This window comes from Clostridium sp., from assembly GCF_050717545.1.
Taxonomy (GTDB): Bacteria; Bacillota; Clostridia; order Clostridiales; family Clostridiaceae; genus Clostridium_AD.
In genome coordinates this window covers 1-57,671 of the sequence record NZ_JBOITN010000045.1, presented here as the reverse complement: position 1 = coordinate 57,671, position 57,671 = coordinate 1, and the positions used below count along the sequence as shown (strand labels likewise).

Annotated in this window: 46 protein-coding genes and 2 pseudogenes; 34 read left to right on the top strand and 14 right to left on the bottom strand. The window is 31.9% G+C overall.

Going from position 1 to position 57,671, the window contains the following annotated elements:
- The first annotated feature begins 28 nt into the window (after positions 1 to 28).
- Entirely contained in the window at positions 29 to 958 is a 930-nt protein-coding gene (locus tag ACREVX_RS16665; protein WP_431545341.1) for a glycosyltransferase family 2 protein, read from the top strand.
- A 125-nt stretch (positions 959 to 1,083) separates the two neighbouring features.
- Here the strand turns inward: ACREVX_RS16665 and ACREVX_RS16660 are convergent, their stop codons facing one another.
- On the bottom strand, positions 1,084 to 2,157 hold the full coding sequence (locus tag ACREVX_RS16660; protein WP_431545340.1) for a tetratricopeptide repeat-containing glycosyltransferase family 2 protein: 1,074 nt from the start codon (positions 2,155 to 2,157) through the stop codon (positions 1,084 to 1,086).
- Positions 2,158 to 2,365: 208 nt separating this feature from the next.
- On the opposite strand from ACREVX_RS16660, the gene ACREVX_RS16655 reads away from it, so the two are divergent.
- The 5 genes from ACREVX_RS16655 (at position 2,366) to ACREVX_RS16635 (ending at position 6,897) form a co-directional block, all read left to right on the top strand.
- On the top strand, positions 2,366 to 3,778 hold the full coding sequence (locus tag ACREVX_RS16655) for a glycosyltransferase (protein ID WP_431545339.1): 1,413 nt from the start codon (positions 2,366 to 2,368) through the stop codon (positions 3,776 to 3,778).
- A 192-nt stretch (positions 3,779 to 3,970) separates the two neighbouring features.
- Positions 3,971 to 4,405, top strand: a complete 435-nt coding sequence (locus ACREVX_RS16650) for a DUF5661 family protein (protein ID WP_431545338.1) — start codon at positions 3,971 to 3,973, stop codon at positions 4,403 to 4,405.
- A gap of 79 nt (positions 4,406 to 4,484) precedes the next feature.
- Positions 4,485 to 5,075 (top strand): rubrerythrin, encoded by a 591-nt coding sequence (gene rbr / locus ACREVX_RS16645; protein ID WP_431545337.1) that lies wholly within the window; start codon positions 4,485 to 4,487, stop codon positions 5,073 to 5,075.
- Positions 5,076 to 5,267: 192 nt separating this feature from the next.
- Complete coding sequence (locus tag ACREVX_RS16640) at positions 5,268 to 5,891, top strand: flavodoxin family protein (protein ID WP_431545336.1); 624 nt, start codon at positions 5,268 to 5,270, stop codon at positions 5,889 to 5,891.
- 88 nt (positions 5,892 to 5,979) lie between these two features.
- Positions 5,980 to 6,897, top strand: coding sequence for an MBL fold metallo-hydrolase (locus tag ACREVX_RS16635; RefSeq protein WP_431545335.1), 918 nt, complete (start codon positions 5,980 to 5,982; stop codon positions 6,895 to 6,897).
- Positions 6,898 to 6,963: 66 nt separating this feature from the next.
- Here ACREVX_RS16635 and ACREVX_RS16630 read toward each other — a convergent pair whose 3' ends face one another.
- Positions 6,964 to 7,110 carry a lmo0937 family membrane protein gene (locus tag ACREVX_RS16630; protein WP_431545334.1) on the bottom strand — a complete coding sequence of 49 codons (147 nt, stop codon included), beginning with the start codon at positions 7,108 to 7,110 and terminating at the stop codon, positions 6,964 to 6,966.
- A 190-nt stretch (positions 7,111 to 7,300) separates the two neighbouring features.
- Complete coding sequence (locus tag ACREVX_RS16625) at positions 7,301 to 7,741, bottom strand: GatB/YqeY domain-containing protein (protein ID WP_431545333.1); 441 nt, start codon at positions 7,739 to 7,741, stop codon at positions 7,301 to 7,303.
- 372 nt (positions 7,742 to 8,113) lie between these two features.
- On the opposite strand from ACREVX_RS16625, the pseudogene ACREVX_RS16620 reads away from it, so the two are divergent.
- Positions 8,114 to 10,556 (top strand): annotated as a pseudogene (locus ACREVX_RS16620) (GxGYxYP domain-containing protein).
- A gap of 10 nt (positions 10,557 to 10,566) precedes the next feature.
- Here the strand turns inward: ACREVX_RS16620 and ACREVX_RS16615 are convergent.
- Positions 10,567 to 11,295 carry a hypothetical protein gene (locus tag ACREVX_RS16615; RefSeq protein WP_431545332.1) on the bottom strand — a complete coding sequence of 243 codons (729 nt, stop codon included), beginning with the start codon at positions 11,293 to 11,295 and terminating at the stop codon, positions 10,567 to 10,569.
- A 153-nt stretch (positions 11,296 to 11,448) separates the two neighbouring features.
- On the opposite strand from ACREVX_RS16615, the gene ACREVX_RS16610 reads away from it, so the two are divergent.
- Positions 11,449 to 12,621 carry an NAD(P)-dependent malic enzyme gene (locus ACREVX_RS16610; protein ID WP_431545331.1) on the top strand — a complete coding sequence of 391 codons (1,173 nt, stop codon included), beginning with the start codon at positions 11,449 to 11,451 and terminating at the stop codon, positions 12,619 to 12,621.
- A gap of 89 nt (positions 12,622 to 12,710) precedes the next feature.
- Positions 12,711 to 12,965, top strand: a complete 255-nt coding sequence (locus tag ACREVX_RS16605) for a hypothetical protein (RefSeq protein ID WP_431545330.1) — start codon at positions 12,711 to 12,713, stop codon at positions 12,963 to 12,965.
- Between the two features lie 67 nt (positions 12,966 to 13,032).
- Here the strand turns inward: ACREVX_RS16605 and ACREVX_RS16600 are convergent, their stop codons facing one another.
- Both ACREVX_RS16600 and ACREVX_RS16595 read right to left on the bottom strand, forming a co-directional pair.
- Positions 13,033 to 13,950 carry an aldo/keto reductase gene (locus ACREVX_RS16600; protein WP_431545329.1) on the bottom strand — a complete coding sequence of 306 codons (918 nt, stop codon included), beginning with the start codon at positions 13,948 to 13,950 and terminating at the stop codon, positions 13,033 to 13,035.
- A gap of 39 nt (positions 13,951 to 13,989) precedes the next feature.
- Positions 13,990 to 15,123: an aldo/keto reductase gene (locus ACREVX_RS16595; protein WP_431545328.1), complete on the bottom strand. Its 1,134-nt coding sequence runs from the start codon at positions 15,121 to 15,123 to the stop codon at positions 13,990 to 13,992.
- 248 nt (positions 15,124 to 15,371) lie between these two features.
- Between ACREVX_RS16595 and ACREVX_RS16590 the strand changes: the two genes are divergently transcribed.
- Positions 15,372 to 15,644 carry a hypothetical protein gene (locus ACREVX_RS16590; RefSeq protein ID WP_431545327.1) on the top strand — a complete coding sequence of 91 codons (273 nt, stop codon included), beginning with the start codon at positions 15,372 to 15,374 and terminating at the stop codon, positions 15,642 to 15,644.
- Between the two features lie 130 nt (positions 15,645 to 15,774).
- Here ACREVX_RS16590 and ACREVX_RS16585 read toward each other — a convergent pair whose 3' ends face one another.
- The 5 genes from ACREVX_RS16585 to ACREVX_RS16565 form a co-directional block, all read right to left on the bottom strand.
- Positions 15,775 to 16,035 carry a thioredoxin family protein gene (locus ACREVX_RS16585; RefSeq protein ID WP_431545326.1) on the bottom strand — a complete coding sequence of 87 codons (261 nt, stop codon included), beginning with the start codon at positions 16,033 to 16,035 and terminating at the stop codon, positions 15,775 to 15,777.
- 74 nt (positions 16,036 to 16,109) lie between these two features.
- On the bottom strand, positions 16,110 to 18,179 hold the full coding sequence (locus ACREVX_RS16580) for an ABC transporter ATP-binding protein/permease (protein ID WP_431545325.1): 2,070 nt from the start codon (positions 18,177 to 18,179) through the stop codon (positions 16,110 to 16,112).
- Between the two features lie 12 nt (positions 18,180 to 18,191).
- On the bottom strand, positions 18,192 to 20,279 hold the full coding sequence (locus tag ACREVX_RS16575) for an ABC transporter ATP-binding protein/permease (RefSeq protein ID WP_431545324.1): 2,088 nt from the start codon (positions 20,277 to 20,279) through the stop codon (positions 18,192 to 18,194).
- Positions 20,280 to 20,414: 135 nt separating this feature from the next.
- A complete protein-coding gene (locus ACREVX_RS16570; RefSeq protein WP_431545323.1) occupies positions 20,415 to 21,821 on the bottom strand; it encodes a sensor histidine kinase in 1,407 nt (468 codons plus the stop codon).
- Positions 21,818 to 22,534: a response regulator transcription factor gene (locus ACREVX_RS16565; RefSeq protein WP_431545355.1), complete on the bottom strand. Its 717-nt coding sequence runs from the start codon at positions 22,532 to 22,534 to the stop codon at positions 21,818 to 21,820. The genes ACREVX_RS16570 and ACREVX_RS16565 overlap by 4 nt, the downstream gene beginning before the upstream one ends.
- A gap of 226 nt (positions 22,535 to 22,760) precedes the next feature.
- Here ACREVX_RS16565 and ACREVX_RS16560 point away from each other — a divergent pair, with 226 nt between their 5' ends.
- Positions 22,761 to 23,720 carry a 2-hydroxyacid dehydrogenase gene (locus ACREVX_RS16560; protein WP_431545322.1) on the top strand — a complete coding sequence of 320 codons (960 nt, stop codon included), beginning with the start codon at positions 22,761 to 22,763 and terminating at the stop codon, positions 23,718 to 23,720.
- 89 nt (positions 23,721 to 23,809) lie between these two features.
- On the opposite strand, the pseudogene ACREVX_RS16555 reads toward ACREVX_RS16560, so the two are convergent.
- Positions 23,810 to 24,001, bottom strand: a pseudogene (locus ACREVX_RS16555) (DUF2382 domain-containing protein); the annotation flags it as partial.
- Positions 24,002 to 24,587: 586 nt separating this feature from the next.
- On the opposite strand from ACREVX_RS16555, the gene ACREVX_RS16550 reads away from it, so the two are divergent.
- The 8 genes from ACREVX_RS16550 (at position 24,588) to ACREVX_RS16515 (ending at position 33,923) form a co-directional block, all read left to right on the top strand.
- Complete coding sequence (locus ACREVX_RS16550) at positions 24,588 to 26,021, top strand: amino acid permease (RefSeq protein WP_431545321.1); 1,434 nt, start codon at positions 24,588 to 24,590, stop codon at positions 26,019 to 26,021.
- 182 nt (positions 26,022 to 26,203) lie between these two features.
- Positions 26,204 to 26,908: an XAC2610-related protein gene (locus tag ACREVX_RS16545; RefSeq protein WP_431545320.1), complete on the top strand. Its 705-nt coding sequence runs from the start codon at positions 26,204 to 26,206 to the stop codon at positions 26,906 to 26,908.
- 88 nt (positions 26,909 to 26,996) lie between these two features.
- Complete coding sequence (locus tag ACREVX_RS16540) at positions 26,997 to 29,759, top strand: sigma-54-dependent transcriptional regulator (protein ID WP_431545319.1); 2,763 nt, start codon at positions 26,997 to 26,999, stop codon at positions 29,757 to 29,759.
- Positions 29,760 to 30,109: 350 nt separating this feature from the next.
- On the top strand, positions 30,110 to 30,466 hold the full coding sequence (locus tag ACREVX_RS16535) for a PTS lactose/cellobiose transporter subunit IIA (RefSeq protein ID WP_431545318.1): 357 nt from the start codon (positions 30,110 to 30,112) through the stop codon (positions 30,464 to 30,466).
- A 14-nt stretch (positions 30,467 to 30,480) separates the two neighbouring features.
- Positions 30,481 to 31,011, top strand: a complete 531-nt coding sequence (locus tag ACREVX_RS16530) for a glycine/betaine/sarcosine/D-proline family reductase selenoprotein B (protein WP_431545317.1) — start codon at positions 30,481 to 30,483, stop codon at positions 31,009 to 31,011.
- Positions 31,012 to 31,123: 112 nt separating this feature from the next.
- Positions 31,124 to 31,429 carry a PTS sugar transporter subunit IIB gene (locus tag ACREVX_RS16525; RefSeq protein WP_431545316.1) on the top strand — a complete coding sequence of 102 codons (306 nt, stop codon included), beginning with the start codon at positions 31,124 to 31,126 and terminating at the stop codon, positions 31,427 to 31,429.
- Between the two features lie 25 nt (positions 31,430 to 31,454).
- Positions 31,455 to 32,789 (top strand): PTS cellobiose transporter subunit IIC, encoded by a 1,335-nt coding sequence (gene celB / locus ACREVX_RS16520; protein WP_431545315.1) that lies wholly within the window; start codon positions 31,455 to 31,457, stop codon positions 32,787 to 32,789.
- Positions 32,790 to 32,840: 51 nt separating this feature from the next.
- Entirely contained in the window at positions 32,841 to 33,923 is a 1,083-nt protein-coding gene (locus ACREVX_RS16515) for a DUF871 domain-containing protein (protein WP_431545314.1), read from the top strand.
- 301 nt (positions 33,924 to 34,224) lie between these two features.
- Here the strand turns inward: ACREVX_RS16515 and ACREVX_RS16510 are convergent, their stop codons facing one another.
- Complete coding sequence (locus ACREVX_RS16510; RefSeq protein ID WP_431545313.1) at positions 34,225 to 35,583, bottom strand: VanW family protein; 1,359 nt, start codon at positions 35,581 to 35,583, stop codon at positions 34,225 to 34,227.
- 407 nt (positions 35,584 to 35,990) lie between these two features.
- On the opposite strand from ACREVX_RS16510, the gene ACREVX_RS16505 reads away from it, so the two are divergent.
- From ACREVX_RS16505 to ACREVX_RS16435, 15 genes are all read left to right on the top strand, one after another.
- Positions 35,991 to 37,394: a PhoH family protein gene (locus ACREVX_RS16505; protein WP_431545312.1), complete on the top strand. Its 1,404-nt coding sequence runs from the start codon at positions 35,991 to 35,993 to the stop codon at positions 37,392 to 37,394.
- 313 nt (positions 37,395 to 37,707) lie between these two features.
- The gene (locus ACREVX_RS16500) at positions 37,708 to 39,615 is read left to right on the top strand and encodes an acyl-CoA dehydrogenase family protein (RefSeq protein ID WP_431545311.1); all 1,908 of its coding nucleotides are present in this window, start codon (positions 37,708 to 37,710) and stop codon (positions 39,613 to 39,615) included.
- A gap of 56 nt (positions 39,616 to 39,671) precedes the next feature.
- Positions 39,672 to 40,871: an FprA family A-type flavoprotein gene (locus ACREVX_RS16495; RefSeq protein ID WP_431545310.1), complete on the top strand. Its 1,200-nt coding sequence runs from the start codon at positions 39,672 to 39,674 to the stop codon at positions 40,869 to 40,871.
- 254 nt (positions 40,872 to 41,125) lie between these two features.
- Positions 41,126 to 43,381 (top strand): glycoside hydrolase family 3 C-terminal domain-containing protein, encoded by a 2,256-nt coding sequence (locus ACREVX_RS16490; RefSeq protein WP_500861859.1) that lies wholly within the window; start codon positions 41,126 to 41,128, stop codon positions 43,379 to 43,381.
- A gap of 47 nt (positions 43,382 to 43,428) precedes the next feature.
- Positions 43,429 to 45,903, top strand: coding sequence for a beta-mannosidase (locus tag ACREVX_RS16485; protein ID WP_431545308.1), 2,475 nt, complete (start codon positions 43,429 to 43,431; stop codon positions 45,901 to 45,903).
- 13 nt (positions 45,904 to 45,916) lie between these two features.
- Complete coding sequence (locus ACREVX_RS16480; RefSeq protein ID WP_431545307.1) at positions 45,917 to 46,984, top strand: SGNH/GDSL hydrolase family protein; 1,068 nt, start codon at positions 45,917 to 45,919, stop codon at positions 46,982 to 46,984.
- A 164-nt stretch (positions 46,985 to 47,148) separates the two neighbouring features.
- On the top strand, positions 47,149 to 48,966 hold the full coding sequence (locus tag ACREVX_RS16475; protein ID WP_431545306.1) for an ABC transporter substrate-binding protein: 1,818 nt from the start codon (positions 47,149 to 47,151) through the stop codon (positions 48,964 to 48,966).
- Between the two features lie 132 nt (positions 48,967 to 49,098).
- Positions 49,099 to 50,103, top strand: a complete 1,005-nt coding sequence (locus ACREVX_RS16470) for an ABC transporter permease (RefSeq protein ID WP_431545305.1) — start codon at positions 49,099 to 49,101, stop codon at positions 50,101 to 50,103.
- A 16-nt stretch (positions 50,104 to 50,119) separates the two neighbouring features.
- A complete protein-coding gene (locus tag ACREVX_RS16465) occupies positions 50,120 to 51,361 on the top strand; it encodes an ABC transporter permease (RefSeq protein WP_431545304.1) in 1,242 nt (413 codons plus the stop codon).
- A gap of 10 nt (positions 51,362 to 51,371) precedes the next feature.
- The gene (locus ACREVX_RS16460; protein ID WP_431545303.1) at positions 51,372 to 52,379 is read left to right on the top strand and encodes an ABC transporter ATP-binding protein; all 1,008 of its coding nucleotides are present in this window, start codon (positions 51,372 to 51,374) and stop codon (positions 52,377 to 52,379) included.
- Positions 52,372 to 53,190 carry an ABC transporter ATP-binding protein gene (locus ACREVX_RS16455; protein ID WP_431545302.1) on the top strand — a complete coding sequence of 273 codons (819 nt, stop codon included), beginning with the start codon at positions 52,372 to 52,374 and terminating at the stop codon, positions 53,188 to 53,190. Before ACREVX_RS16460 ends, ACREVX_RS16455 begins: the two co-directional genes overlap by 8 nt.
- A gap of 118 nt (positions 53,191 to 53,308) precedes the next feature.
- Entirely contained in the window at positions 53,309 to 53,722 is a 414-nt protein-coding gene (locus ACREVX_RS16450; protein ID WP_431545301.1) for an RrF2 family transcriptional regulator, read from the top strand.
- Between the two features lie 63 nt (positions 53,723 to 53,785).
- The gene (locus ACREVX_RS16445) at positions 53,786 to 53,989 is read left to right on the top strand and encodes a hypothetical protein (protein WP_431545300.1); all 204 of its coding nucleotides are present in this window, start codon (positions 53,786 to 53,788) and stop codon (positions 53,987 to 53,989) included.
- A 264-nt stretch (positions 53,990 to 54,253) separates the two neighbouring features.
- Positions 54,254 to 55,390, top strand: a complete 1,137-nt coding sequence (locus ACREVX_RS16440; RefSeq protein ID WP_431545299.1) for an aldo/keto reductase — start codon at positions 54,254 to 54,256, stop codon at positions 55,388 to 55,390.
- 176 nt (positions 55,391 to 55,566) lie between these two features.
- On the top strand, positions 55,567 to 56,091 hold the full coding sequence (locus ACREVX_RS16435) for a hypothetical protein (RefSeq protein WP_431545298.1): 525 nt from the start codon (positions 55,567 to 55,569) through the stop codon (positions 56,089 to 56,091).
- A gap of 87 nt (positions 56,092 to 56,178) precedes the next feature.
- Here the strand turns inward: ACREVX_RS16435 and ACREVX_RS16430 are convergent, their stop codons facing one another.
- Positions 56,179 to 57,546: a sodium-dependent transporter gene (locus ACREVX_RS16430; RefSeq protein WP_431545297.1), complete on the bottom strand. Its 1,368-nt coding sequence runs from the start codon at positions 57,544 to 57,546 to the stop codon at positions 56,179 to 56,181.
- Between the last annotated feature and the right edge of the window lie 125 nt (positions 57,547 to 57,671).

The window sequence follows — 57,671 nt, the reverse complement described above, 5'->3', positions numbered from 1 at the left end:
TTATGTACTATTTAAGGAGAAGTAATTTATGAGCAATGACACTACCAAGGGAAACGTAAAAGAGTTAAATAAAAGGCCTGTGCTTACTATAGGTATTCCAACATATAATCGGGCTGAGTTTTTAAGAAAGCTACTTGAGAACATATACTCTCAGGTTGGTAATAATTATAGATTTGAAGTAGTAGTATGTGACAATGCTTCTACAGATAATACTTCAATAATTATTGATGAATACAAAGAGAAATATGATACTTTAGTATATTGTAAAAATCAAGAGAATATAGGAGTATCAAAAAATATACAAAAGGTGTTAGATATATCAAATGGAGAATATATTAATTTACATGGTGATGATGATTTTTTTAATGAAGGGGTTTATAGTGCGATAATTAATATGATTAACGCTAATAGAGATTGTGATCTAATGTATTTATCTATGAAGTGGCACCCGCTAATTATAAATCGTGGTAGTGGTATGAGCGATTATCAGATAGATTCAGGGACGGGAGGATGGATTACCGGTATGGTTTTGAAAAATGATGCCTATAAGAAAATACCTCTAAAAGAGAAGTTCTTATACTCAAGTCTTAACCATATATATATCCAACTTGAACTTTTACGATCTAATCCTAATTACTGCATCTTGAGTGGAGAAATTAATAGACCAGATACAGGGTCAGCAGGTGCGTCTGGTTATAATATTATGGAAGTAGCTATAAAAAATTATTTAGATATATTGTATAGCTTTAGAGGCAATGGATTAACGGATGCTGAGATAGAGTATCATAAACTTGCATCACTAAATATTACATTTCCATTAGTTCGTTGGATCCTGGAAACTAAGTTGCCACTAAGCATCGATGGAGGAATAAATATATTTACAAGATATTACTTGGGGGAACCATACTTTAAAACTAAATTAGAAGAACTAAAGGTTATACTAGATTTAAAAGTATAATAATAAGAATTCCCCTAGGCATGATATCATATGTTTAGGGGAAATTTAACGTCCATATTTTGTGTTGGCGTTTTTTTTAGTTGCAGCATGCACTTTAAATTATGTCTCTAATTATCTGCTTGTGTTTATACAGAAGTTCTTTCGTAATATTCTCTATTTAAACGTACTGCTGTAGAATTAGGTTTATACTTCGCTGCCTTATCGTTAAACTTAACTGACAATTCTCTGTTGCCTAATCTGTCATAACAAACAGAAAGTTGAATATTGGGTATATAACCCCAGAAATCATGAGATATAAACCCCCAGCTATTAACTGGTTTGTCAAGACTGTCTGCAAGCTTATACCAGAAGATGGCCTTAGTATAATCTAAAGTTTCAAAGTAGTAAGTCCCTAAATTACAACATATTTCAGCTCTTGGAGTATCATATTCAAAGCTTCTAAGGAGTATTTTAAGCATGCTTTTTTTATCACCTATAATGTCATAACACTTAGAAAGATCAAAACAGGAACTTATATTATCTTCTACCCAGCCCTTTTCTGTATCTAAAAATTCATTGAAATATTGGATTGCATCTTTGGTAAATCCATTCTGAAATAATTCCCTAGAATAATAGAAAAGCCCTCTTGGGCTTAATTCTATGCCCTCGGAAAGTAAGTTTTTATAAATTGTAATATTTCTACCTGGAACTGCTGCATGTTCTTTTTTGTGAGTTATACATATATCGGTATTTATAGTATTTCCGCCTATTATTAAACATTCATGGACAGGTTCCATCCATAAAGCATGGTTTGTTCGTTTGGATAAACGTTCTCTAAAATATGAAAGCGAAACAGAACCATTTTCATCAAATCCTACGTTATACATCATCATTACATTATCTACATCTAGAGATAATGTTTCTTTAAGATTCTTAAATTTTATAATATCATCCGCGAGAATAACATCATCAGCATCTAGCCAAAGAATATAATCTTTAGTTGCTTTAGAAAAAGCATTATTTCTAGCTGCGGAAAAATCATTAATCCACTCAAAATTAAATATATTATCTGTATACTTTAAAGCGATATTCTTTGTGTTATCTGTAGAACCTGTATCGACTATTATTATTTCATCAACAATGCCTTGCACGCTATCGAGGCATCTACCTAAAACATCTTCTTCGTTTTTTACAATCATACATAAACTAATAGTTACCATATAATCCTCCTAAAATAAACTTACAGTCTATAATATGCTAGGGATTGGAATAGGAAACATGTTTATAAAAAATGGTAAATGTATTTTAATATTTGTAAGTTAGAAAGTAGGAATTTATAAGAGGAAGGTACATATTTTTAATGTTATGCATAATATGAAATTAGAGTCTAATTTGTGATAACTAAGTGTTAGAGGAAGGGATTAAATAATGATTGAAAATGAAATGAAGTTAGAAAATAGAAAAACTTCGATTATAATCTTAACTTACAATAATCTTATGTATAATAAAATTTGCATTGATAGCATAAGAAAATATACTAAAGAGAATACCTACGAAATTATTGTAGTGGATAATAATTCTACTGATGGAACACGAGAGTGGCTTAAACAGCAAAAAGATATAGTAGTTATTTTGAATGATGAGAATGTAGGATTTCCAAAGGGATGTAATATAGGGATAGATGTATCGGGGAAAGAAAATGATATTTTGTTATTAAATAATGACACTATAGTTACTCCAAGGTGGCTTGATAATCTTAAAACATGTCTTTACAGTGATGATAAAATTGGAGCGGCTGCATCTATAACTAATAAGTGCTCTAATTATCAGTCGGTAAGTGTGCCTTATAGTGATGTTAAAGATATGATTCCATTCGCGGATGCTAATAATAGAACAAACGCCCATAAGTGGGAGGAAAAGGTTAGGCTTGTGGCATTTTGTATGATAATAAAGAGAGAAGTTCTTAATAAAATTGGTATTTTGGATGAAAGATTTACACCAGGAAATTTTGAAGATGATGATTTGAGTATGAGAATTATAGATGAGGAATATAGATTAATGCTTTGTAATGACAGCTTTATACACCATTTTGGAAGTTCATCTTTTAATAAAAATTATACTAAATTTAATAACCTCTTAAAGATAAATAGTAAAAAATTTGAGGACAAGTGGGGCTTTAATTCAAGCTTCGCGAGCACACTGAAATTTGACATAATAGAACGTATAAATGAGCCGAAAGAAAAAGAACTAAATATTTTTGAGTTTGATTGTGGACTCGGAGCTACATTACTTAAATTAAAATATATGTACCCAAATGCTAAAATATATGGTTGCGAAACAAATGAATGTTTAGCAAGGCTAGGCGGAAATATATTAGAGTTGATAAGTTATGATTTTGAAGAAGATTATAACATGAATTTTAAAGAAAGCAAGGTGAATTTTTTTGATTATATAATTCTTGGGAATAGACTTCAATTAAGTAAAGATCCATGGACATTATTAAATGAACTAAAAAGATTTTTAAAGCCAGGAGGATATATAATTGCGACTATTCCTAACATAATGCACCACTCAGTTATAAAAGAGTTATTAAGCGGAAGTTTTATGTATAGTGAAAATTCTATTCTAAATAGAAGTAATAATAAGTTTTTTACTTTACCAGATATATGCAAGATATTTGATGAGTGTGGATATATTAATCCATTTATATTTCATTATAGGAGTGAATTAACATTGGATGACAATAAGCTATTAAATAGTATTTGTAGTATTGTAGGTCAAGAGATGAAAGAATATTTTTTATCTTATGAGTACGTAGCTAAATATCAGAAAAGTATATAAAAATTATGTCCTATAATTAATTTGTAGGACATATAAAAATGTAAAATATTGAAAAAAGATACGATTAACTGACGATGAATGTTGAAATATGATGATAAACATGATATAATATAAATAGAATATTCTAAATTTTCCTTAAGTATGTAAAGTATAATTTTAGATTATACAATTATTTTAATGGAGGGTGATATTATGTCAAAAGAAAAAATATTTACTAGTCAGCAAGCTAAAGAGATAGGTGAGGAACTTGGAATAAATTGGGCGAAATTTAATATAGAGCAATTTAGAATGGGAATGATGGTTGAACTTGAGCACGGTATAACAGATCCAGATACAGATGTTACAAATAATGATCCAATACTTACAGGTAAAATTGCACTTGCACATTTAACTGAATTTCCTGATTACTATACTAGACTTGAAATAATGGAAGATGAAGCAGAAGAATATTGGGGAAATCAAAGTGCGGTAGATAAGGAATCAGAAGATGGTATAGGTACTAAAAAAATATTCACTGCAGAAAATGATGATCGCGAAGATGAAAGTGATAGTACTGTAATTAAGGAATCAGAAGATAAAATAGATTCAGAATTTATTATTGTTTCCGGAATGGGGAAGAAACTTTAAATTGTGGGATTATATATTCTAGAATTATTAATTTTGGAATATATTTAAAGAAACACATATGCAAATAGAGGAGGACAAAATGATAAAATTAAAAGGAACAAAAACAGCCGAAAATCTTTTAAAATCTTTTGCAGGAGAATCTCAAGCGAGAAATAGATATACTTTTTATGCATCTATAGCTAAAAAAGAAGGTTACGTGCAAATTCAGAACATATTTACAGAAACAGCAGGTAATGAGAAAGAACATGCAGAAAGGTTTTTTAAATTTTTAGCAAACAGTGATTTAAATGGTGATGCAGTTGTTATTAATGATGCAGGATATCCTGTTTTCCTTGGTGATACAAAAGGAAATTTATTAGCAGCAGCGGCTGGTGAGAATGAAGAATGGACAACGCTATATCCTCAATTTGCAAAAGATGCAAAAGAAGAAGGTTTTTCTGACATTGCATTTGTATATACAAAAATTTCTGAGGTTGAGAAAAAACATGAAGAAAGATATATAAAACTAGCTAAAAATATAGAAGATGGAACTGTATTTAAAAAAGCTGAAAAAACTTTATGGAAGTGCACTAATTGTGGATATATTTCTGAAGGTAAAGAAGCACCAGAAATTTGCCCAGCCTGTGCTCATCCAAAAGCTTATTTTGAAATATTAGCAGAAAACTATTAATAGATATATTATAAAAAATAATTTTCAGAAAATGATTGGAGAAGTGTGTAAAACTCACATCTCTAATCATTTTTTTGTTTTATGAATTCAAAGGTAGTAATGATGTACATTTTGGGATAAAATAAAAGGAGATTTATTTAAAGAATAGCTTTCTTAAGTAACATAAAATATATTGTGTTTGGAGGATTTAGAATGAAAGTATTAGGTATAGTAGGAAGCACGAGAAAAAATGGTAATACATCATATTTAGTAGAGCAAACATTAAAAGTAATGGAGTCAAAAGGTGTTGATACTGAGATGATTTTTCTAGGAGATTATAATATAAGCGGGTGCACGGGATGTGAAGGATGCAAAGACACATATAAGTGCGTAATAAAGGATGATATGCAGAAAATATATCCACTTATTTTAAATTCTGATGCTATTGTTTTAGGATCTCCAACGTATTTTTATAATATAACTTCAGATATGAAAGCTTTTATTGAAAGACTTTATTGTTTTCAAGTCTTTGCAGAAGATGATCGCTCTGTTTGGTCAAGCATTAACGAAGCAAAAGGCGGAAAATATGCTGTAGTTATAGCTATTTGTGAGCAAAATAATGAGGAAGATATGGGATTTACTGCTGAGGCTATGAAAAAACCACTTGAAGGATTAGGGTATAGAGTAACATCTACTGTTAAAGTTCTAAAATTGTTTAAAAAGGGTGACGTGTTACAAAATCAAATCGCTGTAGATCAAGTAAAAGTTGCTGGAGAAAAACTTGAAAAAATATTTAGATTAAGAAAAGATACGCAGGAAAAACTTAAAAATATATAGGTTGAACTAAAATATACTAGATATAGAAAGGAAGTGAGCATTTGGTGGTTTTGTGTGTTTGCAGCATACACTCTGCTGAAGACGATATATGGATATAAAAAGAGTGAAAGGAAATACATTCTGCATTAATACTGGAATGTCGTATGTACCTTTCTATAAAATTAACAATGAAGATATTATTATGTTGGATTCAGGATGGGCGCAGGGAGAAAGAAAAGGAATAGATGAACTTCTTGAAAAAAATAATTTTAATGTAGTTGGGATAATATGCAGTCATGCTCATGTAGATCATATAGGTAATAATGAATATTTAAAGAAAAAATATGGTTGCATTACTGCAATGCCGGCATATGAAGCACTTATTTGCAGTTCCATAATTAATCTCAAACTTTATTATAGTGGTCAAACATTAACGGATGTCTCCAAGCATTTTGGACATATGGTTTGTGAAACAGATATTATGATTTTTGATAATCAAGATAGAATAACTATGTGCGATGTTCAATTTAAAATTCTTCATACACCTGGACATAGCCCTGCTCATATATGTATTACTACCCCAGATGATGTTTGCTATTTAGGGGATTCACTTATTAGTTATGAAGTCATGGGGGGAGCTAAAATGCCTTATGCGTATATACTTAGTGAGGATTTATTAAGCAAATTAAAACTTTATGATTTAAAATGTAGCAAATATGTTGTCGCACACAAAGGTATGTATGAGGATGTTACAAAACTTATAAGTGATAATATAAGTTTCTATAAGCGCAGAGCTGCAAGAATATGTACACTTATAGATGATGGAATGACAATGGAAGATATTTTCAAGGCTGTTATTAACAATTTTAATATTCCTGTAAAAAATAAATATAAACATGCCCTAATAAAAAAAATGTTAAATTCATATGTTGAATATTTAAATGAAATAGGAGCTATAGTTTTAAATATGGATAAGGGGTTTCTTAAATATTCAAAAAGTCCATCTGATAAAGTATATGATAACTAGAAATAAAAAGTAAAATAAAAGGCCCTTATGTAAAAAAATCATATAAGGGCAAATGTTAGTTAGAATTTATTTTTTACCTGAAATCATATCAACGATAAATACTATCGCAGCTATTACTAGTAACGTATGTATCATACCGCCACCAACTTTAAATATAAGACCTAAAACCCAAAAAAATACTACTATTCCGCCTATCCAACGTAAAAGACCCATTTTTAACACCAACTTCCATATTTTTATATTTATTTATTATAGATTCTTTAATATTATACCAAGTATATCAAAAAAAAATTGTATTTGCAATGCAAAATATGTACATTAGAAACATTAGAAACATAATTAAACATTTAATATATTTATAAAAAAAGGGGTAGTGATATAAATATCACTACCCAGTGAGAACCTATGCTAGTAATTCATTTACAAGAGGATTTACTTTCCTTCCATCATATTTTCCTTTAAGTTTAGGCATAATTGCCTTCATAACTTTTCCCATATCACCCTTTCCCTTAAAGCTGTTTTTAGCAATAACCTCAGCTATGATTGCTTTCGCTTCATCATCAGTAAATTGCTTTGGCATATATACAGAAAGCATTTCAATAGATGTTTCTGTTTCGGCAATAATTTCTGCTTTCTCAGATTGTTTTGCATAAACTAGAGTTTCATTTAATTGTTTGATTGTTTTCTCTATAATACCAACTAACTCATTGTCTTCTAGCTCTCTTTTTAAATCTAATTCCTTATATTTAACGTCAGCCATTAATGTCCTTAAAGTAGTAAGCCTTATCTTATCCCTGCTTTTCATATATTTAATAATATCAGCTTTTAGTGTTTGTTTTAACATATGTATGTACCTCCTAAATGATTTAGTGTTTCCAGCAAATTCTTCTTATGGTTATCAAAACTATGCTGTATATATACATTATACTCTTATAACAGATTATGGTCATATAAATTTTAATTATACTAATAAAAGTTTATATGACAATTATCATTATTGTGAATAATTCGTAAAAGTATACATGTAAAAAAATACATAGAGGTGATTCAATCTGAATGAGCTTATTTAGAAGTATTTAACTATATCTCAGCTCTGCAGGAGATAATTTAATATATAACAATAGGATTTGGAGCAAAACGATTCTCCATAACATAATATATAGTGAAATTTATTTTATGGAGGATATATATGTACTATAGTCCATGTTTTTATAATATGATGAGGTCTTATAATGAAAACTTATATTCAAGAGAAATAAAAAATGAAGTATCGCAGCTTCCTAGTGCATCATTAGATGATAAAACTGTTGTTAATCTTATTTTAGATAACCAAAATTACACTGACATTCCTAAAAACTTTAGAAAGTCTACTACCTCGCTTACTACGCAAAACAAGGATAAATTAAATCTTATCGGATTAGATAAATTAAATATCTCTGGTAGTCAACAATTCTCAAAATATAATCTTCCACTTGTAATAAAAAGTATCGGACAGACGTTACCTATACTGGTAATTGATTTAAGGCAAGAATCACATGGGTTTATTAATGGAGCTCCTGTTAGCTGGGCTACAACATTAAATAATGCCAACATAGGATTAACAAGGCAGCAAGTTTTAACAGACGAATATTATAAACTTAATAGCATTAAATTAGGTGTGCCTATGACTTATTATAATCATAAAAATATAACTGTGATTCCAAGAGAAGTTGAAAATGAAAAATACCTGGTTAGTTCTAAAGGATTGTCATATGCTCGCATCACTGTTACTGATGGTAAGATACCTTTAGATGATATGGTTGATTATTTTATACAACTAGTTTGCGTTTTGCCGAAAAATACCTGGATTCATTTTCACTGTAAACAGGGGATTGGAAGAACTACTACGTTTATGATTATGTACGATATGATTAGAAACGCAAATAGAGTATCTGCAGATGATATTATAAAGAGGCAGCTATTACTTGCAAGTTTTGATGAGAGTCATATTAAATCTTTTTATAATAATGAGCGAATTAACTTCTTACAAAATTTTTATAAATACTGCTTGGAAAACAGTAATGAGTTTAATTAAATGGAGTGATTGGAAAAGGAGTATTATTAACGGTAATAATATTCCTTTTCCAGTTACTGATAGAATCGAAACTTCATCCAATTATATAAAAAACCCTATAATGCCAACCCATTTATATGTTATTTCTCAAAACACGATGACTAAAAGTGAGTCCGCAATGATAGCTACACTTCAAGGCCTTGTTAATAGTCATTCCACAAGGCAGATATACACACTCAATTCATCACAACCAGACTATCAAATATGGTTAGATGATTTAAAAAAACGGTATGGAGTTAAGTATGATATTATTTCAGATCCATGGATATTATTAGATATGTTTAAAAGTTATGTAGAGGGATATGTGCTTTATAATAATAAATCTTTAAAAGATCCTTCAATAAATAATGCTTGTTCTTTTGCATCATTAAATAATTGCATTGTTATTGATGAGGTTATTGAGGAGAAGGTGCGCGCACAAGGCATTACAACTATTAAAGCGGACTTGAGGGGTACTGATGAAAAATGGGCCTATGATAATTTATGGAATTTAGGCCTTAATCATTCTATAGTAATTGAGTTATCACCTGATAAAAGCTCAGCCTTAAGAGATTATGCAGTAATGACCAAATCATTAATATTTTATGAGGACAAAATAAATGATACAACACTTCGGGATAAAATATTTTCATCTATGGAAAAGGACTCTGTATGTTATGGGTGGGGGCCAGATGAATTTATTAATGTAAGTACAACTTCTAAGTATGGCATTAGTATGGTTGCTGCGGATTGGTCTTATAATTTAACTGTATTAAGTTCATTTCCATCAATTCCAAAAACTCAAGTAAAGGTAAAAAATATTCCTAACGGGGAAAAGAAACATTATGTAACATTTATCATGTCCGATGGAGACAACCAACAGTGGAATCTTGGAACTAATTATGGGTCACATAAGTGGTATGGTTCTCCTGATAAAGGTAAATTTAATTTGGGGTGGTCACTAAGTCCATCTTTATATTATCTTGCACCTACTGTATTTAATTTATATTATGAAAGTGCAGCGCGTGGATGTACAAATGATTACTTTATAGTGCCTCCATCTGGAAATGGATATATGTACCCAAGTAAATTTGATAAAAGTACTCTGGGCATATATATTAATAGATTAAATGATTATATGAAAAAAGTAGATCAAAAATATATAGCAATTATTGACGACTTTTCTTTTTATGATTGCAAGCTTTGGTATAAATTCAATGCTAAACCCAATATTTACGGATTGTTTTATCTTGATTATCATAGGCATGATAATTATCACGGAGAAATTATTTGGTCTAATAATAAACCTGTAGTGTCTTGTAGAGATTTGCTTTGGGACAACATTGAAAGTGAAGATCAGCTGGTTGCTAAAATCAATGAAAGAATTAGCTCTGGGCAAGTAGGCATTAACAATGCTAATAGTTACACATTTGTTTATGTGCATGCTTGGAGCAAAACTATTGATAATATTAAGAGGGCTGTGGATAAAATAAAGCAAAATCCTAAAGCAAGCATAGTTACCCCGGGAATCTTTATGGAATTAATACAGAGAAATGTTAAACACTGAGATCATATTATTATGATACTTTTAATTTCTTAGCCCTAACAATCAAATAAATAATTAAAATAATTACAACTGTTCCAATAAGGCCAAACAAAGCAGTAGTTTTAGTTTTATCTATCACGTATGTAGCAGTCATTGTTGTCTGGGAATTAATCTGACTTAAGTTGTAGGTCCATACTAGGTTGCCACCTGTATCACCTACTGCATTAGTTGATATTATTTTTCCAGGCAAAACTACTTCGCTTGTGAATTTTACGTTACTTATAAATTTATCAATATTACTATCGCTATATTTTGTTATAGATTGATTTATCTCGTTATTTTCTAAAAAGCTTGTTTTTATTGCTGAGTTATCAAAGGCTTTAAGAAAACTCATTTCATATGTATATGTATCCTTAAATAAACCTATTTTTTTTACAACACTAACCTTAAATCCATTTTGATTGAAAGCTAATTTTTTATTTAAATCCTCTAAGCTATCAAAGTTAAGTCTATATTCTTCAAGATAGTCCTCATTATGAATGTATTTTCTAATGCGCTCATCTTTTGGAGCATCCTTGTTATTTTTTAATATACTTCCGTCTAAACTATCAAATATAATATAATCATATGCAACCTTAAAGCTAAAAACTCCAGATCCTCTTTCAGAGATAGTAGTATTAGAAGCTATACCTATATTTCCACATCCACTTAACAAAATCATAGTAAATAAGTAATAAAATAAAACTTTGATTTTTTTCATTAGTATAACCTCCATTCATCTCTTAACGTTCACTGTAGCTATATTATGTGAAAATAGCATGGGAATTATTCAATTTCACTTATAACGTAATTTATATTATAATAGAAGAAGAGATGGCGATAATGTAATAAATTTTTTAGGAGGTTTTTTAAAATGAATTATGATGAACTTAGTTTAAAAATGCATGAAGAGAATAAGGGTAAGATTAAAATAGTATCTAAGGTCGAAGTAAAAAATAGAGATCAGTTAAGTATTGCATACACTCCTGGGGTTGCAGAACCTTGTAGAAGAATTCATGCAAATAGTGATGATGTCTACAAATATACGGCTAAAGGAAATCTTGTAGCTGTAGTTACTGATGGAACAGCAGTACTTGGACTTGGAGATATAGGCCCATTAGCTGCAATGCCAGTTATGGAAGGAAAAGCAATATTATTTAAAGAATTTGCAGATATTGACGCTTTTCCAATATGTCTTGATACAAAAGATGTTGAAGAGATTATAAAAACAGTAAAATACCTTGCTCCAACTTTTGGAGGAATAAATCTTGAGGATATATCTGCACCAAGGTGCTTTGAAATAGAAAGAAGATTAAAAGAAGAGTTAGATATACCAGTTTTTCATGATGATCAACATGGAACTGCAATTGTAGTTTTAGCAGGAGTTATCAATGCTCTAAAGGTAGTTAAGAAAGATATTAATGTTGCAAAAGTGGTTATAAATGGTGCGGGGTCAGCAGGAATATCTATTTGTAAACTTCTTTTATCTTACGGCATTAAAAACATAGTAATGTGTGATAAACAAGGAGCACTTGCTGAGGGACTTGATTGGATGAATCCACCTCAAGTAGAAATGGCAAAGGTTACAAATAGGGGTATGGAGCATGGAACGCTTGCCCAAATTGTAAAAGGGAAAGATGTATTTATTGGAGTTTCAGGACCTAATATGTTAAATGAAGATATGGTTAAAACTATGAATAAAGATTCGATTATATTTGCAATGGCAAACCCAACACCTGAAATAATGCCAGAAGAAGCTAAAAAGGGTGGCGCGAGAGTAATTGCAACAGGAAGATCAGATTATCCAAATCAGATCAACAATGTATTGATATTCCCAGGAATATTTAGAGGCGCACTAGATGTACGTGCAACAGATATTACCGAGGGAATGAAACTTGCAGCAGCTACAGCAATAGCAAGCTTAATTACTGATGAAGAATTAAATGATGAATATATTATTCCGGGAGCTTTTGACAAAAGAGTAGCAAAAACTGTAGCAGCAGAGGTAGCTAGAGTGGCAAGAGAAACTGGAGTTGCAATAATATAAAAATAGTACATATAAAAAAATACATGGATATTTTATGATTTATGTAGAACATTATACTTAACATGTAAAAACATGAGGAGGAATAATGAATGACAAAGAAAAATAAAATTTATGAAGTTACAATTTCACAAGATGGCCATGAAAATTATAAAAGTTCTAAGATTAGTGCAAATGCTATGGCTGAAAATTTATGTATTGATAGTGTGATGACTGATTTTGAGTGGGACGAGGATATGAAAAAAGGACTAATCCTTACTGGAAGAATTATAGATGAGGTTTCAGTAGAAGATGCTTTTGAAGAGCTGGAAAATGCCGAATATATTGAGAATGTAGAAGAAAGTTAAAATATTAAAAATCATAAGGGCCTGTGAGTAGATAAGTCATCTCACAGGTCCTTTATAACTTTTATAATTATGGAAGTTTGTTACCGGCTGCCAGATATATTTCATACCACTCCTGCCTTGTAAGTTCTACGCCTGATGCAGCGCAAATATCTTTTAGACGCTTAGGGTTTGTTGTGCCAACTATTGGCTGAATTTTAGCTGCATGCCTTAAAATCCAAGCAATTGCAATTGCAGAATTTGTTACGCCTTTGACAGCTGCAATTTCATTGATCTTTTTATTAAGTTCTGGGAATTTATCATTATCTAAAAATACACCTTCGAAGAAGCCATACTGGAATGGTGACCACGCTTGAATATTTATATCCTTTAGGCGGCAATATTCTAGTATACTACCATCACGATCAATAGATGGGTCAATTTTCATATTAACATTTAGTCCAGAATCAATTATACCTGTATTTGTTATGCTAAATTGCAATTGATTAATAATTATTTTGTTTTTCAGATATTTATTTAGAAGCTCAATTTGCATTGGATTCTGGTTGCTTACTCCAAAATGTTTAACCTTACCACTCTTTTGAAGAATAGAGAAGGCTTCTGCCACTTCTTCTGGCTGCATAAGTGTATCTGGACGATGCAAAAGTAATATATCTATGTAATCTGTTTTTAGGCGTTTTAGGCTGCCGTCTACAGAGTTTAAAATATGCTCTTTTGAAAAGTCGAAATATCCTTGTCTTATACCACATTTTGATTGCAATATAAATTTTTCACGGTTACTTGGTTTCATATCAAATGCATCTGCAAAAACTTCTTCAGATTTACCACCACCATAAATATCTGCATGGTCAAAGAAATTAATTCCTGATTCTATTGCAGTATTTATAAGTAAGGATGCCTCGGTTTTTGAAAGATCATTTATTCTCATACATCCTAAGGCAATTTCAGAAGTGCTTACAGCTCCATTACCAATATTAATTTTCTTCATAATTAAAAACTCCTTTTTATATCTAGTGTATTATATGTTTTATATTATTCCTTCTAAAACATTAACTACTCTTTTTAATTCGTTTCTTATTTTAAGATGTTGTGGACATTTTTCCTCACACATGCCACAATCTACGCAGGCCTCAGGTAAAGCACCCTTTTCTGGATTCTTCTTATACTCTTCAAATTCTTTTTTTGCTACTCCTGTTAAGCCATAAACATTGTGGTAAGTATACATATTAAATATTTTAGGAATAACTATGTTTTTTGGACAGGGCTGACAGTAATTGCAGCCTGTGCAATATAACTCTGAAAACTTCTTAGTCTCTTCCATAGCAAGCCCAATTTTGTCCCATTCAGATTTGGTCATATAAGTATCAAGATTTGCAATAGCCAAATTTTTCTCTAACATGTTCATATTCTCCATGCCTGATAGAGCAATACTTATATCTTCATTTCCTAAAACAAACCTTAAAGCTAGCTCGTAGGTAGCTATAGATTCTTTACCAGTAAGTTTCTTATAAAGCTCCGTGGGTGCTGCAAGTCTTCCACCTGCTACAGGTCCCATTGCTGCTACTCCCAGCCCTTTTGATCTGGCATAAGCAATAGACTTTTCATTAGCCCTGTCAAGAAGATTGTACTGGCATAAAACAGAATCAAAAAGTCCAGCGCCGGCATCAATAATTTTTATCATGTTTTCAGGTGCATCATGAAAAGAAAAACTTAAATGTTTTATTAATCCTTCTTCTTTTGCCTTTCGTGCTTCATTAAAAAGATCATTGGTTTTAGCAATCCCAAGTTTAGTTAAATTCATACCCCAAAAATGATAAAAATCAATACAGGATGTATCCATTTTTTTAAGGCTATTTTCAAGAAATCTCCTTAAATCAGATGGGCTTTTAACTTCATCAACAGGGAGCTTTGTAGTTAACTTTACATTGCCTCGTACATTTTTTAAAGCCTTTCCCATAGCCTCTTCACTATTACTATGACAGTAATATGGAGCTGAGTCGAAATAATTAATACCGTTTACATAAGCTTTGTTAAGCATAGGTAAAGCTTTATCTTCATCTATATACCAATTGCCCTTTATTTCAACTTCGGGTAACCTCATGCAACCAAATCCTAAAACGGAAACTTTTTCATTTGTATTACCATAAGTTCTATACTTCATTATTTTACATCCCCTTATTATGTGTATTAATAAAATTGTTATTTAATTTAATTAGATTTAAGGTTTAACCATACATACAATTATACGATCAATAAAATGCAAAAGCCATTGTATAATGTCATATAAAAATAGTATTATGTCTTCTAGTGTTAGAATTTTTAAAAAAAGTAAAGAATATAAGTATATATTTATGATTTTGTAGAACATTAAAATCATGAAGTTAAAAAAATTAGTAGGAGGAATAATATATGCCCAATAATGACAAAGTTTATGAAATTACAATAACGCAGGAGGGTCTTGATACTTATAGAGGTACTAACATTAGTGCTAATACCATGGGTGAATATCTAGGGATTAGTAGCGTAATGACTGATTTTGAGTGGGATGGAGACGTAAATAGAGATATAATTCTTTATGCTAAAGTTAAAGATGATATTACAGCGGAAGATGCTTTAGCATCCCTTGAAGATGTAGAATTTATTGATAGAGTAGATAAAAGCAAAGAACAAAATTTTATTTAATGACATTTCAGCTCCGTAGGAGATGATTTAACTACATCAAAGATACGCATATGCTGCAATTAAGGGACTGTATCAAAATAGAGATATCTATTTTGATACAGTCCCTTTTTATTTTGTGCAAAGGTAGTCTCTATTTAATTGCATCTTCAAATACTTTTTGAATAATAGCTTTAGAAGGTACTCCTTCATATAACTTAACTCCATCAACATAGAAAGTGGGAACATAATAGTAATCATATTGATTAGCTATTTCTGGTTGACGCTCTTCATCTATTATAGTAACCTCAATATTTTCAAATTCTGGATGAGTATTCTTTAAGTCATTGATCATAGAATATGCTCTTTTACAATATGGACACCAACTTGTTATAAACATTAATACGGGTTTCATTTATTATCACCACCTAGTTTACTGTACGTTATATATTATAATGAAATTTAAATATAGTATACACTATTTTTTACTTATCTACTACGTAATGCATCTATAGGATCCATTTTTGAAGCCTTTAAAGATGGATAGAATCCTGAAATCATACTTAACACTACGCAGAACAATAAAATTAAACCAGCATCACCAAGAGGTAATTTAGCAACTTCCATATAAGGAGCATTCTCAGAAATATTCTGAAGGAAACCATAAATTGCTGAGTTAATGACTTTAGATATACCTAGAGTAAACAGTAAACCAATGCCTGCTGATAACACACCAATAATGAATGATTCAGCAACGAAAACATTTAATATATCTCTTTTTCTTGCACCTACTGCGCGAAGTATACCTATTTCATTTATTCTTTCTAGTACAGAAATATAAACAACAATTGATATCATTAAGGCTGCTACAAGAATGGATATTCCAGCAAAGCCTAGTAGTGCATAACGCACTTGTTTCATTGCTCCATCAACTTGCGCGGAGATTGTTTTAGCAGTTAAATTAAATGTGTATTTATCTTGTGAATCATTTAATGTTTTTAGCTGTGCGTCTAATTCTTTATTATTACTAGAAAATAAGACAAAGGCGTTAGTTTCTAAAGTCGATTTATCTATTTTAAATTCTTTCTCATAAAAATTAAATGCCCAATCGCTTGTTGCATAATAGGTGTCTATTAAGGTTGTAGTATTGGCAATTCCAGCTACTTTCCAAGTTTTAACTATAGGCACTTGGGTGACTCCACCTTGGTCGCTATGTGGATTGGAACCTTGTTTTAGATAACGAACATAAATATCTTTACCAATTAAATCTTTTAATTCACCACCGTTTTTTTCTAAATCCTTAGCGGTTGAAAGTGAAATAACAATTTCATCTGTAGAGTTAGCCTTGGGAAGGGTTCCATATTGAATATCATTTTTAACATCTTGAAGAACCCCTGGTGCCATCATCATAACTAATTTTTCGCGAGTTGCTTGGTCAGAAAGTTTAGACATTAACTTTTCATCTTTAATTATATTTTGGTCTAAAGAATAAAAACTTGCAACGGGAACTCCAGTGCCTCCAATTTGAAAGTTATATGCATATATATCTTTATTCAAGGACATAACTGAGTTTATATCACTATATTTCATAGGTTTTAAATCTCTTATAGCTTTATCGGTATTTTCTTTGAGTCCTACAGTTATTGCATTTGATGGAAATATACCGTTAACCTGAGTATTAACTGCACTAGTGGTCCCAGAGGTAATAGCTATAGCTAAAGCAATTCCACTTATTCCTATAGAAGTTCCTATGGCCGTTGCAATGGTCCTACCTTTTTTTAACCATGCGTTACGAAGAGACATTTTTAGTGCTGCCAAAAATGACATCTTTGATTTTGTTTCTATTTTGTCGGTTGCAGTTGTATTTTCAGTTGAAATCGAGGTTGAATTTTCTTCAATAGAAACTAATTTACCATCTTCCATTGTTACGATTAAATCTGCATAAGCCTTTGCAAGGTCAGGTGCATGGGTAACCATGAGTACTAGTTTTTCCTTTGAAATTTCTTTTAATAAATCCATAACCTGCTCACCAGTTTTAACATCTAAGGCACCAGTTGGTTCATCAGCTAAAATTATTTCTGGGTCATTAGCAAGTGCGCGAGCTATAGCAACCCTTTGACGTTGACCACCTGACAGAAGGTTTACTTTCTTTTTAATCTGATCTGTGAGTCCAACTCGCTCAAGTAGAATACGCGCTTTTTTTACTTTATCTTGTTTTGAGTATCCTGATAAATCTAAAGCAAGTTCTACATTTTGCGCTGATGTTAATGAGTTAAGTAAATTAAATTGTTGAAAAATAAAACCTACTGTGTTTTTTCTATAAGTATCTAGGTCTTTTTGCCCTGCCTCTTTTAAGGATTTACCGTTGACAATAACGTCACCCTCAAAATTTGCATCTAAAGCTCCTATTAAGTTCATCATTGTTGTTTTCCCACAACCAGAAGGTCCAACAATTGCTACGAGTTTTCCATTAGGTAAATCAAAAGAAATGTCATCGAGTGCTATAACTTTATTTTTACCAATTGTATATATTTTTCTTAAATTTTTAATCTGTAACATTTACTACCCCTCCTATTCATCACGCAATGCGTCAATAACTTGAATTTTTGTTGCTCTTTTAGATGGAAAGTGTCCCGCTAAAACTGCAACTAAGATGCTGATAACAATTAGACCGATTATAGTTACAAAGGGAACTTTAATATCTGTAAATGGAATACCTGTTAATGGAATATTTACTATATTATTTGCATCAATATTTAATACATCATTGATTATTCTATTTGCAAGTGGTTGTATTATAAAAGCTACGATTACTCCAGTGACTCCTGCAAAAAGACCAATCAATGCAGACTCAGCTTTAAAAATACGAGCAATATCTTTATTTCTTGCTCCCACAGCCTTAAGAATTCCTATTTCTTTTTTACGTTCAAGGACACTTGAGAAGATTACAATACCTATTAAAATTGTTGAAACTACTAAGGCAAGTGAAATAAATACAATCATAACTGCCTCTGCTAAATTAATTAAAGTTTTAATAGCAGTTTTAACCATAACAATTTGCGAGGTTGCAGAGAATCCCTTTTCCTCAGTCATTTTACTTCCACCAATACCGCCATTTTCAGTTGCATTAATATAATTGAGTACTGTTTCATTGTTATGAACATCTTTTATAACAACTTCTGCATTTACAACGCGGTTTTCTTTCGATTCGAAGTAGCCATCATCGTTAAGCCATGTATTAACAGCATCATAAGAATAATATACAGCAGCTGAGCTTAGAGCAATTTCGTTCACAACTCCAACAACTGTGAAATCATGTGTATATTTTTTACCTAAAATTTCATCCCCAGTAAGTGGGTTTGTAGTTTTTTCTTGAATTACTACATTTATCTTTTTACCAATAGCTTTTGAATAATCACCTGTGTCAGGGTTCATGCCATACTTTTCGATGATTTTCTTAGCCATATCTTTATTTACTAATAATTCATTTTTATTATCTTTTGGAACACTACCAGTCAATGCATGGTCTATGTTTGAAAGATAATTTTCGCCAGCAAGTGAATTAAAGGTAATATCTTTTAAAATTTCATTGTTTACCTCATATGAAGTAATATCTTTAATATTTAAGTTTTCTCTAATTTTTAACACGTCAGGATTTTTTTTAATGCTATCATAGACATTTATGTTCTTTGGATAATTAGTTTTTTGCACAGTCGCATCCTTAAATTTCATAGTAGTTTGTATTATATTAGCGCTAGCAAAAGAATTTGTTTGTACATCTATATAATCGGTTGCCCCATTACTAAGACCCACAACTAATAGAATACCTGCTATTCCAATTGAACCTGCAATAGTAGTTACGATTATTCGTCCCGTTTTCTTTTTAAGATTTCTTAAGGATATTTTTATTGCATTTCCAAAAGACATGCTGCCATCTTTCTTTGTTAGTTCTGATTTAACATCATTGGTTTCAGATTCATTAATTGTTTCGTCATTTTGTATTTTTCCATCTAAGATGGCTACAACTCGGGTAGAATATTCGTATGCTAGCTCACGATTGTGAGTAACCATAATAATTAACTTATCACTGGCAACTTCTTTTATAAGCTCCATAATTTGAATACCTGTTTTTTTATCAAGTGCACCAGTTGGTTCATCTGCTAGTATTATATCTGGATCATTTGCAAGTGCACGAGCAATTGCAACACGTTGTTTTTGGCCTCCAGATAATTCACCAGGTTTATGATCCATATGTTTTTCAAGACCTACCTGTATAAGCAAACTTTTAGCACGTTCAATTCGTTTCTTTTTTGGTAGACCAATTAAGTTCATTACAATTTCAACATTTTCAAGTGCAGATAAATGTTCAATTAAGTTAAAAGACTGAAAAACGAAACCTATATTATTTTTACGATATAAATCCCAATTCTTTTTTTTGTATTTTTTAGTTGATTTACCTTCAATTACAAGATCACCCGAAGTTGGTTGATCAAGGCCCGCAATTATATTTAAAAGAGTGGATTTTCCACATCCCGATGGTCCTAATATTGAAACAAATTCTCCTTTTTCAAAATTAAGATTTACAGAGCTAAGAGCGTTAAAACTTTTCTTTTTTTCTAGAAAATATTCCTTTGATAAATTGTTTAGTGATAAAAGCATAAATAACTCCTTCCGATCCATTAGTGTATTCCTAAGTTTATATATTCATAATAGCAACTGAATCTTAAATGGACACTGTATTAACCTTAAATCTACCTTAAATATAAAAACATTAATTCTATCTTGAGGTAACTATTAGCTACTTAGTTCTATTATGAACTTGCATCCTTTTCCAGTTTCAGTTTCAAGACTTATTTGTCCATTATGTTTTTCGATAATAGTTTTAGTAATTGCAAGGCCGAGGCCAGTACCTCCAGTTTGAGAATTCCTTGCGCTATCCACTCCTTTAAAAGGTTCAAAAATTTCATCAGACATCTCAGGGGGAATTCCAATACCGTTATCCTCGATTTCTATTACTACTTTGCTTAGATAATTCTTTAATACTATTTTTATTTTGGTACCTGGTGGGTTATATTTTAACGCGTTATTAAGAATGTTAAGAAGGGCACGATCGATTTGCGTCCCATCAATAAGAATAATTTTTTTGCCGACTGGTATCTCAAAACAAGACTCAAAACCTGCTTTTTCTATTTGAGGAATTATTGAGGCTATAAGTTCCCTCAAGTATTCACAAATATCTATGCTTTTAAGTTTAAGCTTAAAATCTGGGCTTCCCATTTTAGATAATTCAAATAAATCACCTATTAAACTATTAGCTCTTGTGCCATTATTTAGTATTACAGCTAGAAATTTTTCTCGGTCATTATCGGATATAGCCTTATTATTTAATAACAAATCTGAGTAACCTATAATATTGGACAGTGGGGTTTTTAAATCATGAGAAATATCTAATATTAGTTTTCTCCTGTTATCTTGAGATTTCTCTTTTAGATTTTTTTCGCTTTCAATTTTTTTGGCCATTAGGTTAAAGGCATCTTTAAGATCTCCAAATTCATTTTTAGATTTTAACTCAACCCTTGCAGAATAATCGCCACTTTCAATTCTTGTAACTCCGCTTAATAACTTTTTTAGTGGTTTTACGAAATTGTTAGAGGTAATTCTTGAGTAGAAAAAAAGACCGAAAATAAAAGAGGTAATATTAATTAGAGCACCTAAAAATAAAATAAATATAAAATTATCTATAGCTATTGGAATTCCTTCTCTATCGAAAAAAATACCATTAACTAATTGTGGTTTACGGGGAATGACAATTTCTAGCCAAAAATCGTTATTACTATTATAAGATACACTATAATGGTATTGCCTTAGAGATTTGCCGCTATTAATTAGAAATTCACTGAATTCACTCTTAGTATACTGGTTTACATTTTGAGGGTTTATTCCTCTTGAAAAAACAACTTTATAATTTTTATCAATTACCTGGATTCCGCCTTTATACTTTAAAATCTTAGAAAAATCTATGTTTTTATAATCATCTTTCATAACCTGAGCAGCTGATAGTTCTGATATTTCTTCGAATTTTATTAATCCTTTAAAACTAACTGAAATAATTATGGAGACTACAATGAAAATTATTGTAGAAAATATAAACAGTAATATATAATTTGTCAAAAGCATGTTTGCTACTTTCTTTTTTCTCATAGTTCATTCCTTATTCCTAAGTTGTTTTCTAGTTTATAACCGATTCCACGTATAGTCTTTAAATACTTAGGATACTTTGGGTTATCTTCAATTTTGTCTCTTAAATGGCTGATATGTACCATGATTGTATTATCATCACCATAATAGGCTTCTTCCCATACCGCTTCATAAAGTTGCTTTTTAGTATATACTCTGCCTACATTTTCCATAAAGATTTGAAGAAGTTTTAACTCTTTTGCATTACATTCTAGTTGTTTATCATCTTTATATACACTGTAACTGTTTTTATCAAAAGTTAAATCGCCTATTTTAATAATTGAATTCTCAGGTGCTTTTAGCGTTGTTATATACTTGTAGGATCTTCTTAGCTGTGCATGGACTCTTGCTATTAATTCAATGGGATTAAATGGTTTGACCATATAATCGTCTGCACCTAGACCTAGACCTAATATTTTATCCGGATCTTCACTTCTTGCAGTTAAAAACATTACAGGAATTTCGCTTGTTTCTCTAATTTTTCTAAGTAAATTGAAACCATCAAGACCTGGCATCATTACATCAAGAATAGCTAAATTGATTTCGTTATTATTAAATATTTCCAAAGCTTTTAGTCCATTTTCTGAATCAAATACTGTAAAACCTTCTTTTATAAGGTGTAGTTCCAGTAGTTGCCTTAAATCTTGGTCATCCTCTGCTATTAAAATATTTAAGATGTCCACCTCCCTGACTAAAATTCTCCTTTTATTATGCACTAGAGACGCTGAATTATCAATTAATATAATTATAATTCATTGTATTTATCAGAAAGCTGTTGTCTAAGTAATTAGAATTTATTATGACAATAGTTTTAAATAACATTATATGTGGTAGAATGATAAGTATAAAAGCTTTTTTGATTATTTTAACAGAATGGGGTATACAAATTTTTAGGAGGTATATATGGAAAATACAGTATTTCTAAATTCGGCAAGACTTAATTTTGATAACAAACTAGATTTTTCTCAAATGGAAAGGTTTACTACTTTAACAAAATACGATGAAAGCGTAGATAAAAATATTTTGGAGAGAGTTAAAGATCAAACTGTTGTAATCACGAAGGAATTGACTTTGGGAAGGGATTTGATTTCCAAGTTTCCAGACTCGGTTAAACTTATTTGCGAGGCTGGCACTGGCTATAATAACATTGATATTGCTGCGGCAAAAGAAAAAAACATTACGGTTTGTAACATTCCTAGCTACAGCACTGAGGCGGTTGCGCAACTAGCAATCACTTATATTTTGAATTTTAGCTCGTCACTTATCCAGCAGCAGATTATGGTCAGGGAGAAAAATTTTGATAATTTTACGAATCATTTAGAACTTCCTCATTTTGAACTACAAAATAAAACTCTTGGAGTAATTGGTGGTGGTGGCGCTATTGGTCAGGCAGTTATAAAAATTGCTTTGGCTCTAGGGATGAATATTATCATATATACAAGGACCCAGAAGCCTTTGGATAACTTAAATGTACATTATGGTTCACTTGATGAATTACTAAAACAGAGTGATTTTGTTACTATCCACTGCCCACTTACATCTGATACATTGCATCTAATAGATAAGGATAAGATAGAATTAATGAAACCTTCTGCTTTTCTAATAAACACTTCTAGGGGGCAGATAATAAAGGAAACTGATTTAATTAAAGCATTGCAAAATGGAACGATAGCAGGTGCAGCGCTTGATGTTCAAGACCCAGAGCCTGCTCAGCAGACGAACCCATTGTTTGAAATGGACAATGTAATCATCACTCCACATATTGGGTGGAAGCGTTTTGAATCGAGGCAAAGACTTATTAAACTGATAGCACTTAATATAGAAGCATTTACTCAGGGCAAACCAATTAATGTTGTTAATTAAGATTGCTTAGATAACACTAAACTTTATAAAATAAGGAGAATACATAACGAAAAAGAGCATCTTTTATAATGCTCTTTTTTGTTAGTAGTTTATTTTGAGTTATTTTTTTGTTCTAGGAAACCTGAGATTTTTACTATAGGTTGCTCCCTCTTTAATGTCGCTTCAATATGTTTTATATCTTGTATCTGTTGTTTATAAATAGTTACATCTTCAACATTTACTATGTGTTTATTGAATTCAATATGTTCTTCATCTAGAAGTATTCGGATAACCTTAGTTGGAACATCTTTATGGTTTGGGTTTCGAGTTCTTCTTTCTTAATGTTAAATGTTGTTATACATTCATCCTCCATTTGTTAAAAAACACTTCCATTAATCAATAATTTTATTCTGATTATATTTTACCCTTTAAGGAAATTTATTATCCTATTGAATTAATGAAAATATAAATAGCAGTGTTTTTGTTTTTTTACACTAAAACCAATTTTTCTTTCTGAAAAACAGAAAATGCTTTTTCAATGGCGTTAAATTCACGTAATTTACTAGTAATATAAGTAATCAATAAAATCTCTCCTCTTATTTAAATATAATTATTAAAAACATTTTTATAAAGAAAAACTATAACTGCAATAGAAATGTTAACTCTATTATATATTATTATTGATACAACATATATTATATCTAAATTTATTATAGATGCCCTTATTTAATGATGTTTAAATTATCTAACTTGTGCACAAGATAAAAGAAAGTGAATAAAGCTATAATAACAGTAAAAATTTAAAGATGAAAGTTATGGGTTTATTAGAGGAATTTTGTCTATTTAATAGAATACTATAGGGTGATCATAAAACTAAGGAGTGAAAATATGAACAACACGAAGAAACTTGGTCTATGGACCTTGGTAATGTTAATATTTGTACCAACATTTGGATTTGGGAATATTGCTTCAAATGCAGTGACACTTGGACCAGCAGCTATTCCTTCATGGCTTATAGTTGCTTTATTATTCTTTTTACCTTTATCAATAATGATAGCAGAACTAGCATCTGCTAATAAAGACAAAGAGGGTGGGTTATATAATTGGATAGAATGTTCAATTGGACCAAAGTGGGCATTTATAGGTACTTGGTCATACTTTGTTGCTAATTTATTTTATTTGCAATTGGTTTTTTCAAGAATTCCAGTAATGATATCTTGGACTATTTTTGGTGAAAATAGATTTAACGATGCAAATGCATATTTGTTACCTTGGATAGGTCTCGGACTAGCAGTAGCATTAACATATATAGCAACAACTGGAGTTAAGAGATTTTCGAAAATTAGTGATTTAGGTGGGAAACTAACTTTAGCTGTTACAGTTATATTTATTTTATTTGCAGTTGTGGGAGTACTAATTGGAAAACAACCATCAGCTACAACATTCACGGCTTCAACAGTTATACCTAAATTTGATGCTGATTATTTTTCGACTTTCTCATGGCTTATTCTTGCTGTAGCAGGTGCTGAAGTGGCGGGGACCTATATTAAGGATGTGAAAAACCCTAAAAAAGTTTTCCCAAAAGCTGTTATTATAGCAACTACATTTGTTGCAGGAGCTTATATATTGGGATCTCTCGCAATATGCTTAATTGCATCACCAGAATTAATAAATGAAGCTGGCGTTAAGGATGCAGGTTATGTTGTCTATAAGATATTAGCAGAAAACTGGGGTTTAAATGGTAAAATATTTGTTCAGATATATGCATTTATTTTAACTATAGCATCTATAGCAGCATTCGTAGTTTGGTTAGAATCGCCGATAAGAGCTATGTTTTCAGAAGTTCCAAAGGGGACTTTTCCTAAATTTTTAACTAAAAAACGTGAAGATGGAACATTGGTTAATGCTCTTTGGGTTCAATGCATTGTGTTATTAGTATTAATAATAGTGCCACTTGCTGGACTTGAATCTATAGATAAATTTTTTAATTTATTAACTACATTATCAGCTTTATCTCTTGCAATACCTTATATTGTCCTTTCATATGCATATTTAATGTTTAGGCTAAAAGGTAATATACCTCCATTTGTAATGTTAAAATCTAAAGCAGCAGTTATTGTTGCCTTTGTTGTTGTTTTCACATTAGGAATACTCGCATTTTTCGGATCCGGATGGGGAGAGGTTGCAGGAGCAGAGAATTTCTCGCAGGCTATAATTCCAATATTAAAGACTTATGGTGGACCAGTAGGCTTTATAATTTTTGGATTATTTATATCTTATTTAACAAGGATATTTTCAAAGGATATTATTAATAATAACTAATAACTTAGTAAGTTTAATAAACTAGTCCCCCTTAATATACACACTAAACTAAAAATAGTGTAACGAAGTTAAGGGGGTTTGTTGTAAAAAATTGCTTACGTTAATTCTGACAAAGTAATATATTGTGATATATGTAAGACTGTGTTTTATTAAATTTAAATTGAGGAGAGGAGAGATTAAAAGTGAAAATAAATAAGAAAATTTCTGTTGGTATGTCAATTGTTTTCATAACAATATTATGTGTTGGTTGCAGTAATAGGGTAGATTCAAAAAGTCAAACAACGGAGAAAACAACGCTGGCGGCGTTTGAATCAAATACAGAGCCCTTTATTGTTTTAAAGAATAAAATACATCCATCATTACCTGAGTACATATTTAAGGTATATGGACAGAAAAAGGATGGTTTATTTAGTGCAAGCAAGATTTCAATATACAATAAAGATGATAAGGAAGATAAATTACAAGAATTGGTATTTAATGAAACAAGTACTCCAGATGGTGAGCAATTAGGTATAGTCATTGAAGATATGAATTTTGATGGGTACAAGGACATTAGAATACAGCAATTGCTACCAGCTACAGGAAATGTACCATATTACTACTGGTTATGGGATAAAGAAATATCAAAATTTATAAAAAATAATGAACTTGAAAAAATTACTTCTCCTGTATTTGATGCTAAGAGTAAGTCAATAAAATCAAATGTTAAAGAAGATGCGACAACATATTATGACTATGAGTACAAATATATTAATAACAAAATTACTCTTATTAAAGAGATCCAAAGAATTGGCAACTTAGAAAAAAATGTTTGGAATATAACTGTAAAAGAGTTAGTCAATAATGAAATGAAAGTGATAAAGAAATATGAGGAAGAAATCAAATAAACACAACTTATCCTACAGTTAATCTCAAATGTCAGAATTGTCAAAATAATTTATTATGATATAATGTATCTATAAGTAGGTGGATAGTATGGTTACTAAAGAAGAGTATAAAGCAAACAATATGAATAATAGAGAACAAATATTAGAACTAATAAAACAGGAAAATAAAAAAGGTAGCAAAGGCGTTTATACAGAAGAAATCTCACAAAAATTAAAATTGCAAAGAAGCAATGTTAGTTTAATTCTTAATGATTTATATAAAGAAGACATATTGATTAAAATAAAGCATAAGCCGGTTTTATATAAACTTAATGAAGTTAAAAGAGAATATACAACGGCTAATATTCATAAAACAAGCCTTGATACTATTTTTGGAAGTGATAGAAGTTTAAAAAAATGTGTACAACAGGCAAAGGCAGCAGTGTTATATCCACCTAATGGGCTTCACACTATTATAGTTGGTCCAAGTGGAGTTGGCAAAACAATGTTTGCAGAGCTAATGCACAAGTTTGCAATAGAAAGCAATACATTTGATGTAAGTGCTCCTTTCGAGGTATTTAATTGCGCAGATTATGCAAATAATTCGCAGCTACTTCTAGCCCATCTTTTCGGATGCAAAAAAGGTGCATTTACAGGAGCAGATAAAGATAGGGAAGGGCTAGTTTCAAAAGCAGACGGAGGAATTCTGTTTCTTGATGAAGTGCATAGGTTACCACCTGATGGTCAAGAAATGCTTTTTTATTTAATTGATAAAAATTTATATACGCCTCTGGGTGAAGAAATCAATAGGAAAAGTGAATTGCTTATTATATGTGCCACTACGGAAAATATTGATGAGACACTTTTAAACACATTTACAAGAAGAATACCAATGAATATAAGAATACCTTCATTAGATGAGAGAACGCTCCAGGAAAGATTTGATATTATTTGTGAATTTTTTGAAATTGAAGCAACTAGAATAAAAAAAGAAATTTCTGTTTCTACAAATACCATAAGGCAGCTACTTCTATATGAATGCCCTGGAAATGTAGGTCAATTAAAAAGTGATGTGCAGCTAGGATGCGCAAATGCTTTTCTTAATGCTGTATCAACCAGGCTTAAAAATGTAGAAGTTCATTGTACGGACTTTAACTCTAACGTAAATCAAGGTTTGTTTATATATAAAGATTATTCTAAAAAAATAGATAAACTTATAAAAGAAGGAGAGATAATTTCTTTTACATCAAAAGGAAAGGAAAAATTCTCTAGTAATGATGATAACTATGCAAGTTATAGTTTTTACAAAAATATAGAAGAAAGAGTAGAAGAACTACGAAAAAGAGGCACTGAAGATAGCGAAGTTAAAACTATTATGGAAATGGAAATACAAAATTATTTTAAAAACTATATTCACAATTTTGAGCAAGAAATAAATAAAGAGGAACTTTCTAAGATAGTAGATAAGAAAATTATAAGTTTAGTAGAAAATTCCCTTAAAAAAGCTGAAAAAACCCTTAGAAAAATTTTTAAACTCAAGGTTTTTTATGGGTTATGTTTGCATTTAAATAGCAGCATATTAAGAATTAAAGAAAATAAAACGATTATTAATTATAATCTTTTAATTATAAAAAGAGACTATCCTAAAGAATTTGAAATAGCGAAAGAGATTGCGAGGCTTATAGACGAAAAATATGATGTAATAGTTCCAGAAGATGAAGTTGGATTTATTACTATGTTCCTTGCTGTTGATGAAATGGAAAATGAAAGTGAAACTTTAGATGATAAACCTATAATAGTTATAGCTATGCATGGAAAAGCTACTGCATCTTCTATGGCGGATGTTGTTAATAAATTGGTGAAAGCAAATAATGTTTATGCTTATGATATGGCCCTTGATATAAGTCCTGAAATTGCTTATGAGAAATTAAAGGATATCATTATAAAGAAAAATCAGGGGTCTGGTATAATGCTTCTTGTTGATATGGGGTCGCTTAACATGTTTGGCGAACTTATTAATAAAGACACAGGCATTGATATTAGAACTTTAGATATGGTGTCTACCCTTGTGGCAATTGAATGTTCAAGAAGAGCTGTAATAGAAGCCGATATAGATGTTATTTATGAAAAAATAAAACATGACATTACTAAGTATTCATCCTCACAGTTAACGGTTTCCGATAGTTTTATACCAAAAGATAATAATATAATTATAACCTTATGTACTACAGGTGAAGGAAGTGCTATAAAATTAAAAAACTTTATAGAAAGTAAGATAAATACAAATGAATATAAGGTTAAGGTATTTCCTATTGCATGGAATAATAAACAACATATGTACAATGTTTTAGGTGAACTTGCAAAGCAAAAGAATATATTAGCAATTGTAGGGACCATTGATCCTAAAATATATGGAGTGCCATATATATCTACATATGAAGTTTTCATGGATAAGGAATGTAGTAAGGTTAAACACATTTTGGATTCTAATATGAAAACTTCTAAAAATATTCCTGAAGAGGCTAGCTATGGTACATTTATTGAATCACTTCAAAATGATATTCATAATGTGGAATTATCCAAATTTGAAGAATTATATAAAGAATTTATTTGTATAATTAATAATAGTATGAATGTAAATATAGAATATAATGTATCAGTTAGTCTCATGGTTCATATGATATGCAATATAAGTAAAATGATAGCAAAAGAGAAAATCCCAGTATGTAGTTCTAAAGAAATATTAAAAGAAAAATTTAAATATGAATTTAATTGTTTAACAGAAGGTCTCTTTAATATTGAAAAATTTTATGGAGTTACTTTTAATGATGATGAAATTGCTTTTATTTTACAAAATATAATAAAATTATAGAAATATTACTTTAAAAAACAATAAAAAAGAAAAAAAGTAAATATTCCGTATAAATCTTGCTTGAATGCATTATACGGAATATTTACTTTTTTTGGCGTCTAAAGTTTATTCCACAGAGTTACCAGCAAACTGTTTCCTATATAAATAAAAAATATTATTAGCATACACGTGTGTATAATATGTGTATAAGAACTGTATATACAATAATATTTTTGTAAAGTGAGGCTAGCATGATTACTGGGGTTAGGTTACTTGAAAAATAGTGGCATGATTATTGCTTATTATAAATGTAAGTAATAAAAAGTATTCTCTTAAAATTTAAAAAATATAAGGACAGGGAAGGAATGATTATGATGTCAGATGAAAATGCACAAGAAGTTAATGAACAAATAATATTCAAATTGATAAGTTTTTCAGGAGATGCCAGGAGTAACTTGTACGAAGCTTTTGAGTTAGTTATGAATGGAGAATATGAAAAGGCTGAGGAAAGCTTAAAACAAGCAGATAAAACTATTCTTGAAGCTCATAGTGTACAAACAGGACTTATTCAAAAGGAAGCTCAAGGGATTAGTGCGGAGATTACTCTTTTAATGGTTCATGCGCAAGATCATTTAATGAGTACACTCTTAACAAAGGATTTAATTAAAAATATGATACATATGCAAAAGGAAATAAATGAATTAAAAGAAAAACTAAATAAAAAGTAAGGAGCTGAAAATAGATGATACGAATGGTGCAATTCCTCAATCAAGTACAAGCAGGACTTGGTGGTGACGAAAGAATGGATATACAGCCACAATCTCAAAATGGAGCAGTAGGTATGGGAATGTTACTAAAAACTATATCTATGAAAAATGGTGGAGATATTGTTGGTACCATAATATGTGGAGATAATTATTTTCTAGAGAATAAGGAAAAAGCTATAGAAGAAATTACCGAGATGATAAAGAAATTTAATGCTGATGTAGTAATTTGTGGACCCGCATTAAACTACAAAAGATATGGAGAGTGTTGTGGAGAGCTTGCTCTAAGCATCAAAGAAAAACTCAATATTCCAGCTTTTGCAGCTATGGCAAAAGACAGTACAGGTACTGAGGCTTTTAGAAAGAAGCTTCGCATTATAGAAACACCTAATAAAGGTGGCATCGGGCTAAATAAATCTTTAAGAACAATTTCAGCTTTTGCCATTAAACTAGCAAAAGGGGAGCCCATAGGTACTTCGAAAGAAGAAGGGTATTTTCTTATGGAATAATTAAGTCAAGCTAATTTCACTATCTTTAAATGGAATTATATTATATTGAAAATAAAAGATAGAAAAAATTTTATAATAAAATCATAATTTAAAAAAACATGGAGGTAAAATAATGAAAAAAATTGCTTTGTTTTGTTCCGCTGGAATGTCAACAAGTCTTCTTGTTACAAAAATGCAAAAGGCAGCAACTGCTAAAGGAATAGAAGTATCTATTGAAGCTTTTCCTGAAGCTACTATGGAAAAAGAAGTTGAGGGTATTGATGCTGTGCTTATAGGACCACAAATTAAATATTTACTTAAAAAACTTAAAAAAATATGTGATGAAAAAGGTGTACCAATAAGTGTAATAAATACTATGGATTATGGAATGATGGATGGAGAGAAAGTATTAAATCAAGCTCTAAAAATGATGGAGTAATTTAATTATATAAAGGGGGATTATTATGAGTAAAATTATGGATTCTATTGAAGATAAGTTAATGCCAGTAGCAGAGAAATTAGCTACTAATAAATATTTACTTGCTATACGTGATGGTTTTATGCTAGCTATGCCACTACTCATTATTGGCGCAATGACTTTATTACTTGCGTATTTACCGATAACTGGATATGAAGGTTTTATGGCTAAAATATTTGGAGCTAGTTGGCAAGACTTTTTCATGGTACCATATCATGCAACTATGGCTATAATGACGGTGTTTGTAGTAATGGGAATATCAAATAGTTTATCCAAACATTACAATATAGAAGGAATTAGTACAGCAGTTATTTCTCTTACAGGATTTCTTATATTAACACCGTTTTCTACTAATTTTATACCAGAAGGATCCGATGTAGCTATCAAAGTTACAGGAGTTATCCCAATGGAATGGTTAAGTTCTAAGGGGTTATTCGTTGGTATGATTTCAGCAATACTTGCAACAGAGATAGTAAGGTTTGTTATTAAAAAAGGCTGGGTAATCAAAATGCCCGAAGGTGTTCCACCTACAGTTGCAAAGTCATTTTCATCATTAATACCAGCTACTATTGCATTAATTGTTTTTAGCATTATAAGATTAATGTTTACATTCACCAGTTACGAAACTATTCATAATTTTATTTTCACTGTGCTTCAACTTCCATTGACATCACTTGGAGATAGCCTGGGGGCTACATTAGTTGCTAACTTCTTCATAGGTTTGTTTTGGTCATTTGGTATATCAGGTGGAGATGTTGTACAATCTGTTATGAGCCCAATTTGGATAGCTTTGTCTGGAGAAAATCTTACTGCTTTTCAAGCAGGACTTGCACTTCCTCATATAATTACTCAACAATTTAACACGATTTATTTGTGGATTGGTGGTGGAGGTGCAACACTCGGATTATGTCTTTTATTGTTATTTAAATGTAAATCACAGCAATGTAAAAAGATTGGTAAACTTGCAATACTTCCAGGAATATTTGGCATAAATGAACCTATAATATTTGGACTACCTATAGTTTTAAATCCTATTATGCTTATACCATTTATATTAACACCATTGATTTTGGCAGTTATAACTTATGTATCTATAAAAACGGGAATTGTACCAAGACCTAATGGAGTTATAATTCCATGGACTACACCTCCGATAATAGGTGGTTATCTGATTTCAGGTCTAAGAGGTGCAATTCTACAAACTGTAGAAATCGTAATATCAGTATTTATTTATCTTCCGTTTATATCGACTGTAGATAAAACATACTGCGATCAAGAAGAAAATTATGAAGTAGATGAAAATAAAACTTTAGTCAAATAAAAATAATATACAAAGGTTAAATGTAGTTTATAACGAAGGGAGAAATTTATTATGAGAAGCATAGGATTTTCAATTTACCCAGGTCACGTAAAATTAGAAGATAATTTGAAATATATTGATAAAGCTAATAAATATGGATACAAAAGAATATTTACTTGTCTTCTATCTGTAGAAGGTGATAAGGAAAAGATAATAGATGAATTTAAAAAAACTATAGCACATGCGAGCAGCTATGGGATGAAGGTAATTGCAGATATTAATCCAGAAGTATTTGAATATCTTGAGGTGGATTTTGATGATTTAGGAATTTTTAAGGATATGGGACTCTATGGAATAAGATTAGATAATGGATTTTCAGGTAGTGAAGAATCTTTGATGAGTTTTAATAAGTATGGATTAAAAATTGAGTTTAATATGAGCTCTGGAACTAAATATATAGACAACGTTTTTAGCTATAAACCAAATTCAGAGAATCTTCTAGGGTGTCATAACTTTTATCCACATAAATATTCTGGACTAGGATATGATCATTTTATTAGGTGCAATGAGCAATACAAAAAATATAATCTTAGAACTGCAGCTTTTGTTTCCTCAAGCACTGCAAAATATGGTCCTTGGCCAGTAAGTGAAGGATTATGCACACTGGAAGAACATAGATATCTTCCAATTCAGGTTCAAGCAAAACATCTATTTGCCTCAAATTCAATTGATGATGTGATAATTGCTAATGCATTTGCATCTGACGCAGAACTTAAAGCATTAAGTGAAGTAAACCCTGATATTTTAACTTTTAAATTAAAAATTGAAGAAGGAATATCAGCAGAGCAAAGAGATATAATTCTTAAACCTCTTCATTTTAATAGGGGAGATGCTTCAGAATACATGATAAGATCTTGCAAGTCTAGAGTGAAAAATGCAGGAAATCTATTTAAACCATTTAACACTATAGACATTAAAAGAGGAGATATTACAATAGACAATGTAAATTATAAAAACTACACAGGGGAATTACAAATAGCATTAAAAGATATGAAAAATACCGGTAGCACTAATGTAGTAGGAAGAATAGATGAAGATGAAATATTCTTAATAGACTATGTAGAGCCACTACAAAAATTCTTACTTAGAGAGTAAAAAAAGGTTTAATTATCTAAGGAAAATTTAATTATAAAAGCTGTGGAATTTATTTCGCAGTTTTTATAATTTGGATATGTTTAAGTGTGATATATATAATATGAACAGTTTATAGTATAGATAGTTTAATATTCAATTGTTCATATAAAATATATTATGTGTGGTAAAATAATATATAGATATTGTCGATTATTTTTTTAAAAGGAGCACAGTATATGATTGAAATTATTAGTTAATATTAAATAGGCCATATTTATGCGTCCGATATGGGACGAAAATGTGGCCTTAAATAAACATGCACCTAATTTTTCTTTGTTCCTAGTCTAATTACTTCAGCTTTTAATGTATATTTATCATTTGAAATTAGTTCATGTTTTATAACATTACCATTTTCAATAGTATCTAAATAGGACCGTACCTTATATCCAACCAAAGGAAATTGATCTTGTACAATTTGGCCAACTAAAAGCGAAGGATCATCTATATATTTTGTAGGGCCGGGTTGCACAGCTTCATACACATCATTAACAAATTTATAGGCTCTGCTATTTAAACTTGAGTTAGAATAAATATTAAATGTTAGTACTTTATTACTCACGATACTTTCAATATAAATTGGATAATTTAAAGTATTTGCAAATTTATAGTCTAAATTATTCCAATCTACAGTAGCGTCCATTCCAAGTGGTATATAAGTTGAAGGTATAGAATGATGATTTCTCTCAGTAGATTTAATGTTTGAGCGTATTACAGTATTATATAATGCTGTAGATACCTGACATATTCCACCACCATAATCAGTACTTACCTTGGTGCCAATATCAACTGGTGCAGGTTTATAACCGCTGGCAGCTGTCCTTTTTCCAACTGTTCCATTGAAACTAAAGCTTTCGCCTGGCATTAAAAGTAGTCCATTTATACTTTTGGTTGCAAGTGTTATATTGGTAGACCGTCCACTAGAGGATGTTTTAAAGCTTGAAGAAAAACTTGAAAGCGTGGTATTAATAGTTTGAAGTTTTTCTTTTGTTACGTTTGCTAAAACTGTTTTAATTTCTGCCTCAACTAGAATATCGGGAGTAGTTATATCACCATTTATTTTACTTAATACTTCTTTTTTTAGGTTATTATCCATTAGCGTATAACCTTTTTTATCGGATGTAATATTAAATTTGCCATTAGATCTTGAAATGCTTCCATTTACAGGAGTAGTATCAACATCTTTTTTAATTTCAGAAATTAACTGAGTTACAGGTTTAGGGTCATAGGTAAATTTTAGGTTAAGTAATTTGCTCACAGGGTTCTTAATTAGTTTATATCTTTCTCTTAGTGATAAGTCCTTACCATAATTAAAAGCTTCATTTACTACTTCATCAATATTATATCCTGCATTCATTTTTGCAAAATTCAAGGTGTATGTTTTAGAAGGCGTTTTAATATTTATATTTTTCTTTGATATAGCGGTTTGATTTTTGGCATTTATCATATCTTTAGCCTCTGTAAGTGTTTTTCCGGAGATATCCACATCTCCTATGTTAACTCCTGGATACACAAGACTCGTCCAATTTTTGGTCTTATTATACATATAACCATAAAATGCACCAACACCCAAAACGACTATTAATAATATAATTAGTATAATTGCTGTTACCTTTTTCTTCATAAGTTTTATTATTCCTCCATATTTCGTTATATTTTTACCCTGTAAAATGGCTCGAAAATTTTATCTTTGAGCTTAATATGTATACCAATTCCTGTATCCCTTATTATAACAGAGATTTTGCCTTGGTCTATATTAATTACTTATAAATATTTCACTATTTATATTGTTATATATTACCAAACATTTTGTTTTCGTTTATATAATTTATATTGAAAGTATATCATAATAAGTTTAATAGGTGCTAGTTGTTTTTTTAGATTTAAAGTCACTAAATTACCAGTATATTTTTCTATTTTAAGAATCATTATGCATAATTCACAATTAACAAGGATATAATTTAACTAGATATACATAATTATAAGGGGGTGAAACTTTATTGAATAAGGGCACCTTTAAGACTTTATTTAATGAAGAGAGCTATGGTTAAAAACTATATTATTGATACAAATGTAATGGTTCATGATCCTAATTTTATTTATAGTTTTGAAGATAATAATATTATCATTCCAATAATATGTATAGAAGAGTTAGATAACCTTAAAAAAAGAGAAGGTATAGTGGGTTATCATGCAAGGAGCGCGGCTAGAGAAATAAATAATCTTAGAAAAATTGGAAATCTGCATGAAGGTATCACATTTGCAAATGGCGGAACAATAAAAATAGAGCTAAACAATAACGATCTGAGCTGTTTGCCAAATGGTTTTGATTTTAGCAAAAATGATACTAAAATATTAGCAATAACAAAAAACATTGCGGATAGTAATAAAGAGATATCTACAATACTAGTTACAAAAGATTTGTATATGGCTATAAAAGGTGATGCTTTAGGAATAGTTACCCAGGATTATAAAAATGATAAGGTTAATGCTAGTGAATTATATAAAGGATATAGAAATATTACTCTTTCATCAAAACTTATGGATGAAATACAAAATGGAGGAGGAATTGCAATGCCTAGTGGTTTTGACTTTACCTTATATCCAAATGAATTTTTAGATATTACAAGCTCGGATGATGAAAAATATGAGTTAATTGGAAAGTTTAACGGAAAGGCAATAGTACCTCTAAAATATGTTAATGAATCTGCTTTTGGATTAGTGCCAATAAATAAACAGCAAAAGATGGCTTTTGAGTTATTAATGGACCCCAAAATAGAATTTGTAACAATTTCTGGTGGAGCAGGATCTGGAAAAACAATTCTTTCAACTGCAGTTGCACTTAAGAGGGTAATAGAACAAGGATTATTTAGAAGAATTATTTTTGTGAAACCAGTAATTCCAGCAGGGGATGATATAGGATTTTTGCCTGGAACTGAGGAAGAAAAATTAAAACCATGGATGGGAAGTTTTTATGACGCCGTAGAAAATTTAATGGATGCAAAAGATAAGGCAAAAAAGGATAAGATTAAAGAGAAAAAAGGTGTGAAAGTTGATGAGCATGAGGTTAAAAGAACGCAGGTAACTGTGGATAACTTCATTGAAAAATTTCGCCAAAGTGGACGGATTGAAACTAAAACATTTGTTTACATGAGAGGTAGAACTTTATCCGATGCGTTAGTTATAGTTGATGAATCACAGCAGACAACACCTCATTTAGCAAAACTTATGCTAACAAGAGCTGGGTTTGGATCTAAATTTGTGTTCATTGGTGATCCATCTGATAATCAAATAGATAATACATTAGTTGATGAAAAATCCAATGGGTTAGTTTATACTATTGAAAAAATGAAACCATTTAATATAACAGGGCACGTAACACTTGAACATGTTGAAAGAAGTCCATTGTCAAAACTAGCAGAAAAGTCTATGTAGAAAGTTTTCATATAAATAATATTAGAGCCCCATTTAATGGACGCAACTATAAAAGAGTTGAAATCAGTGAATGGGGGTAAATAGAATTATAAAGTCACCCAAGTTTATAGCGAATTATGTCGAGAAAAAGATTAGTATTGGACTTGCAATGTGTATTTATAACATATATAATGAAACTATACAGAATAGGTATACATTTAGCATACGTTTACAAATATTGTTTATAAAATAAACATATTTATTATAGATATTTCAAGGTGATAAAGAATTGGACAAGTCATGAAACTGTATCTAATTAAAGGGAGGTATATTTATGTTTTTTAAGACTAATGAGCAACATGAAGATTTGAGGACTAGGATTAGAGCGTTTGCAGAAGAGGAAGTTAAGCCTATTGCATTTATGTTAGATCAAGAAAATAAATTTCCAGAGGAAGCAGTTAAGAAGTTAGGTGAAATGGGAATGATGGGTATTCCATATCCAAAAGAATATGGTGGGGCCGGCCTTGACGTAATGAGTTATGCAATTGCTGTTGAGGAATTATCAAGAGTGGATGGTGGAACGGGCGTTATTCTTTCTGCTCATACATCTTTGGGTGCTTACCCAATTTCTGCCTATGGAACAGAGGAGCAGAAGCAAAAATACTTAGTGCCACTCGCAAATGGAGAGAAACTTGGCGCATTCGGTCTTACAGAAGAAAATGCTGGTAGTGATGCTGGTGGTACAGAAACAACTGCAGTACTCGATGGTGATAATTATATTTTGAATGGTGAAAAAATATTCATCACAAATGCTGGTAAGGCTGATATTTACGTTGTTTTTGCAATTACTACGCCAGATATTGGTGTTCGTGGTATAAGTGCATTTATTGTGGAAAAAGACGCAGAAGGATTTAGCTTTGGACAACATTACGATAAGATGGGTATTAGATCATCTGCAACTGCAGAGCTAATATTTAATGATGTGATAGTTCCTAAGAAAGATTTACTAGGCAAAGAGGGAGATGGATTCAAGATTGCTATGGCAACTTTGGACGGTGGCCGTATTGGTATTGCATCTCAAGCTCTAGGAATAGCACAAGGTGCTTATGAAAATGCTTTGGAGTACTCAAAAGAAAGAGTTCAATTTGGTAAACCTATATGTCAGCAGCAAATTATTTCATTTAAGTTGGCAGATATGGCGACAAAACTTAGAGCAGCTAGATTACTTATTTACAGTGCAGCAGAGCTTAAACAAAATCATGAGAGTTACAGTATGGAAGCTGCTATGGCGAAGCAATATGCATCTGACGTTTGTCTTGAAATTGTGAACGATGCACTTCAAATATTTGGTGGAAATGGTTATTTAAAAGGTATGGAAGTTGAAAGAGCTTATAGAGATGCTAAAATATGTACTATATATGAAGGAACCAATGAGATTCAACGTCTTGTTATTGCAGCCCACATCATAGGTAAGATGCCTAAAAACGAGAACACAGGGAAAGCTACTAAGCGTGGACCTGCAACAGGTTATCGTAAGAAAGTAATTTTCAAGGAAGGAACTGCAAGTGAAAATGTAAATGCACTTGTGGAAGCTCTTAAGGCAGATAAATATGACTTTACAGTTGGAATTCCTTTGGACACTCCTATAACTAAGGCTGAAAGAGTTGTTAGTGTAGGACAAGGTATAGGCGAAAAGGAAAATATGCAACTTATTGAAGACTTGGCAGTTCAAGCTGGTGCAGCAATAGGTTCTTCACGTCCAGTAGCTGAAACACTTAAATATTTACCACTAAACCGTTATGTTGGTATGTCTGGTCAAAAATTTAAAGGAAATCTTTATATTGCTTGCGGTATTTCAGGTGCAGGTCAACATTTGAAGGGCATAAAGGATGCGGCTACAATAGTTGCTATAAATATCGATTCTAAAGCGAAAATATTTAAGAACTCAGATTACGGCATCGTAGGCGATTTGATGGAAATATTACCATTACTTACTGCTGCTTTAGATAATGGAGAGGAAAAGAAAGATGCTCCACCAATGGTTAAGATGAAGTCAACTGCTCCTTCGAGAATTATTCCGACTTGGAAACATTATGTATGTAACGGATGCGGTTTTGAGTACGATCCTGGTGAGGGTGATTCAGAAGGCGAAGTAAATCCTGGAACTGTATTTGAAAAGATACCTGAAGACTGGACTTGCCCTTCTTGTGGTGAAGAAAAAGATATGTTTATAGAAGTTTAATTTTTATAATTATTAAATATAATAATTTGTTTTTAGTATAAAGGAGGATTATATATATGTATTGTGTTAGAAATGTAACTGAGGATCTTTATTGGGTTGGTGGCAACGATCGTCGCCTTGCCCTTTTTGAAAACATTCATCCAATTCCAAGAGGCGTTTCTTATAACTCGTATTTGCTAATGGATGAGAAGACAGTACTCTTTGATACAGTAGACTGGTCAATTTGCCGTCAGTTCCTTGAAAACATTCAATCAATTTTAAAAGGCAAACCATTAGATTATATGGTAATTAATCATATGGAACCTGATCATGCAGCATGCATTGAAGAGATTATTCTTCGTTATCCTAAGGTGAAAATTGTATGTTCTCAAAAAGCCGCATTGTTCATGCATCAGTTCGGTTTCGCTATTGATGGTAAAATAGAGGAAGTTAGTGAAGGCGATACAATGTCATTTGGAAAACATCTTGTTGCATTTGTAGCGGCTCCCATGGTACATTGGCCAGAAGCTATGGTGACATTTGATACTTACAATGGTGTATTATTTGCCGCTGACGCTTTCGGTACTTTCGGGTCGCTTGACGGAAAACTATTTAATGATGAGATGAATTTTGACCGTGACTTCCTTGATGATGCCAGAAGGTATTACACAAACATCGTAGGCAAGTATGGTCCTCATGTTCAAGATCTTTTGAGGAAAGCAGGAACTATTGACATCAAGATTATCTGCCCTCTACATGGACCAGTATGGCGTAATGATTTAGGGTACTTGCTTGAGAAGTACGACAAATGGAGTCGTTATGAACCAGAGGAAAATGGTGTAATGATAGTTTATGGAACAATGTACGGAAATACGGAGGCGGCAGCAAACGATCTAGCAACAAGGCTTGTAGAAAAAGGAATGAAAAACGTTGTTATGTATGATGTTTCAAAAACTCATGTTTCTTATTTGATTTCTGAGACATTTAAATATAGTCATTTGGTTCTTGCCAGCGTAACATATAACTTGAAGATTTATCCACCAATGCATGCATATCTAACAGATATGAAGGCATTAAATCTTCAAAAACGAACTATAGCTCTTATAGAAAATGGCTCATGGGCTCCTCAATCTGGAAAGTTGATGCGTGAACTTTTGGATGAGATGAAAGATATGACTATTTTAGACAATGAGATGTCAATAAACTCTACTATGAAGGAAGATGATGTTGATTTAATGGATTCACTTGCGGATAGCATTATTGAGTCGATGAAGTAATTCTAGAAAAACATAAATGCAGGGCCTGTTCATGGATAAAATTCTTGAGCAGGTCCTTCTTGTCGTACATGAATTATATAAAATATTCTATTAACTTATGATTTATAGAAGGAATTTTATTAGTAATGTAGAAATCCTTTTATATACAAAGTATATTTTATATTCAATTATGATATACAACTACATTAAAATGCATAAGTAAATCAAAAATATATAAGGAGGATATTATGGATGTGAAAAAAATTATTTCAGAAATGACTCTTGAGGAGAAAGCAGGTTTATGTTCAGGTAGTGACTTCTGGCACACAAAGGCTATAGAGAGGCTGGGGGTTCCTGAAGTTATGCTAAGTGACGGTCCTCATGGCCTGCGTAAACAAGACCAAAGCGAAGACAACTTAGGTATCAATGATAGCATTAAGGCAGTATGTTTCCCCGCAGCTTGCTCCATGGCAGCGTCTTTTGACAGGAAACTCATTTTTGATATGGGGAAAGCTTTGGGAGAGGAGTGTCAGCATGAGAACGTAAGTACAATTTTAGGACCTGCCGTTAATATAAAACGATCCCCATTATGCGGTAGAAATTTTGAATATTTCTCTGAGGATCCATATTTAACAACTGAAATGGCAACAAACCATATTAAAGGTGTCCAGAGCGAAAATGTAGGGACTAGCATGAAACATTTTTTGGCTAATAATCAAGAGCACAGAAGGATGAGTGCGAGTTCTGAAATCGATGAAAGGACTCTTAGGGAAATTTATCTTGCAGCATTTGAAGGCGCTGTAAAAAATGCAAAGCCTTGGACTATAATGTGCTCTTATAATGGAATAAATGGAACACTAGCCTCTGAAAACAAGAAATATCTTACAGATATATTAAGAGGTGAATGGGGTTTTGATGGCTACGTTATGAGTGATTGGGGAGCGGTTAATGACAGGGTAAAAGGCATAGAAGCAGGACTTGATCTTGAGATGCCTGGGTCAAATGGTGTAAACGATGACAGGGTTGTGCAGGCAGTAAAAGAGGGGAGATTAGAAGAGAAAGTAGTAGATCAGGCAGTTGAGAGAATTTTAAATATAATAAACAGATATATTAAAAACCGAAAACCAGATACTAAGTGGGATATGGACGTGCATCACGATCTTGCCAGAAAGATTGAGGGGGAGTGCCTGGTGCTTCTTAAAAATGAAGGCATTTTACCGCTTAAGAAAGGTAGCAAGATTGCATTAATTGGAGAATTTGCGGGCAGTCCGAGATATCAGGGTGGCGGAAGTTCGCATGTTAACTCATTTAAAATAGTAAGTGCACTTACGGCGGCGGGCGATGTAGCAGATGTAATATATGCACAGGGTTATGAGGATAATGAAGACATAATTAATGAAGAAATGATAAGTCAAGCTTGCGAGGTTGCAAATAATGCCCAGGTCGCAGTTATATTTGCGGGACTTCCAGATTCCTTCGAATCTGAAGGATATGACAGGGTTCATATGTCCATACCCAATTGCCAAAATGAACTTATTAAGAGAATTGTAAGGGTACAGCCAAATACAGTTGTTGTGCTTCATAATGGTTCCCCAATTGAAATGCCTTGGGCAGATGATGTTAAGGGAATATTAGAGGCTTATCTTGGAGGTCAGGCAGTAGGTCAAGCTTGCGTAGACGTGCTTTTCGGAGATGTAAACCCAAGTGGTAAATTACCTGAGACATTTCCGAGAAAGCTTCAAGACAATCCATCTTACCTATATTATGGTGGAGAAGGGGACAAATCGGAATACAGGGAAGGTGTATTCGTAGGATATAGATATTATGATAAAAAAGATATGGATGTATTATTCCCATTTGGTTACGGACTTAGCTATACCACTTTTCATTACTCCAATTTGAAATTAAGTTCAAAAGAAATAAAGGACATTGGAACTCTTACTGTCACTGTGGATGTTACAAACACTGGAGATAAAGCAGGTAAGGAAATTGTACAATTATATGTTGGCGCTAAAGAGTCTAATATTATAAGACCTTTAAAGGAACTGCGTGGTTTTGAAAAGATTAGCTTAAATAAGGGAGAGACGAAGACTGTAACATTTATTTTAAATAAACGTGCTTTTTCATATTATAATACACAAATACACGATTGGTATGTAGAGACTGGAGATTATCAAATACTTATTGGAAAGTCATCAAGAGATATTGTATTAAATGATACGGTCCATGTAGAGGCTATAAAAAAGCTTCCATTTAGAGTGACTGTCAATACAACCTTTGGTGATTTGCTTGAAGTGCCGGAAGCTGCACAGGAACTTAAATTGCTGGTAAATATTGCAAATAAGTTCATGAAAGGTATGATAAAAGTCAAAGATGAAGAAAGTTCAGATGCAATAAGTGATGATATGGGTAATGCCATGCTAAAATACATGCCTATACGCGGAATTTTAAGTTTTGGAGATGGTAGCATCACATATGATGAAATTATACAGATGATAGATGATGCAAACAAGAAGCTGTATGAAAAATAACATAAAAGACTGCCATCCTCTCAACAAGGTGGCAAATGGAGGGGAATATGATTATTGAAAAACTAAATGATGGCTTTAAGATGAAAGGTATGAGCGATGAGAAATTTATGGAGGCATTTGTACCGGGATCAGTTTATAGTGACCTACTTAAAAATCATAAAATGGAGGACCCATATTACCGTGATAATGAGTTAACGGCATTAAAGCTTATGGAGCAGGATTATGAGTATAAAAGTAGCTTTAATACATCAAAGGACATGCTAAGTTGTGATGAAGTTATGTTGCATTTTGACGGAATAGATTCACTTGCAGATATTTATTTAAACGGGCAACATATTGCATACGTTAATAATATGCATAGAACCTGGGAATTTGAAGTAAAGAGATACATTAAAGAAGAAGGAAATGAATTAAAAATACTTTTTCACTCGCCAACTAAATTTATTAAAGAGGCAGATAAAAAACTCCATATTGGAGGTTCTGATGATGCTATGAGAGGTTTTCCACAGATTAGAAAAGCACACTGCATGTTCGGATGGGATTGGGGACCAAGGCTTCCGGATATGGGCATTTGGAGAGATGTTTCACTTATGGGAATAAGTAGTGCAAGAATAGACAGTGCCTATATCTACCAAGATCACAAAGAGGGCAAGGTAACACTTGGGTTTCAGGTGGATATGACGCGTACACAGGGTAAAACTGGTATAAGATTTAATGATGTTGGAAATAAGGCAATAAGACGTGGTTATTCGTATAAGGTTATTATTACAAATCCTGATGGAAAAGAAGAGGTTTATAACGAATCACCTGAAAAAATTGTAGTTGATAATCCGAAAATCTGGTGGCCTAATGGATATGGGGATCAGCCACTATATAATATAAAAGTAGTGCTAATGCAAGATTATGTTAAACTGGATACCTGGGAGAGACGAATTGGACTTCGAACTATGACCATGAATATTGAAAAGGATGAGTTTGGGGAGAGTTTCGCACATGAAGTAAATGGTATAAAAATATTTGCTATGGGTGCAGATTATATACCAGAAGACAATATATTAAGCAGGGTAACAAGGGATAGAACATATAATCTCTTGAAACAGTGCAAGGACGCACATTTTAATGTAATACGTGTATGGGGAGGAGGCAATTATCCATATGATTCATTTTGGGATGCCTGTGATGAATTAGGACTTATAGTATGGCAGGATTTCATGTTTGCATGTGCAAATTATAATCTGACGGAAGATTTTGAAGAAAATATTAAAGCAGAAATTAAAGATAATATTAAGAGAATCCGAAGTCATCCCTCACTTGCTCTTTGGTGCGGAAATAATGAAATGGAAATGTTTGTAGCAACTGGCAACTGGGATCTTACGCCAAAACTTAAGAGTGATTATATAAAGATTTATGAATATATTATTCCCAAGATATTAAAAGAAAATGACCCTCAGACATTCTACTGGCCTGCAAGCCCATCATCAGGAGGCGGATTTGATAACCCAAATGATGAAAACAGAGGCGACGTACATTACTGGGACGTATGGCATGGAAATAAACCATTCACTGAATACAGGAAGTTCTTCTTCCGATATATATCTGAATTTGGATTTCAGTCATTCCCGGCACTTAAAACCGTAGAAACATTTACGAAGCCATCGGACAGGAATATATTCTCCTATGTTATGGAAAAGCATCAGAGAAATAATGGAGCTAATAGCAAGATAATGAGTTATATGGGTGACACTTACTTATATCCTAATGATTTTGATAAGCTGCTTTACGCGTCACAATTGCTACAGGCAGATGCAATTCGCTATGGTGTGGAACATTTCCGTAGAAATAGAGGAAGATGTATGGGGGCTATTTATTGGCAACTAAATGACTGCTGGCCGGTTGCATCCTGGTCATCCATAGATTACTGTGGCAGGTGGAAGGCACTGCATTATTATGCTAAAAGATTTTTTTCACCTCTTATGATTTCATGTAAAGAAGAAGGAATCCTAACACAGGACACAAATGTTAACGCTGAGCCTTATGAAGTAAAAAAATCTATTCAGCTGTGCGTAGCAAATGAATCTTTGAATAATGAAAAGGTTACTGTAAAGTGGGCACTTCGTAATAACAAAGCAGAAATAAAGAAGCAAGGATGTCAAGAGGTTGTAACAGAAAAACTATCGAGCACATGGCTTGGTATTGTCAATATGCAGGAAGCATCTCTTTATGAAGACTATGTAAGTTATGAAATGTTAAAAGATGGAGAAATAATATCTATGGGTACTGTCATATTCTCTGTTTCAAAGCACTTTAAATTTATTGACCCAAAATTAAACTACAAAATAGATGGAGATGAAATTATAATTTCATCCAAAAGCTATGCAAAAAGTGTAGAGATAATAAATGAAAATGATGATATGCTCCTAGGGGATAATTATTTTGATATAAATGGAGATGAAAGAAGAATTAAAATATTGAGCGGAAGACCTAAGGGTATAAAGCTTAGAAGCGTTTATAATATAATGTAAGAAGGTGAGAAAAATGGAAAGAGAAAGTGAAAAAATTGTTATTGCGAACTTAGAAGAACTGACTTACAGCGGAAGAATTGATTTTACGAATTCTCTGGAACCAATATTTATATTTCCGGCAAGTTCAGTTTCAATGTGTTTTACAGGAGTAAGTCTTAAAATATTAGTTAAAAATAACCATAGTTATTATATTAACTATATAGGTTATATCATAGACGGAGTGGAGAAAAAGGTTCTTCTTTCAAATGACAGTAGCTTGCAAGAAATAACACTGGTAAGTGATTTGAGAGGTGATAAATTCCATGAAGTAATTGTTTTTAAAAGGCAAGATGCGTGCCATGAATTCACCTTCTATGGGTTTAATGTATCTAAAGACAGTAAGATAATAAAACATTCTAAAAAACCTAGAAAATGTATTGAATTTTATGGAGACTCAGCAGCTACAGGGGAGTTAATAGAGGATGTGGATTATGTAATCAAGCAGAATCTTAATTATAATGGAGAATATTCAAATGCCTGGCATTCTTATGCTATGGTGACAGCAAGGAATTTGAAAGCACAGGTTAGTATCATCGCACAGGGAGGCATATCCCTTCTTGATGATAGTGGATATTTCCATGAAACAGAGTGTATTGGAATGGAAAGCATATATGATAAACTCCATTTCAATCCAGATATTGGGGATATTACTAATTGGGACTTCAGAGGATATACCCCACAGGTAGTGGTAATTGATATTGGACAAAATGATGCAGTTCCGCGAGACTACATGAAGGAAGATGATAAGGGAGAAAAGGCAAAGAAATGGAGTGAGCATTACAGAGAATTTGTTTTAAATATACGAAGATGCTATCCAAATGCCTTTATTGTACTTACTACTACAATTATGAACCATCATTCTTCATGGGATCGTGCCATAGGTATTATATGCCTTAAGATTAATGATGTAAAAATTCAACACTTTTTATATTCATGTAATGGTCGTGGAACTCCGCTATGCATTAGAATACCAGAGGCTGAGCAGATGGCTTTTGAACTCAGTATATTTTTAAAGAGTTTTGGACCTGAAATTTGGAATTGATAAAATAAAGGATAATATAAAAAATGTAATATATTATAAAATTTTCTTTTAAATCGTTTACACATATAGTATAATAAGCATGTACAATTAAATATTCAATATGAAACTATATTTTAAAGGGGGTTTTTAAAATTAATAATCGCTGGAAAAAAATCTGTTCTTTATTGACAATTACAACAATGGTTGCAACCATGGCTATTGGCTGCTCAAAAACTACTGAACCCGTTTCGAAAGCGGCGGATACAAAAACCACAGACACAAAAACTACTGACAAGAGTTCTACGCCAAGAAACGAAACAGTTTATTTTAATGGACAGCAATGGGGTGCAATCACAGATTGGAATCCGTTGTCTAGTAACTCAAATAATGCTATGGCAATTGCACAGAAGGATTCTGCTAGGACATTATCGTATGAAACACTATACATGTATAATATGCTGGATGGTAAACTGTATCCGCTTCTTGCAGATGGAGATGCAGTATGGAATGATGCTCATACTACACTTACAGTTAAAATGAATAAGGATGCAAAATGGAGTGATGGAACAGCAGTTACTGCAAACGATGTTGCTTACACATTTGATACAAATGTTAAATATGAAAGTGCAGGCGGATCAGATTACGCAACATATATAGATAGTGTTAAAGCAACAGATGATTCTACAGTTGTACTTACAGCAAAATTAAATAGTGAAGGTGTTGCCTTAAATCCATTAAAGGTTACAGAGTACCTTCCAAAGCAGTATGTATTACAAAAAGCATACTTACAGAAAGTTGAAGCTAGAGATAACAATGATGCTACCAAGATTAAAATCGATAAGATGGAGGATTTTGTTGGATCTGGTCCATATAAACCTTTTATCTCAAATGACCAAAAGGTTGTATTACAAAGAGACGATAATTACTGGGGAAAAGCAACTTCTATGTGGGGTAAACTTCCAGTTCCTAAATATATTGCTCATAATATCTTCAAAGATAATGCCGCTGGTGATACAGCATTCAAGGCTGGTGAAGTTGATGTTTCACAGCAGTTCATTAGTGATGTTGCAAGTATGATGTCAGGTGGAAAAATATCAACATATTTACCTGAATCTCCATATTATTTAGCAGCTACAATGCCAACCGCATACTTTAATATAAAGAAACCAGGACTAGACCAAGTTGCAGTTCGTAAAGCAATTGCGTTAGCAGTTGACTATGACCAAATTATTAAAACTGCGATGAGTGGATATTCTCCATCATTTACAGATGTTCCTCGTTCTTTAATGAGCCCATCAAAAGCTGAGCAGGCATTAGTAGATCAAACTGAATTAAAGAGTGTTCAGTGGACTGGAAATGATATTGATAGCGCTAAGAAACTTCTAGATACTGCAGGAATTAAAGATACAAATGGTGATGGGATAAGAGAATATAAAGGGAAAAACCTTGCATTTAAGGCTGAATGTCCGGCAGGATGGTCTGATTGGAATGCTTCTCTAGAAATCGTTGCAGCAGCAGGTAAAAAAATCGGTATTGAGATCACCACATATTTTCCAGATGCCAACACATTTTATGATGATTTAGGAAATAAAAACTTTGATATTGCTATGTACAGTCCGTCAGCAGCAGGTATTTCAAATCCGTGGACGCGCGCTTATGGTATATTATCAAGTTCTTACAATAAAATGAAAACTCAGATGATTGGTAACTTTGGCGGATATGCAAATGCAAGAGCTGATAAATTATTAGAATTAATTCCTCACGAGACAGATAAGGCAAAACTTAAAGCACATTATACAGAATTATCTAAAATTTATTTAACAGAAGTACCATCTTTCTCATTGATGTATAGACCGGAAGTATTTTATACAGTTAATGAAACTATATGGACAAATTACCCACAAGAGGGCTCAAAATTTAATGAAAAAATTGGAATTCCTCCATATGATTTAACAGATGGTTATGGCATAGCTGGTTTGTATACAATTGAATTAGTTAAGTAATATCTAAGCAAGTAAGATGTTAAATTACTTGCTATAGTATAAAAAATTAGCCATGCTTTTTAAGTAGTAAGCTGAAAGCATGGCTAGTTTTCAATTTTAAATTATACTAACTACATATGAGGTGGTGATGTATTGAAAGGCTATAAAAAATATTATTCTAATAAGATTATATGGTATTTATTGACTTTTGTAGTCGCAGTGTTTTTAAATTTTATATTACCTCGACTTATGCCAGGTAATCCAGTATCAGCTATTGCAATAAGAGCAACAAAAGGGATGACGAATCAAACAGCTATACAAAAGGTTTATGAAGAATATGCTAAGACATTTGGAATAAATCAGCCTATGTATGTACAGTTTTTTGAATTTGTTAAGAATTTATTTAGAGGCAATTTAGGTGTTTCATTTATGTATTATCCTAGAACCGTATCAGATATATTAGCAAAATCTGTATGGTGGACAATATGTCTTCAGTTACCAGCTATTATAGTGGGTTGGTTTTTAGGAAATATTTTAGGAGCTATAGCTGCATATGTAAGGGGTGTATGGGATAAAGGAATACTTCCATCTTTCTTATTTTTAAGCAATATGCCAGCATTTGGAATGGCCATTTTATTACAATTTTTCTTTGGAGTCTATTTAAAATGGTTTCCCACAGCACTTGGATATGGATATGATATGAATCCAAACCTCAGCCTCAAATTTATAGGTTCAGTTATTTATCATTATCAACTTCCATTTTGGTCTATTGTACTTATAACCATAGGTGGGCAGGCAATTGGAATGCGTTCCATGTCAATCTATGAGCTTAATGAAGATTATGTCAAGTACAGTCGCTTTTTAGGTATCAAAGACTCAAAGATTGTTAAATATGTTTTTAGAAATTCGATGCTGCCTCAAATTACAGGACTTGCATTATCACTAGGAACTATGGTAGGTGGCGCATTAGTTTCAGAGATTATTTTCAGTTATCCGGGACTTGGTACTACATTGCTTGCAGCTATAAGTGGAAGAGATTATCCTCTTATTTCTGGATGCACATTGATTATTACAATTATGGTACTTATTGCAAACTTGACTGTTGAGATACTTTATGGGCTTATAGACCCGAGAGTCAAGGCGGCACAACAGGACTAATATAGGAGGTATTGTTATGAAGAATCTGATAAAACAAGTATTTCATTCGCCTAAATTTGTTATTGGGTTTGTAATTTTTATTATTATATTTTTTATGATTATATTTTACCCTCTGTTTATAAAAGCAGATCCACTAGATATGGTAGGTGGACTGTTCTATAAACCAGGTACCTATGTAGCTGTAAAAGATGTAGTACAGACTAATGAATATACGTTGAAGATAAACACGGATTCAGCGAGGCTTAAATCTATATCAATAGCAGATAAGCAAAGTATGGCAGACTGGCTTATTCGATTTGCCAATGTAAAAAAAACTGAAGTAGATATAGAGGATGTGGAGACTCTTGTTAAGTTGTGGGAGGAAAATTATGACTCTAAAGTTGTGCAAACAGGTTTATTAGCTGCAGAGAAGATGAATTATGTGAGGTTAAATAATAAGATAAACAAATTAATTAACAGTGAGGATATATATATATCTACTAAGGATAAGGATGGAGTATTAGGTTCAACTAAACCACTTGATTCACAGGCATTTGTAAACACGAAGGATATTGTAAATAAAAGAAATTTTATTTTGGGAACCGATAACTTTGGGCGTGATGTGCTTACAGAACTTGTAGCAGCTATGGGAACATCTTTAAAGATTGGGCTGGTTGCAGGAACTATAGCTACACTTTTCGGATTAGTACTAGGACTTTTGTCAGGATATGTGGGAGGAACTTTAGACGATTTTATCATGTTTATTACGAACATTTTTACAGTTATTCCTTCATTTATTCTTTTGGTATTAATATCGTTTAGTGTAGGTGAAAGTGCAAGGGGGGTTATGCTCACGGCAACGATTATAGGTCTCACCTCATGGCCATGGACCACAAGGTCCGTACGTTCCCAGGTTATATCTCTTCGAAATCGTAATCATGTTAATATCTCAAAATTATCAGGTCATAGCCTGCCAAGGATTATTTTAACAGATATTTTACCATATGTAGCTTCTTATGTGGTTATGGCATTTATCCTTCAGATATCTTCTGGCATTCTTGCAGAGGCACAGTTGTCAATGATAGGACTAGGACCGGCTACGACTAAAGTTTCAACACTTGGTCTAATGCTGAACTGGGCAATGGCATATAAAGCACCTCTTACCGGATCATGGTGGGCTTTTCTGCCAGTTATCTTAGCAATTACATTAATATCATTTTCACTTAACTTGATGAATACAGGGCTTGATCAGGTATTCAATCCACAGTTAAGAGATTAAGGAGGCATCTATGGGGAAAATAATGTTGGAGGTAAACAATTTAAATACAAAATATGTAACTAGGTCGAAAGAAGGTATTTATGCAGTTAACGATGTTTCCTTAAAAGTAGAAGAAGGAAAATCCCTTGGCATAGCAGGTGAATCTGGATGTGGTAAGTCCACACTGGCACTTAGTATGATGGGATATTATATATCACCACTTCATTATATAAGCGGTGATATAATAATAGATGGCAAGAATATATCCGGAATGAAGTCGGATGATGTACGTAAAAATATTTTAGGTAATGAAATTTCTTATATACCCCAAGCAGCTATGAATGCATTAAATCCTACGCAGAAGATTATAAGTTTAATAGAGGATGTTATTCATGCACATAACCCAAAGGCTGCGACTAAGGATATTCACGACCTTGCAAAAGAAAGATTTGAACTATTAGGATTGCCTCCTGAAGTACTTAAAAAGCATGCAGTGGAACTTTCGGGCGGTATGAAACAACGTACAGTTATTGCAATTTCAACCATACTTTCGCCAAAAGTGCTCATCGCAGATGAACCTTCATCAGCACTTGATGTTACTTCTCAGAAGATGGTTATCAAGATGCTAAGAAACCTTATGGAAAAGGGATTAATAAAGTCAATGGTTTTCATTACCCATGAACTTCCACTCCTATATAATGTAACTAATGATATTATGGTTATGTATGCAGGACAGATTGTAGAAAAAGGAAATGCCAAGGAAATGATATTTGATTCTATGCATCCTTATTCAAAAGGCCTCATGGGCTCAATAATAGTTCCAGAAGCGGGTAATAGGGATAAAAAACTATCAGTTATACCTGGTACTCCTCCAAATTTAAAGAATCCTCCCAATGGTTGCAGATTTGCAGAACGTTGTAAATATGTAAAACCTGAATGCACCATGCAGAACGTTGCTACAAAGATATTTGGCGATGATAGGATGTACCGCTGTATATACTCAATTGAGCAGCTTAAGGAGGTTTACGCAGATGAGTAATGAAAAAATGCTTCCGTGCCTAAGTGGAAGAGGTGTTACTAAGATATTTGGTGGTAGTAAAACAAGAACCGTAGCTGTTAATGATGTAGATTTTGATTTTTACAAGGGAGAAGTTATCTCTATTGTAGGTGAAAGTGGAAGCGGCAAGACCACCTTGGCTCAGATGCTATTAGGACTTAGCAGTGTAACCAAGGGTGAAATAGGTTTTGAAGGTGTGAGGCGAGATATATCCTCTCATAAAAAGAAAAAGGACTACTGGAGGGGAATACAAGCCGTTTTTCAGGACCCATTCGCATCTTTTAATATGTTTTATAAGGTAGATTCTGTACTTTTAGATTGTATAAGTATGAGAGGCGGTAAAAATCTGTCAAAGGAAAGAAAGATAGAGCTTATAACAGAGGCTTGTAGATTCGTAAACTTGAAATTTGCAGAACTTACAAATAAGTATCCCTTTGAGTTATCAGGGGGACAGATGCAGAGGCTTATGATTGCAAGGATATTTCTCTTGAAACCAAAAATTTTAATTGCAGATGAACCTACATCCATGGTAGATGCATGTTCAAGAGCAACCATACTGGATATGCTACTGAAATTAAGGGATGAAAACAATATGACAATTATATTTATTACTCATGATATTGGACTTGCATATTATGTATCTGATAACGTATATATTATGGAACATGGTAAATTCGTAGAGCATGGGAGTGCAGATGATGTTATATTAAATCCTAAAGAGGATTACACCAAGAGACTAATTAGCGATGTACCTAAGATTTATGAAAAATGGGATTTATCAACTGTTGGTTAGTGAAATGGAATAAAGGTACTTAGTATTAAGTACCTTTTAATTTTTTTGTTGACAAAATAGGGAAAAGGCCTTAAAGTAAAAGTATACTAAATGAGTATACCTTAGGGAGATATATAATATGAAAATAACGCAAGAAGCAGATTATGGTCTTAGAGTAGTAATTTGCTTATGTAAATTAGGTTATGGTGAAAAGGTAGAATCAAAAATAATTTCAGAAAAAGAGGGCATACCACAAAGATTTCTTCTGAAACTTTTAAGAAAGCTTATTAAAGCTGATATCATAAAATCTTACAGGGGAATCAAGGGAGGATATGCTATCAATAAATTGCCACAGCAAATAAGCTTAAAAGATGTTATAGAAGCAATAGATGGTCCAATATGTGTTAATAGATGTGTAATTGATCCAAGCTTTTGTAATTTGAATATAAGTGGTGTATGCATTGTGCATAAAGCTATGGTAAGAGTACAAAAGAATTTAAATGCAGAACTAGAAAGTATAAACTTTAAACAACTAGTAGATGGGGAAATTTAGATATGAAATAAAGATTAGTTATGCATACCTAAACTTACCATTTAATATTAGGAGATGATTATATTGAAAATTGGATTAAGAAAACCAAGCTTAAAGAAAATGATAAGTAGCAGGACAAGTGTCAAGAGAATAATAAGACATAATCTAGGGGTAAAAGTACCTCGTGGATATGGCTGGTTTACAAATCCTAAAAAGGCAGCCTATAATCGTGTATATAATCGCACCAGTTTTAGTCTTTCTAGTTTAATAAAAAAATTATTTAAATAGAATTAAACCACTTGGAATGAAGTGGTTTAATTATTTAGGGTGAACATAACAAACTTTAATTTTTCTATTATCAAAAACCTTAATACCAGAGGTGAATACTACATTTAGTAAGTGTTTATATAATATTCTCTATAACATTCTTTGGAATTTAGAAGTGTAATTATAGTAAATAAAGTTAAGTAAGTTAAGAAGTTTTATGAATTATATGATAATATAAAAGAGTATTTAACGACATTATTTGGGAAGATTTGAAAGGAGTATTAAATGGAATATAGAGAATTTGGGAAATGTGGTTTTAAAGTTTCAACGCTTGGTTTTGGATGTATGCGATTACCTATCTTGAATGGTGATGATAAACAAATTGATGAGGAGAAATCTATATCTTTAATAAGATATGCAATAGATAATGGAGTGACTTATGTTGACACTGCATATCCATACCATAAGGGGAGTAGTGAAATTCTTGTAGGTAAGGCTCTTAAAGATGATTACAGAGAAAAAGTAAAATTAGCTACTAAATTACCTGTATGGCTTGCTCATACATATGAAGATTTCGATAAATTTTTGGATGAGCAGTTAGAAAAACTTCAAACGGATCATATAGATATGTACTTGCTTCATGCTTTAAATAAAGAAAGATGGGATGAGCTACTAAAACTAGATATTTTTAAGTTTGTTAAAAAGGCTTTAAGCGACGGCAGAATTAAGCAAATAGGATTCTCATTTCATGGTAAACTTGAATCTTTTAAAGAAATTATAGATGGATACGATTGGGATTTTTGTCAAATACAATACAATTTTTTAGATGATTATGATCAAGCTGGCACTGAGGGTTTAGAATATGCAGCCAAGAAAGGTATGGCTATTGTAATTATGGAACCACTAAAAGGTGGTAGACTTGCAAAAAATCCACCGATTTCAGTAAAAGAAGAATGGAATAAATCAGAAGTTAAAAAAACTCCTGCTGAGTGGGCATTAAGATGGGTATTTAATCATCCTGAAGTTACAACTGTTCTTAGTGGCATGAATTCCATGGAGCAGATAATAGAGAATATGAAAACAGCGGATACTGCGCTTGCAAATTCTTTGTCAGAAAGAGATTTAGAATTAATTAGTAATGTAAAGAGGCAATATAATGAATTAATAAAGGTTCAATGTACTGCATGTAACTATTGCACTCCTTGCCCTGCTGGAGTGGACATACCAAAGAACTTTGCATTACTAAATGATGCTGCAATGTATGATGAATATGAGGCTCAGTCAAAATCTTATAACAATTTAGAATTAAAACAAAGAGCGATTTCTTGCGTTGAATGTGGTAAATGTGAAGAATTATGTCCTCAACATTTGGAAATAAGAAAACATTTAAAACAAGTTAATTTGGCTATGAATAACGGTTAGAATATGATTGTAAGTGTCTAAAATCAAAATATAGCAACAAAAACTATTTTAGTTTTTGTTGCTATATTTTTGTTTTAAATAATTAAGTATTTTTGTGCGTATTATTTAAGTTGTAATTGTAAAAACTAATGTATATTAAGGCAATAATAAATATATAATTAAAAGGTGTGTGGATAATGAATAAATTAGAAAAACTAATAGATGATGGATTTAAGGTTAGAATTCAATCAAGTTCTAAATTTTGTTTAACTATTGATAATACAACGCCTAGCATGAGCTTTAACTCTGATTCTGTAGAGGAAGCTGTTGATTTAGCTTATGAGTTTGTAGGGAAACAAAAAAAAGTAGAGGATATCGCAGAAAGAGAGAAAGAAAAGGAAATAGATAAGAAAAAAGAAGAAGTAATTGAAAAAGGAAAAGAACAGGAGAAAGAGAAAGAAGAAAAAGAAGATAAAGAAGATAGAGAAGAAGAAAAACGATTATCGGAAATTATAATTAAAGTATCGAAAACTCAAGAAATAAAAATTGATCAAGATATACTTAATAGAGAATCTAAGACAACTACTTCTATTAGAACGCATACAGATGTTTGTGAAAAATTCAAAGATTTTGCAGAAGCGCATCAGGAGTTTAAAAGCATGGATTTAATTAGTATGGCACTTTTAGAATATATTGAAAAATATAAGGAAAATGAAAAATAAAAATGGACATTCTAGAGTAGAATTTTAATTGTCTACTCTAGAAGGTCCATTTTGGAACGCCAATATTTACATATTTATGATTTTTATTTAAAATATTCCTATAGAATTTAAGAAAATAATTATAAGAAGGATTGGAGATATAAATTTAATAGATACATATATAACATTTAACACAACTGCGTTATTTAAAGTTCCTTGATTTGATAACTCTAGTTTAAAGTCTTCCTTTTTAGTAAAATACCCAACGTAAATGGCTATTAAAAATCCACCTACTGGAAGCAATATATTTGAGGATAAGTAGTCAAAAGAATTGAAAAATCCTCGCTGCCCTAATATATGAATATTACTAAGGACACTTGTGGAATCGGCAGATAAAGTTGCTAGAATTCCAACCACCATTATTATGCTTGTTGTAAATAATACTGCTTTTGTTCTATCCATACCTTTTTCTTCTGTAAAGTACGCAACAGGAACTTCAATCATGGATATTATTGCGGTTGTGGCAGCGATTGCTGCAAGTAAGAAAAATGCTACTAACAGTACGTTACCAAAAGGTATTTTTGAAAATACAAGTGGTATAGTCATGAATAAAAGTCCTGGACCTTGACTAGGTTCCATGCCAAAAGAGAACACAGCTGGAAATATTGCAATACCTGCAAGGATGGAAATTAGTGAGTCTGATATTGCAACCTTTATTGCGGTACCTATCATATTATTATCATGTGTAAAATAACTTCCGTAAGTAATCATTGTTCCAATTCCTAAGGAGAGTTTGAAAAATGCTAGACCAAGAGCAGCGAGTATAACAGATGCAGTTAACTGCGAAAAATCCACATGAAATAAAAACCTTAATCCTTGTGATGCTCCTGGAAGTGTTAATGCTCTTATACAACATATAATAATAAGTATGAATAATATCGGCATAAGTGTTTTCGTTATTCTTTCAATTCCATTTCTAACTCCGGCAATTAAGATTATTGAAACTATGCAAAGCACTATAAACTGCCATACTATTGGAGATAGTGGGCCAGTTATAGTTGACATGAATTTTGCTGAGGCAATATTTGAAGTAACCCCTATAAAATCACCTTTTACTGCTTTGAAAACATAGGAATATACCCAGCCAGCAACGCAGCTATAAAAGAACGCAATTAGAAATGCTGTAGTTGTACCCATAAATCCAATTGTTTTCCAGCCTTTAGCAGCGTTCAGCTTTTTAAAAGCTCCTACCGCATTTTTTCTTGATTTTCTACCAATGTAAAATTCACATGCCATAATTGGAATGCCAACTAATACAACACATAAAAGATAAACTAAGAGAAAAGCTCCTCCACCATTGGTACCTAGTAAATAAGGAAATTTCCATATGTTTCCTAAGCCTACAGCTGAACCTAATGTTGCAAAAAAAATAGCTAATCCTGTGGAAAACGTCTCTCTTTTATTTTTTTCTGCCAACTCATATCACTCCTCGTATAATGTAGTTGTAAGCATTGATAATAAATCAGTAATAATAACTACGAATGTTATCACTCATATCTTATCTAATATTCGCAACTCATAATTTTATTTTAATTAACCTT

What these genes read in the sequence shown, in the direction of transcription:
- ACREVX_RS16640 (WP_431545336.1), top strand. Translation starts at nt 5,268, where the DNA reads ATGAAAGTATTAGGTATAGTAGGAAGCACGAGAAAAAATGGTAATACA.
- ACREVX_RS16440 (WP_431545299.1), top strand. Translation starts at nt 54,254, where the DNA reads ATGGAATATAGAGAATTTGGGAAATGTGGTTTTAAAGTTTCAACGCTT.
- ACREVX_RS16635 (WP_431545335.1), top strand. Translation starts at nt 5,980, where the DNA reads ATGGATATAAAAAGAGTGAAAGGAAATACATTCTGCATTAATACTGGA.
- ACREVX_RS16460 (WP_431545303.1), top strand. Translation starts at nt 51,372, where the DNA reads ATGGGGAAAATAATGTTGGAGGTAAACAATTTAAATACAAAATATGTA.
- ACREVX_RS16550 (WP_431545321.1), top strand. Translation starts at nt 24,588, where the DNA reads ATGAACAACACGAAGAAACTTGGTCTATGGACCTTGGTAATGTTAATA.
- ACREVX_RS16655 (WP_431545339.1), top strand. Translation starts at nt 2,366, where the DNA reads ATGATTGAAAATGAAATGAAGTTAGAAAATAGAAAAACTTCGATTATA.
- ACREVX_RS16435 (WP_431545298.1), top strand. Translation starts at nt 55,567, where the DNA reads ATGAATAAATTAGAAAAACTAATAGATGATGGATTTAAGGTTAGAATT.
- ACREVX_RS16605 (WP_431545330.1), top strand. Translation starts at nt 12,711, where the DNA reads ATGACAAAGAAAAATAAAATTTATGAAGTTACAATTTCACAAGATGGC.
- rbr (WP_431545337.1), top strand. Translation starts at nt 4,485, where the DNA reads ATGATAAAATTAAAAGGAACAAAAACAGCCGAAAATCTTTTAAAATCT.
- ACREVX_RS16560 (WP_431545322.1), top strand. Translation starts at nt 22,761, where the DNA reads ATGGAAAATACAGTATTTCTAAATTCGGCAAGACTTAATTTTGATAAC.
- ACREVX_RS16615 (WP_431545332.1), bottom strand. Translation starts at nt 11,295, where the DNA reads ATGAAAAAAATCAAAGTTTTATTTTATTACTTATTTACTATGATTTTG.
- ACREVX_RS16665 (WP_431545341.1), top strand. Translation starts at nt 29, where the DNA reads ATGAGCAATGACACTACCAAGGGAAACGTAAAAGAGTTAAATAAAAGG.
- ACREVX_RS16610 (WP_431545331.1), top strand. Translation starts at nt 11,449, where the DNA reads ATGAATTATGATGAACTTAGTTTAAAAATGCATGAAGAGAATAAGGGT.
- ACREVX_RS16580 (WP_431545325.1), bottom strand. Translation starts at nt 18,179, where the DNA reads ATGTTACAGATTAAAAATTTAAGAAAAATATATACAATTGGTAAAAAT.
- ACREVX_RS16575 (WP_431545324.1), bottom strand. Translation starts at nt 20,279, where the DNA reads ATGCTTTTATCACTAAACAATTTATCAAAGGAATATTTTCTAGAAAAA.
- ACREVX_RS16455 (WP_431545302.1), top strand. Translation starts at nt 52,372, where the DNA reads ATGAGTAATGAAAAAATGCTTCCGTGCCTAAGTGGAAGAGGTGTTACT.
- ACREVX_RS16650 (WP_431545338.1), top strand. Translation starts at nt 3,971, where the DNA reads ATGTCAAAAGAAAAAATATTTACTAGTCAGCAAGCTAAAGAGATAGGT.
- ACREVX_RS16490 (WP_500861859.1), top strand. Translation starts at nt 41,126, where the DNA reads ATGACTCTTGAGGAGAAAGCAGGTTTATGTTCAGGTAGTGACTTCTGG.
- ACREVX_RS16590 (WP_431545327.1), top strand. Translation starts at nt 15,372, where the DNA reads ATGCCCAATAATGACAAAGTTTATGAAATTACAATAACGCAGGAGGGT.
- ACREVX_RS16660 (WP_431545340.1), bottom strand. Translation starts at nt 2,157, where the DNA reads ATGGTAACTATTAGTTTATGTATGATTGTAAAAAACGAAGAAGATGTT.
- ACREVX_RS16495 (WP_431545310.1), top strand. Translation starts at nt 39,672, where the DNA reads ATGTATTGTGTTAGAAATGTAACTGAGGATCTTTATTGGGTTGGTGGC.
- ACREVX_RS16540 (WP_431545319.1), top strand. Translation starts at nt 26,997, where the DNA reads ATGGTTACTAAAGAAGAGTATAAAGCAAACAATATGAATAATAGAGAA.
- celB (WP_431545315.1), top strand. Translation starts at nt 31,455, where the DNA reads ATGAGTAAAATTATGGATTCTATTGAAGATAAGTTAATGCCAGTAGCA.
- ACREVX_RS16525 (WP_431545316.1), top strand. Translation starts at nt 31,124, where the DNA reads ATGAAAAAAATTGCTTTGTTTTGTTCCGCTGGAATGTCAACAAGTCTT.
- ACREVX_RS16480 (WP_431545307.1), top strand. Translation starts at nt 45,917, where the DNA reads ATGGAAAGAGAAAGTGAAAAAATTGTTATTGCGAACTTAGAAGAACTG.
- ACREVX_RS16500 (WP_431545311.1), top strand. Translation starts at nt 37,708, where the DNA reads ATGTTTTTTAAGACTAATGAGCAACATGAAGATTTGAGGACTAGGATT.
- ACREVX_RS16510 (WP_431545313.1), bottom strand. Translation starts at nt 35,583, where the DNA reads ATGAAGAAAAAGGTAACAGCAATTATACTAATTATATTATTAATAGTC.
- ACREVX_RS16505 (WP_431545312.1), top strand. Translation starts at nt 35,991, where the DNA reads ATGAAGAGAGCTATGGTTAAAAACTATATTATTGATACAAATGTAATG.
- ACREVX_RS16515 (WP_431545314.1), top strand. Translation starts at nt 32,841, where the DNA reads ATGAGAAGCATAGGATTTTCAATTTACCCAGGTCACGTAAAATTAGAA.
- ACREVX_RS16585 (WP_431545326.1), bottom strand. Translation starts at nt 16,035, where the DNA reads ATGAAACCCGTATTAATGTTTATAACAAGTTGGTGTCCATATTGTAAA.
- ACREVX_RS16535 (WP_431545318.1), top strand. Translation starts at nt 30,110, where the DNA reads ATGATGTCAGATGAAAATGCACAAGAAGTTAATGAACAAATAATATTC.
- ACREVX_RS16530 (WP_431545317.1), top strand. Translation starts at nt 30,481, where the DNA reads ATGATACGAATGGTGCAATTCCTCAATCAAGTACAAGCAGGACTTGGT.
- ACREVX_RS16600 (WP_431545329.1), bottom strand. Translation starts at nt 13,950, where the DNA reads ATGAAGAAAATTAATATTGGTAATGGAGCTGTAAGCACTTCTGAAATT.
- ACREVX_RS16630 (WP_431545334.1), bottom strand. Translation starts at nt 7,110, where the DNA reads ATGGGTCTTTTACGTTGGATAGGCGGAATAGTAGTATTTTTTTGGGTT.
- ACREVX_RS16450 (WP_431545301.1), top strand. Translation starts at nt 53,309, where the DNA reads ATGAAAATAACGCAAGAAGCAGATTATGGTCTTAGAGTAGTAATTTGC.
- ACREVX_RS16595 (WP_431545328.1), bottom strand. Translation starts at nt 15,123, where the DNA reads ATGAAGTATAGAACTTATGGTAATACAAATGAAAAAGTTTCCGTTTTA.
- ACREVX_RS16570 (WP_431545323.1), bottom strand. Translation starts at nt 21,821, where the DNA reads ATGAGAAAAAAGAAAGTAGCAAACATGCTTTTGACAAATTATATATTA.
- ACREVX_RS16465 (WP_431545304.1), top strand. Translation starts at nt 50,120, where the DNA reads ATGAAGAATCTGATAAAACAAGTATTTCATTCGCCTAAATTTGTTATT.
- ACREVX_RS16625 (WP_431545333.1), bottom strand. Translation starts at nt 7,741, where the DNA reads ATGTTAAAACAAACACTAAAAGCTGATATTATTAAATATATGAAAAGC.
- ACREVX_RS16485 (WP_431545308.1), top strand. Translation starts at nt 43,429, where the DNA reads ATGATTATTGAAAAACTAAATGATGGCTTTAAGATGAAAGGTATGAGC.